This is a genomic window from Romboutsia sp. 1001216sp1, assembly GCF_039841805.1.
GTDB lineage: Bacteria > Bacillota > Clostridia > Peptostreptococcales > Peptostreptococcaceae > Romboutsia_C > Romboutsia_C hominis.
The window spans coordinates 1-49,888 of the sequence record NZ_JBDPHA010000018.1 but is presented as its reverse complement, the minus strand read 5'-3'; the positions used below and the strand labels follow the sequence as shown (position 1 = coordinate 49,888).

44 protein-coding genes, 1 pseudogene and 1 other annotated feature are annotated in these 49,888 nt (G+C 26.3%); of the genes and pseudogenes, 35 read left to right on the top strand and 10 right to left on the bottom strand.

What is annotated here, in order from left to right:
- Window positions 1–74: 74 nt before the first annotated feature.
- The 16 genes from ABHC41_RS13405 to ABHC41_RS13330 all read left to right on the top strand — a co-directional run bounded on the left by ABHC41_RS13405 (window position 75) and on the right by ABHC41_RS13330 (window position 16,073).
- Window positions 75–1,757 carry a dynamin family protein gene (locus ABHC41_RS13405; RefSeq protein WP_271891803.1) on the top strand — a complete coding sequence of 561 codons (1,683 nt, stop codon included), beginning with the start codon at window positions 75–77 and terminating at the stop codon, window positions 1,755–1,757.
- Window positions 1,758–1,838: 81 nt separating this feature from the next.
- On the top strand, window positions 1,839–2,924 hold the full coding sequence (locus ABHC41_RS13400) for a glycosyltransferase (RefSeq protein WP_195237076.1): 1,086 nt from the start codon (window positions 1,839–1,841) through the stop codon (window positions 2,922–2,924).
- A gap of 85 nt (window positions 2,925–3,009) precedes the next feature.
- On the top strand, window positions 3,010–4,470 hold the full coding sequence (locus ABHC41_RS13395; RefSeq protein ID WP_240275930.1) for a UDP-N-acetylmuramoyl-L-alanyl-D-glutamate--2,6-diaminopimelate ligase: 1,461 nt from the start codon (window positions 3,010–3,012) through the stop codon (window positions 4,468–4,470).
- Window positions 4,471–4,618: 148 nt separating this feature from the next.
- Window positions 4,619–5,578 carry a DUF2232 domain-containing protein gene (locus ABHC41_RS13390; protein WP_271891802.1) on the top strand — a complete coding sequence of 320 codons (960 nt, stop codon included), beginning with the start codon at window positions 4,619–4,621 and terminating at the stop codon, window positions 5,576–5,578.
- Window positions 5,579–5,582: 4 nt separating this feature from the next.
- Entirely contained in the window at window positions 5,583–6,314 is a 732-nt protein-coding gene (locus ABHC41_RS13385) for a glycerophosphodiester phosphodiesterase family protein (protein ID WP_271891801.1), read from the top strand.
- Between the two features lie 60 nt (window positions 6,315–6,374).
- Window positions 6,375–6,624 (top strand) — a binding site (T-box leader).
- 112 nt (window positions 6,625–6,736) lie between these two features.
- Window positions 6,737–7,942: a tyrosine--tRNA ligase gene (gene tyrS, locus ABHC41_RS13380; protein WP_092926276.1), complete on the top strand. Its 1,206-nt coding sequence runs from the start codon at window positions 6,737–6,739 to the stop codon at window positions 7,940–7,942.
- Window positions 7,943–8,150: 208 nt separating this feature from the next.
- Window positions 8,151–8,681, top strand: coding sequence for a hypothetical protein (locus tag ABHC41_RS13375; protein WP_166505253.1), 531 nt, complete (start codon window positions 8,151–8,153; stop codon window positions 8,679–8,681).
- A 195-nt stretch (window positions 8,682–8,876) separates the two neighbouring features.
- Entirely contained in the window at window positions 8,877–9,224 is a 348-nt protein-coding gene (locus ABHC41_RS13370; RefSeq protein WP_166505254.1) for a DUF4870 domain-containing protein, read from the top strand.
- 177 nt (window positions 9,225–9,401) lie between these two features.
- On the top strand, window positions 9,402–10,328 hold the full coding sequence (locus ABHC41_RS13365; protein ID WP_092926270.1) for a DMT family transporter: 927 nt from the start codon (window positions 9,402–9,404) through the stop codon (window positions 10,326–10,328).
- A 278-nt stretch (window positions 10,329–10,606) separates the two neighbouring features.
- A complete protein-coding gene (locus tag ABHC41_RS13360) occupies window positions 10,607–11,158 on the top strand; it encodes an NADH peroxidase (protein WP_092926268.1) in 552 nt (183 codons plus the stop codon).
- Window positions 11,159–11,279: 121 nt separating this feature from the next.
- Complete coding sequence (locus tag ABHC41_RS13355; RefSeq protein WP_092926266.1) at window positions 11,280–11,960, top strand: Crp/Fnr family transcriptional regulator; 681 nt, start codon at window positions 11,280–11,282, stop codon at window positions 11,958–11,960.
- A gap of 118 nt (window positions 11,961–12,078) precedes the next feature.
- A complete protein-coding gene (gene asrA, locus ABHC41_RS13350) occupies window positions 12,079–13,086 on the top strand; it encodes an anaerobic sulfite reductase subunit AsrA (protein ID WP_195929067.1) in 1,008 nt (335 codons plus the stop codon).
- A gap of 1 nt (window position 13,087) precedes the next feature.
- Window positions 13,088–13,879, top strand: coding sequence for an anaerobic sulfite reductase subunit AsrB (gene asrB / locus ABHC41_RS13345; protein ID WP_195929065.1), 792 nt, complete (start codon window positions 13,088–13,090; stop codon window positions 13,877–13,879).
- Between the two features lie 11 nt (window positions 13,880–13,890).
- Complete coding sequence (gene asrC, locus ABHC41_RS13340; RefSeq protein ID WP_271891800.1) at window positions 13,891–14,853, top strand: sulfite reductase subunit C; 963 nt, start codon at window positions 13,891–13,893, stop codon at window positions 14,851–14,853.
- 111 nt (window positions 14,854–14,964) lie between these two features.
- Window positions 14,965–15,597, top strand: coding sequence for a DUF975 family protein (locus ABHC41_RS13335; protein ID WP_207743633.1), 633 nt, complete (start codon window positions 14,965–14,967; stop codon window positions 15,595–15,597).
- Window positions 15,598–15,767: 170 nt separating this feature from the next.
- Window positions 15,768–16,073 (top strand): hypothetical protein, encoded by a 306-nt coding sequence (locus ABHC41_RS13330; RefSeq protein WP_166505259.1) that lies wholly within the window; start codon window positions 15,768–15,770, stop codon window positions 16,071–16,073.
- Between the two features lie 100 nt (window positions 16,074–16,173).
- Here ABHC41_RS13330 and ABHC41_RS13325 read toward each other — a convergent pair whose 3' ends face one another.
- Window positions 16,174–16,911 carry a TIGR00266 family protein gene (locus ABHC41_RS13325; RefSeq protein WP_092926256.1) on the bottom strand — a complete coding sequence of 246 codons (738 nt, stop codon included), beginning with the start codon at window positions 16,909–16,911 and terminating at the stop codon, window positions 16,174–16,176.
- 216 nt (window positions 16,912–17,127) lie between these two features.
- On the opposite strand from ABHC41_RS13325, the gene ABHC41_RS13320 reads away from it, so the two are divergent.
- From ABHC41_RS13320 to ABHC41_RS13310, 3 genes are all read left to right on the top strand, one after another.
- The gene (locus ABHC41_RS13320) at window positions 17,128–17,316 is read left to right on the top strand and encodes a hypothetical protein (RefSeq protein WP_271891798.1); all 189 of its coding nucleotides are present in this window, start codon (window positions 17,128–17,130) and stop codon (window positions 17,314–17,316) included.
- The gene (locus tag ABHC41_RS13315; protein ID WP_271891797.1) at window positions 17,310–18,272 is read left to right on the top strand and encodes a DUF362 domain-containing protein; all 963 of its coding nucleotides are present in this window, start codon (window positions 17,310–17,312) and stop codon (window positions 18,270–18,272) included. Before ABHC41_RS13320 ends, ABHC41_RS13315 begins: the two co-directional genes overlap by 7 nt.
- 213 nt (window positions 18,273–18,485) lie before the next feature.
- Window positions 18,486–19,754: a dihydroorotase gene (locus tag ABHC41_RS13310; RefSeq protein WP_166505261.1), complete on the top strand. Its 1,269-nt coding sequence runs from the start codon at window positions 18,486–18,488 to the stop codon at window positions 19,752–19,754.
- Between the two features lie 53 nt (window positions 19,755–19,807).
- Here ABHC41_RS13310 and ABHC41_RS13305 read toward each other — a convergent pair whose 3' ends face one another.
- Together ABHC41_RS13305 and ABHC41_RS13300 are read right to left on the bottom strand one after the other, a co-directional pair.
- Window positions 19,808–21,394, bottom strand: coding sequence for a sensor histidine kinase (locus tag ABHC41_RS13305; protein WP_271891796.1), 1,587 nt, complete (start codon window positions 21,392–21,394; stop codon window positions 19,808–19,810).
- Window positions 21,366–22,076, bottom strand: coding sequence for a response regulator transcription factor (locus ABHC41_RS13300; RefSeq protein WP_092926250.1), 711 nt, complete (start codon window positions 22,074–22,076; stop codon window positions 21,366–21,368). The genes ABHC41_RS13305 and ABHC41_RS13300 overlap by 29 nt, the downstream gene beginning before the upstream one ends.
- A gap of 200 nt (window positions 22,077–22,276) precedes the next feature.
- Here ABHC41_RS13300 and ABHC41_RS13295 point away from each other — a divergent pair, with 200 nt between their 5' ends.
- Window positions 22,277–23,287: a metallophosphoesterase gene (locus tag ABHC41_RS13295; protein ID WP_271891795.1), complete on the top strand. Its 1,011-nt coding sequence runs from the start codon at window positions 22,277–22,279 to the stop codon at window positions 23,285–23,287.
- A gap of 176 nt (window positions 23,288–23,463) precedes the next feature.
- On the opposite strand, the gene asnB is transcribed toward ABHC41_RS13295, so the two are convergent.
- Complete coding sequence (gene asnB, locus ABHC41_RS13290; protein ID WP_166505263.1) at window positions 23,464–25,296, bottom strand: asparagine synthase (glutamine-hydrolyzing); 1,833 nt, start codon at window positions 25,294–25,296, stop codon at window positions 23,464–23,466.
- A 311-nt stretch (window positions 25,297–25,607) separates the two neighbouring features.
- Here asnB and ABHC41_RS13285 point away from each other — a divergent pair, with 311 nt between their 5' ends.
- From ABHC41_RS13285 to ABHC41_RS13255, 7 genes are all read left to right on the top strand, one after another.
- Complete coding sequence (locus ABHC41_RS13285) at window positions 25,608–26,300, top strand: response regulator transcription factor (RefSeq protein ID WP_092926244.1); 693 nt, start codon at window positions 25,608–25,610, stop codon at window positions 26,298–26,300.
- Window positions 26,301–26,302: 2 nt separating this feature from the next.
- Complete coding sequence (locus tag ABHC41_RS13280) at window positions 26,303–27,757, top strand: HAMP domain-containing sensor histidine kinase (RefSeq protein ID WP_092926242.1); 1,455 nt, start codon at window positions 26,303–26,305, stop codon at window positions 27,755–27,757.
- Window positions 27,758–27,766: 9 nt separating this feature from the next.
- Window positions 27,767–28,885 (top strand): hypothetical protein, encoded by a 1,119-nt coding sequence (locus ABHC41_RS13275; protein ID WP_240275919.1) that lies wholly within the window; start codon window positions 27,767–27,769, stop codon window positions 28,883–28,885.
- Between the two features lie 103 nt (window positions 28,886–28,988).
- Window positions 28,989–29,228 (top strand): (2Fe-2S) ferredoxin domain-containing protein, encoded by a 240-nt coding sequence (locus ABHC41_RS13270; RefSeq protein WP_166505265.1) that lies wholly within the window; start codon window positions 28,989–28,991, stop codon window positions 29,226–29,228.
- A gap of 25 nt (window positions 29,229–29,253) precedes the next feature.
- Window positions 29,254–30,966, top strand: coding sequence for a [Fe-Fe] hydrogenase large subunit C-terminal domain-containing protein (locus ABHC41_RS13265; RefSeq protein WP_271891794.1), 1,713 nt, complete (start codon window positions 29,254–29,256; stop codon window positions 30,964–30,966).
- Window positions 30,966–32,126: a SpoIIE family protein phosphatase gene (locus ABHC41_RS13260; RefSeq protein ID WP_092926234.1), complete on the top strand. Its 1,161-nt coding sequence runs from the start codon at window positions 30,966–30,968 to the stop codon at window positions 32,124–32,126. Before ABHC41_RS13265 ends, ABHC41_RS13260 begins: the two co-directional genes overlap by 1 nt.
- A 249-nt stretch (window positions 32,127–32,375) precedes the next feature.
- Entirely contained in the window at window positions 32,376–33,374 is a 999-nt protein-coding gene (locus ABHC41_RS13255) for an FUSC family protein (RefSeq protein ID WP_166505267.1), read from the top strand.
- Between the two features lie 172 nt (window positions 33,375–33,546).
- Here ABHC41_RS13255 and ABHC41_RS13250 read toward each other — a convergent pair whose 3' ends face one another.
- Both ABHC41_RS13250 and ABHC41_RS13245 read right to left on the bottom strand, forming a co-directional pair.
- Entirely contained in the window at window positions 33,547–34,284 is a 738-nt protein-coding gene (locus ABHC41_RS13250) for a LytTR family DNA-binding domain-containing protein (RefSeq protein ID WP_092926230.1), read from the bottom strand.
- A 13-nt stretch (window positions 34,285–34,297) separates the two neighbouring features.
- Window positions 34,298–35,233, bottom strand: coding sequence for a GHKL domain-containing protein (locus ABHC41_RS13245; protein ID WP_092926228.1), 936 nt, complete (start codon window positions 35,231–35,233; stop codon window positions 34,298–34,300).
- Window positions 35,234–35,443: 210 nt separating this feature from the next.
- Here ABHC41_RS13245 and ABHC41_RS13240 point away from each other — a divergent pair, with 210 nt between their 5' ends.
- The 3 genes from ABHC41_RS13240 to ABHC41_RS13230 all read left to right on the top strand — a co-directional run bounded on the left by ABHC41_RS13240 (window position 35,444) and on the right by ABHC41_RS13230 (window position 39,580).
- Window positions 35,444–38,020, top strand: a complete 2,577-nt coding sequence (locus ABHC41_RS13240; protein WP_271891793.1) for an ABC transporter permease — start codon at window positions 35,444–35,446, stop codon at window positions 38,018–38,020.
- An 11-nt stretch (window positions 38,021–38,031) separates the two neighbouring features.
- Window positions 38,032–38,715 (top strand): ABC transporter ATP-binding protein, encoded by a 684-nt coding sequence (locus ABHC41_RS13235; protein WP_166505269.1) that lies wholly within the window; start codon window positions 38,032–38,034, stop codon window positions 38,713–38,715.
- Window positions 38,716–38,872: 157 nt separating this feature from the next.
- On the top strand, window positions 38,873–39,580 hold the full coding sequence (locus tag ABHC41_RS13230; protein ID WP_166505270.1) for a TraX family protein: 708 nt from the start codon (window positions 38,873–38,875) through the stop codon (window positions 39,578–39,580).
- A 97-nt stretch (window positions 39,581–39,677) separates the two neighbouring features.
- Here ABHC41_RS13230 and ABHC41_RS13225 read toward each other — a convergent pair whose 3' ends face one another.
- The 3 genes from ABHC41_RS13225 to ABHC41_RS13215 are packed head-to-tail and all read right to left on the bottom strand — an operon-like array spanning window position 39,678 to window position 42,720.
- The gene (locus ABHC41_RS13225; protein WP_166505271.1) at window positions 39,678–40,922 is read right to left on the bottom strand and encodes an FtsX-like permease family protein; all 1,245 of its coding nucleotides are present in this window, start codon (window positions 40,920–40,922) and stop codon (window positions 39,678–39,680) included.
- A gap of 3 nt (window positions 40,923–40,925) precedes the next feature.
- On the bottom strand, window positions 40,926–41,648 hold the full coding sequence (locus ABHC41_RS13220; RefSeq protein WP_271891792.1) for an ABC transporter ATP-binding protein: 723 nt from the start codon (window positions 41,646–41,648) through the stop codon (window positions 40,926–40,928).
- A complete protein-coding gene (locus ABHC41_RS13215) occupies window positions 41,608–42,720 on the bottom strand; it encodes an efflux RND transporter periplasmic adaptor subunit (RefSeq protein WP_092926216.1) in 1,113 nt (370 codons plus the stop codon). The genes ABHC41_RS13220 and ABHC41_RS13215 overlap by 41 nt, the downstream gene beginning before the upstream one ends.
- Window positions 42,721–43,057: 337 nt before the next feature.
- On the opposite strand from ABHC41_RS13215, the gene ABHC41_RS13210 reads away from it, so the two are divergent.
- From ABHC41_RS13210 to hydF, 4 genes are all read left to right on the top strand, one after another.
- A complete protein-coding gene (locus ABHC41_RS13210; RefSeq protein ID WP_092926214.1) occupies window positions 43,058–44,479 on the top strand; it encodes a [FeFe] hydrogenase, group A in 1,422 nt (473 codons plus the stop codon).
- 254 nt (window positions 44,480–44,733) lie between these two features.
- The gene (hydE, locus tag ABHC41_RS13205; protein ID WP_092926212.1) at window positions 44,734–45,783 is read left to right on the top strand and encodes a [FeFe] hydrogenase H-cluster radical SAM maturase HydE; all 1,050 of its coding nucleotides are present in this window, start codon (window positions 44,734–44,736) and stop codon (window positions 45,781–45,783) included.
- A 74-nt stretch (window positions 45,784–45,857) separates the two neighbouring features.
- On the top strand, window positions 45,858–47,234 hold the full coding sequence (gene hydG, locus ABHC41_RS13200; RefSeq protein WP_195929048.1) for a [FeFe] hydrogenase H-cluster radical SAM maturase HydG: 1,377 nt from the start codon (window positions 45,858–45,860) through the stop codon (window positions 47,232–47,234).
- A 9-nt stretch (window positions 47,235–47,243) separates the two neighbouring features.
- The gene (gene hydF, locus ABHC41_RS13195) at window positions 47,244–48,431 is read left to right on the top strand and encodes a [FeFe] hydrogenase H-cluster maturation GTPase HydF (protein WP_271891791.1); all 1,188 of its coding nucleotides are present in this window, start codon (window positions 47,244–47,246) and stop codon (window positions 48,429–48,431) included.
- A gap of 92 nt (window positions 48,432–48,523) precedes the next feature.
- Here hydF and ABHC41_RS13190 read toward each other — a convergent pair whose 3' ends face one another.
- Window positions 48,524–49,000 (bottom strand): staygreen family protein, encoded by a 477-nt coding sequence (locus ABHC41_RS13190; protein ID WP_195237095.1) that lies wholly within the window; start codon window positions 48,998–49,000, stop codon window positions 48,524–48,526.
- 194 nt (window positions 49,001–49,194) lie between these two features.
- Here ABHC41_RS13190 and ABHC41_RS13185 point away from each other — a divergent pair.
- Window positions 49,195–49,888 (top strand): annotated as a pseudogene (locus ABHC41_RS13185) (hydroxylamine reductase); the annotation flags it as partial.

The following is a 49,888-nucleotide window of genomic DNA, read 5'->3' as shown; positions in this document are numbered from 1 at the left end:
CTATAAGTATATAAATATTTATATAGACTTCCTAAACAATATAGAAAGAATTTTAAATACTTTGGGGTGATATTTTGGAAAATAATAAAGGTATATGTATAGTTAAAGAAGAAATATTAAATTCACCAATAAGAAAAAAGTTAATTGAAGATTTAAATTTACCATATAAAAATACAATAAAAGAACCATTACAAGAAGTGGTTGAACTTATTAAATCTATAGAAAGTAATAAGGAAGAATCATTAAAAATTGTTGTGTTAGGAGAAGTTAAATCAGGAAAATCAAGCTTAGTAAATTCATTAATAGGAGGGGATATAAGTGAAGTAGATGTACTTGAAGCTACTTCTAGTATAATAGAAATAGTATATAGTAACATGCCATATACTAAAACATATAAAGACATAACAAAGGTGGGTCTTAATATAGATTATTTAAAAAAGATAAATATAGTAGACACACCAGGGTTAAAGAGCATAACTGTAAACAATGAAGAAAAAACTTTAAACTATATAAAAAATGCTGATTTGATATTATTTGTAATAGATGCAACTCACCTAGGACAAGAAGATGTAATAGAAGCGCTTGATTTGATAAGTGAGTATAAAAATAACATTATAGGTATAGTAAATAAGTGTGATTTATTAAGTTCTGATAAAGAAGAAATTATAGATTATATAAAAGATGAATATGGAATATATATAGATGAATTTTTTATGATATCTTCATATCTTGAATACCAAGAGAAGGTATTACCTAAGGTAAAAACAAAAAGTACTGATTTAGTATTATCAAACTATAATGATTTAAAATACGAATTTAATAGATTAAATGATTATATAAATTATCTAATAAAAAATTCTCAAGAAGAAAAAAATAGTAGTATAAAATCATCTTTAGATAGAATAATACACAAAGATATAGTTTGCCATAATGATTATCTAAAGACTTTATATGTTTTAGATGATGAATTATTAAGATACAATAAATTACTTCAAAACAAAAGAGACTATATAAGTTCAAAGATGGATTTTGAGATAAAGGATTGGGTAGATAGAATATTTTTTAGTGATGAAATACAAAAAATTAAATTAAATATAGATTTAGCTAAGTTATACATAAATGAAGGATATATAAATGAATTAGTAAACAAGAAAAAAATAGAATTGGATAATTTATTTTTTAATGAGTGGAGTCAGTGTTTAAAAGAAATAAGCAATGAAATGGATGATGATATAAAAAGATATATAAATGATATAACATATAAAAATGAATGCATAGATACACAAAGCTTTAAATTAGAAAAAAACCAAGCAACAGTAAATGAATTATTAGCAGTAGTAGGAACAGGTGCAGTGCTTGGGGCAACTTCGGGTACAGTTGTTTCAATGTATAGTGCAATACTTGGAGCATCGGCAACTTCAACTACTATATCAGCAGCACTAATGACTTATTGTCCACCGCTATTAATAGCAGGGACTATAAGTGGAGCAGTAGGGAAAGTTATATATGATAAAGTACAAGATGATAAAAAAAGCAAGGAATTGCTAAATGATATAGATACTTTTATAGAAAATCTAAAGTATAAAATAAGTGAGAATCTAAAAGATATATATGAAAATTATAGTATAGAGATAAACTATACAACACTAGAAATACTAAAAAATATAAAAGGTATACAAACTAACAAACACGAAATAGAAGATACAATTAAAGAAATAAATATATATATAGATAAATTAAAAACATATATACATTAATGAAAATTCAGTACAATAAACACAAAAAATGTCATTTTATCATACATTGAAGTATAACTTTTAATTAAGGGAGTAAATAGTATGATTACTATAAGTTTATGTATGATAGTAAAAAATGAAGAAAATATTTTAAAAAGATGTTTAGATAGTATTTATGATATAGTAGATGAAATAATAATAGTAGATACAGGGTCAGTAGATAAAACAAAGGAAGTTTGTAGAAATTATACTAACAATATATATGATTTTAAGTGGATTGATGATTTTTCAAAGGCTAGAAATTTTTCCTTTGATAAAGCAACCAAAGATTATATACTTTGGTTAGATGCAGACGAGTATTTAGATGAGAAAAATAGAAAAAGACTTATAAACTTGAAAGAAAATTTAAATGAAAGTATAAGTGTTATATCTACAGAGACTCATATGTGTATAGATGAAAATAATAATCCTAAAATAGTAGCTAGAAGAAATAGAATAATCAAAAGAAATGAAGGTTTTAAGTGGGTAGGATATGTTCATGAATATATATCTATAGAGGGTATAAATGAAAGTAATGTATATGATAGTGATATTTGTATAATACATGATAAGGTAAAAAATATAGATGATAGAAATCTTAAAATATACGAAAAAAAACTAAAAGATGGCAAAATATTAAGCAATAGAGATTTGTATTATTATGGAAGAGAATTATATTGTAATTTAAAATATGAAAAATCTATAGAAATATTAAAAGAATTTATAAAGGTAAGTAAATTTAAGGAAGAAACGGTAGATGCATTATGCAAAATAGGAGAATGTTATATAAAACAAAAAGAATACAAACTAGCAAGGATATATTTATATAAAGCCTTTGAAGAAGATATACCAAGAGCTGATATAATGTATAATATAGCTTATTCATTTGAAGAGGAGGAAAAATATTTACAAGCTATAAGTTGGTATAAAATAATACTTAATACTGATATATCTTGTGATACTAACCAATGCATTAATATGAGTTACTTAAGATTTAAACCTCATTTAAATCTTTGTTGCTGTTATTATGAATTGAAAGATTTACCAAGGGCTTATTATCACCATCAAAAATGTATGGAATTAAATCCAAATGATGAATGTGTAAAATGTAATGAAAAGTACTTTAATTCTATAATAAAAGAAAGATAAGGTGGGGAGACCCACCTTAAATTATATATCATAAAAAAATCATATGTAAAATATACTGTATTAAACAATAGATAAGGAGGATATGATGAGATTAGATAAAATTTTAGAGAATGTAGATACTTTAAATATATATGGAGACACAAATATTGATATAGATAATATATATTATGATTCAAGAGAAGTAACAAAAAACAGCATGTTCATATGTATAAAAGGATATAATACTAATGGACATTTATATATAGAAAATGCTATAAAATCTGGAGCTAAGGCATTTTTAATAGAAGAAGATATAAATATAGATAATATGGATAAGTATACATTTATAAAAGTAAGTAATACTAAAGAGGCCATGGCAAAAATTGCATCTAATTTTTATAATGAGCCAAGTACAAAATTAGATGTAATAGGAATAACAGGAACAAATGGGAAAACTAGTGTATCAACTCTTTTAAAGGAGATATTAAATAAAGTTAATAAATGTGGTCTTATAGGAACTATCGAAATAGACAATTCAAAGGAAAAAATAATACCTAAAAATACAACTCCAGAAAGTTTAGACCTTCAAAAAAGTTTCAATGATATGTTAAAAAATAACTGTAAATATTGCGCCATGGAAGTATCTTCTCATGCACTTAGCTTAGGTAGAGTGAAAGATACTAGTTTTTTAATGGGATTATTTACAAATTTAACTGAAGAACATTTAGATTTTCATAAAAATATAGAGGATTATAGAAACTCTAAAGAAAAGTTATTTTATATGACAACAAAAGCAAATATAATAAATATAGATGATGAACATGGTAAGATTATATTAAATAATATTAAAAACTTAGATATACCTGTATACACTTATGCTATAAATGAACATGCTGATTTTATGGCAAGTGATATTATATTAGAAAAAGATCATATAGAATATAAAGTAAAAACTCCAACTTATGAAGATTATATCTATGTAAATATACCAGGAAAGTTTAGTGTATATAATACATTGGGAATAATAAGTATTTGCTACATATTAGATATAGATATAAACATAGTTAAAGAAGTATTTAGAAATACTAAAGGCATTAAGGGTAGGTTTGAAAGTATAAAAAATAATAAAAAGCTAAATGTTATAGTAGACTATGCACATACTCCAGACGCTTTAGAAAATATATTAAAAGCTTCAAAAGAATTTACAAAAGGCAAGGTAATAACAGTGTTTGGATGCGGAGGAGATAGAGATAGACTAAAAAGACCTATAATGGGAAAAATAGCACAAGAATACTCTGATGTAGCTATAATAACATCAGATAATCCAAGATGTGAAGATCCCCATAAAATAATTAATGATATATTAAAAGGTATTAATATAAAAAAGGATAATTATATAATTATAGAAGATAGAAAAGAAGCAATATATAAGGCAATAGATATGGCAAATGATAAAGACTTAGTTATAATAGCGGGAAAAGGACATGAAGATTATCAAATAATAGGTAAGAAAAAGCATCCTTTTGATGATACAAAAGTAGCACTTGAAGCTATAAATTTAAAGTAGGCAACAAATAAACTCATATATATTAATAAAAGGAGCTGTGAATATTCACAGTTTCTTTTATATTATAATAAAGCATGCTTTATTATTTTTTTTAGAAGTATTATAATATACGGATAAACTAAATAAAAATTAAAAGGTAGGTAATTTGATGAATGAAACTAAAAAGTTAACAGAGTCAGCAATACTATCAGCACTATTTGTTATAAGTACCTTACTATTTGTAGGAATTGGTTTTGGATATGCACTTTACATAGATTTTATAGTTCCTGTATTTTTTTCAATAGTAGTACTTAGATGTGATTTTAAGTATTCAGTACTTTCTGGGATAACATCACTTTTAATAGTATGGTTGATACTTGGGAATATAGGTATAGCTATATGGTGTAGCCAAAGTGTAATACTTGGAATACTTTGTGGCTACTTTATAAGTAAGGATACATCTATTATGGATGATATGGTATATACTTCTTTTATAGGCGTTGTACTTATGGTATTTGTAGATATATATGCATCTAAATTAATAGGATACAGCTTTATGAAAGAGTTTCAAGGATATATAAATATACTAAAATCCGGAGAATATGTACAAGTTATTTATTATATACTTATAGCTGCATTTCCTTTTGGAACTGTATTTTCTATATATATATTATCCTTATTTATGTGCAAGAAATTAAATATGTTAAAAGGAAATATAAATAAAAAATTTGAAATTATAGCTAACTTTAGAAGACTTTCAAGATTTGTATGTTGTTCTAAAAATGTATTTTATGTATTATCAGTATACATTTTTATAGTAGAAACTTTTAAAGCGTTTAATATAAACATAGATAATACATATCTAAAAACTATAATAATAAGTATAGAGTATCTATCATTTTACTTTGTGATAAAAGATGGATATACAGCAATACAAAATTATTTATTATCTAAAAATAAGAAAGTAGCTCATATAAGAATATTATCGATTTTAATGTTAATAGCATTAATATTAATATTTAAGATAACTACATTTATTATAATCATAATTAATATAATATTAGATATAAAGATAAATATAAGAAATCAACAAATAGGAATATTAAATAATATATTAAGTAGAGGGTGAAAATGTGGTTAAGGATGTAAGTTTTATCAAAAAATGTCCCTTTTCACATAGAGGACTTCATAATGATATATATCCAGAAAACTCTATGGGGGCTTTTATAAATTCTATAAAATATAACTATGGTATAGAATTAGATGTACAACTTACAAAAGATAAAAAGGCAGTAGTATTTCATGATGAGTTTTTAGAAAGAATGACAGGATATAAAGGTACTATAAATAATATGACTTATAATGAAATAAGCAAACTAAGGCTATTAAACACTGATGAAAAGATACCTCTTTTAGTGGACGTATTAGATATTGTAAATAACAGGGTACCAGTCTTAATAGAATTAAAGGCTCTTGGAGATGCTATAGATATGAGTAGTGAGGTTTATAAGATAGTAAAAAATTATGAAGGTAAGTTTGCTATACAGTCTTTTAATCCAAGGGTACTTCTATGGTACAAAGAAAATGCAAATAATTTAATAAGAGGGCAAATATCATTTGATTACAAAGACACAATAATAAAATGGTACAAAAAACTATTTTTAAGGGGAATGATACTAAATTTTAAAACAAAGCCTGATTTTGTATCTTATGATATAAAAAGTATTCAAAGTCAAAGGATTCAGTTAATTAGAAAGAAGATGTCAGTTATAACTTGGACTATACTTGATTGTAATAAATATAAAAAAGCATCCAAATATGCAGATAATATAATATTTGAAGGTATAGATCCAAATAAATGTTAAAAAGTATTGACAAAATATAATTTTAAGAATATATTATAGACATAAATGAAAAAATATTAATATAAAGCTATGATAAGAATTAGTAGGATTAATGTATTCTAACAGAGAGTTTCCGGTAGGTGAGAGGAGCAAGAAAAGTTAATTTGAATACATCTTGGAGCAGTTTTCCTGAAAGATAACAACCACTAGGGAAAAACGGAGTAGCATACGTTATAATGCTAGGGTATAATTTTGTACCTAATGAGGTTAATACTGTGAGGTATTAATAAATTAAGGTGGTAACACGTAAGCACAAGCTTTCGTCCTTTTGTAAGGATGAAGGCTTTTTTTTAATACAAAAAAGTTTTATATCCTTAAAAAACGATTTGCTAAAAAATAAGACTTAAGCAAATTTATAAATATAAAATAACAGGAGGGTAAATATGTTTAATTTAGATGAACAAGTAAAAATTATATTAAAAGGTGTAGAAGATTTAATAGATGAAAAGGACTTAAGAGAAAAATTAACTAATGCTCACAAAGAGGGAAGACAGTTAGTTGTTAAGTTAGGTCTTGACCCATCAGCACCAGATATACACTTAGGGCATACTGTTGTTCTTAGAAAAATGAAGCAATTACAAGACTTAGGACACAAGGTAGTAATAATAATAGGAGACTTTACAGGAAAGATAGGAGATCCAACTGGAAAATCTCAAGCTAGAAAGGCATTAACTACAGAGCAAGTTTTAGAAAATGCAAAAACTTACCAAGAACAAATATTTAAAGTTTTAGATAAAGAAAAGACAGAAGTAAGATTTAACAGTGAATGGCTAGGAAAGTTAAACTTTGAAGATGTTGTTAAATTAGCTGCAACTATAACTGTTGCTAGAATGTTAGAAAGAGAAGACTTTAAAAAGAGATATGAAAGCCATACTCCAATATCAGTACACGAATTCTTCTACCCATTAATGCAAGGATATGATTCAGTTGCTATAAAAGCTGATATAGAATTAGGTGGAACTGACCAAAGATTTAACTTACTTATGGGTAGAGCACTACAAAAAGAATTTGGTCAAGATTCTCAAGTAGTTATAATGATGCCTATAATAGAAGGACTAGATGGCGTTAATAAAATGAGTAAGAGTTTAGGAAACTACATAGGAGTAGATGAAGAAGCTGGTGTAATGTATCAAAAAGCTATGGAAATACCAGATTCATTAATAGTTAAATACTACAACTTAGTAACTGATGTTCACCCTGATGTAGTAGCTGAAATAGAAAAAGATTTAAAAGAAGATAGAAAAAATCCAAGAGATATAAAAATGGAACTTGCTAAAGAAATAGTAAGATTATACCACGGAGAAGAAAAAGCAAACTTCGCTGAAGAAAGATTTAAATCAGTATTCCAAAAAGGACAAATACCTGTTGATATATTAACAGTAGAAGCAGATGCTAATGATTTTGATTTAGCTCAAATAATAGTTGATAACAAGTTAACTCCAAGTAAAAGTGAATTAAGAAGATTAGTTAAGCAAGGTGGAGTTAAAGTAAATAGTGAAAAAATAGCTGATTTACAAGAAGTAGTAGCTGAGGGTGAATTAGTAGTTCAAATAGGTAAGAAGAAGTTTATAAAAGTAGTTGTAAAATAATATAATTAAAAGAGATATAAGAAACTAACTTATATCTCTTTTTGGATTAATATCCTAATATACCTCACATTATACTAAATGATAAAATATATTATACTAAAGATTAATAGATGATATAACAAGTACTAATTAGAATAAAGCAGTTGTAAAAAATAATGATAAATGTTATATTTTATCTATTAAAGACGAAAAAGAGATGAGGAGCTATATGTATTTACCAAGTAAAATAACTAAAATATTATCTAATATGAATAGGTCTTATATCATATACTATAGTAAAGGAAAAATAACATCTGTAGTAGTTGACAATAAAAATATAACTATAAGTGCTAGTACAAAAGGATATTTAATAGATATAAAAGGTTCTAAAGTTATATTAAATGATCTAAAATCAATCAAACCTTTACTTATGAAGTTTAGCACAAGTCAAGTTGATAAAAGCAAAAGTTTTAAGATATCAGAGAATTTAGTTGAGTTATTTGCTGAAAATGAAAAGACATTTGCTGTTGAGTATTTAAATGGAAATGTAATATCTATTATAATGGATAAACCAAGTGTAAAGATAGAAAAAACTGCAACTGGATATTTTTTAGAGATAAATTATAAAGAAATAGCAGTAGATAGCTTAACAGATGTTAAAAGGTTTTTATCTAAAATGAATATAATAAATGAAAATCAAAAAGAATCTAACAAAAATCAAGAAGAAGATCTATATAAACAATTAAAGCTAGATATATAAAATAAATTTTTGATATATACAAAAATCATATTTCATATATCTTTAATATGAATATAATATTTTTGGAAGTGGATATGACTAAAAATACACACGTATTCATGAGGAGAAGGGAAATTTTATAAAAATGTTTTCCTGGGAAATTTTTAATACTTAAATTTTATATAGTTTATAAACTATGTAAGAAAGGATATAATTATGGATGATTATAGAAAATCAATATCTAGAGAAAATATTATAATGCTTTTAATGGCAGGTGGAATTATAGTTTTTAATTTTATAGGGTTTATAATATCATACTTTGTATGGAAAGATTATAGTAAAGACTCAGACTTTATAGCTAGAAATGGTAGAAGACTTTTGAATTTTCACATATCATTTTTTATATATGAAATAATATCTGGATTATTAGTATTTTTGCTAGTTGGAATGGTATTATTACCACTAGTATCAATAGCCTATTTAGTACTTAATATAATAGCTATGATAAGATATGGATCATATAGAGATTATGATTTCCCATTTACACTTAACATTATAAAATAAAATAAAAAGAACTACATTTAATATATTATGTAGTTCTTTTTTTATGCACTAATTAAATTATATATAAAAATAAAATTATTTGAAAATTATGAATAAAAGAAATGTTAATGTATTTACAAAATATGTCTAGTATATTAATGTTAATAGTGAGTTATATCAAAAAAAAGGGGGAAAAAGATGAAAAAAACATATATTTCACAAATAGGATTACTAATAGTTGCTATGATTTGGGGAAGTGGATTTGTAGGAACACAATTGGCGCTAGATGGGGGACTTACGCCACTGCAAATAATAACACTTAGATTTTTTATAGGAGCGCTTTTGATAAATTTAATCTTTTTTAAACAGATAAAAGAAAATGTGAGCAAAGATGCAATAAAGTATGGTTGTATATTAGGATTTTTTCTATTTACAGCCTTTGTTGTTCAAACTATAGGGTTAGTTTATACAACACCATCAAAAAATGCATTTATAACTGCTACTAATGTAATTATAGTTCCGTTTATAGGATTTTTAATGTATAAACAAAAACTTGATAAAATGGGTATAATAAGTAGTATATTAACAGTTATAGGAATAGGTATACTATCGCTTGAATCAGATTTTTCTATTAATTTTGGAGACTTTTTAACTTTAGTATGTGCTTTTGGATTTGCATTTCATATATTCTTTACAAGTAAATATGCTGTAAGGTATAATCCAATAGTACTTACAGCTATACAATTTAGTGTGGCATTTATACTTTCATTATTTACACAAATACTTATGGGAGAGGGAAGTATAAATGCTGGTATAGATGGATATCTAGGTGTATTATATCTAGGAGTATTTAGTACTACTGTTTGTTTTTTGGTGCAAACTATATGTCAAAAAAGTGTTGAAGGAAATAAGGCTGCTATAATACTTTCAACAGAAGCAGTATTTGGAACAATTTTCTCTGTAATTATATTAAAAGAACTAGTAACATTAAGAATGATTTTAGGAAGTTTTATAATATTTGTAGCCATCATAATGGCTGAAACTAAACTATCTTTTTTAAAGAAAAAAGACATATACATAGAAGAAGCATGTATAGAATCTAACGAAGATACAAGTAAATCTTAATATACATTATATAAAATTAATAATTTAATATAAAAATGGGAAAATAAGGTTGTAATTATGACTGTATAGATGGTAAACTTATATTTGTAAAAAATTTAAATTTATTGTTTAGGGGATGCTACACCGGGTATATATAAAATATGATCGATAAGATATTAAATATCTTATTTATAAATAATAAGAATTTATTATTTAGTTAATGTATTTTAGGGTATATAGTATAGTAGTTAAATAATGAATTTAAATTAAATTAATATATAAATTGGAGGAGTATAATCATGAAAAAATTTGTTTGTACAGTATGTGGATACATACATGAAGGAGAAACTGCACCAGAAAAATGTCCAGTATGTGGAGTTGGAGCTGATAAGTTCGAAGAAATGAAGGGTGAAATGGTTTGGGCTGACGAACACAGAATAGGTGTTGCTAAAGGTGTAGACGAAGAAATATTAGAAGGTTTAAGAGCTAACTTTACTGGAGAATGTACAGAAGTTGGAATGTACTTAGCAATGAGTCGTCAAGCTGATAGAGAAGGATACCCAGAAGTTGCAGAAGCTTACAAGAGAATAGCATTTGAAGAAGCAGAACATGCTGCAAAATTTGCTGAATTATTAGGGGAAGTTGTTGTAGCTGATACTAAAGCTAACTTAACTGCAAGAGTAGAAGCTGAATATGGAGCAACTGAAGGAAAATTAAAAATAGCTAAGAGAGCTAAAGAATTAGGATTAGATGCTATACATGATACAGTTCATGAAATGTGTAAAGATGAAGCTAGACATGGTAAAGCATTCTTAGGATTATTAGAAAGACATTTTGGAAAGCAAAACTAATTATAGTTTAAATAAAGGGGTCATCTCATATGAGATGGCCTTTTTTAATTTTTATAATAATATGTGATATACTAATTAAGTAGATAAATAAAACTATAATAAGAGTGAATATGGTGAAGAGATGATAAAAAGCAGTTATATAGATAATATAAATATATTTAAAAATTTAAAAGATGAAACAAAAGAAGAACTTAAGAAATATAGCAACACAATAAAATTAGAAAAAAATGAAGTTTTATTTGAGGAAAAAGAAAAAATAAATAATATATACTTTGTTATAGATGGAAAAGTATCTATATTTAAAATAAATGAAAATGGCGATAGAAAAGTAATATTTATATTAAATGAAGGCGAAATGATTAATGAAATAACTACAGATAAAAAAAGAGAATCATCAGTATTTTGTGAAGTCTTTGAGAACGCCACTATACTAAAATATAATATAAATGATTTTATAAAGGTTATGGAGAAAGATTTTTACTTAACTAAAAATATAATAAATTACATGGAAAGAAGAAATAGAAGATTATATAGACAACTAAAAAATTCAATTTCTATAAAAATGGATAAAAAGTTAGCAGCTAAATTATATAGAATAAGCAAAGAATTTGGAACAAATAAAGGAGAATGGACATTAATAGATGTAAATATAAGCATAACTTATTTATCAGATATGCTAGGATGTAAAAGAGAAACTTTATCAAGGGCAATGAAAACACTTCAAAATGAAGGATTAGTTAAATTAGAAAATAAAAAAATATTTGTTAAAGAAAAAGGATTATCAGAGTACTTTAAGAAATAGTAAAACATTAAAGTTTTGCTATTTCTTTTTATTTTTATAAAAACGTGATATTAATCACGGAAAATAATTATAGTAAATGTTAAAATTTTATCAATAGAAAAGGGAAAAGGTGATTGTTGTGAAGATAAAATTAAGCAAAGAAAATTTTAATGAAAAATTGAAAACACTTAGTAATGAATATAAAATATTAGCACCAGTATCATTAGAATATATGGGAACTTTCTCAGATACAGACGTTGTAAGATATAAAGAAGTAAGTTCTTTAGATGAAATGGAACTAAATAGAAAATCAAACTTTTCTGCCAAGGAAATAGTATTTCCTATAACACAAATATTATTTTATTTTACAGAAAATGAATTTAAGGAAAGCGATATTGATGATAAAAAATTATTAATCTTTTTAAGAGCATGTGATATAAATGCAATGAAAAGACTAGATGAGATATATTTAAAAAATGGAATTGATGAAGATTATTATTACAAAAAATTAAGAGAGAAAGTAAAATTTGTTCTTGTTGGATGTAGAGAAAGTTTTAGAAATTGTTTCTGTATAAGTATGGATTCAAATAAAACGGATAATTATTCTATGGGAATTAAAATAGACGATAATGAAGTTTTCCTAGAAATAAAAGATAAGGATTTAAAAATATTTAATGGAGAAAAATGTGAATTTGAAATAGATTTTGTAAAGGAAAACTTATTTAATATAGAAGTGCCACAAATAGATAAAATAAACTCTAAAGAAATATCTAAACATGAAATGTGGCAAGAGTATAACTCAAGATGTATAGCTTGTGGAAGATGCAACTTTGTATGTCCAACATGTTCTTGTTTTACTATGCAAGATGTTTTTTACAAAGAAAATGAAAAAGTAGGTGAAAGAAGAAGAATATGGGCAGGATGTCAAGTTGACGGCTTTACAAGTATGGCTGGAGGGCATGAATTTAGAAAAACTAAGGGTGAAAGAATGAGATTTAAAACAATGCATAAAATATATGATTTCAATAAGAGATTTGGCTACAACATGTGTGTAGGGTGTGGAAGATGTGATGATGCTTGCCCTCAATATATATCATTTTCAAAATGTATAGAAAAAGTAAATGAAATAAGTAAGGAGAGAGAGTAATATGAATTCGTATATTCCAGTAGGAGCTAAGATAATAGATATAGTTAAACATACAGATATAGAGTGGACTTTTAGAGTAGAATGTAGTACTAAAGATGTACTTCCAGGAAAATTTTATGAGATATCAATATCTAAGTATGGAGAAAGTCCAATATCTGTAAGTGGGTATGGTGATAATTATATAGATTTTACAATAAGAAGTGTAGGAAAAGTAACTAATGAAATATTTAATTATAAAATAGGAGATAAATTCTTCATAAGAGGACCATATGGAAATGGTTTTGACATAAGTATATATGAAAATAGAGAAATAATAGTAGTTGCAGGAGGAAGTGGAATTGCACCAGTTAGAGGAATTGTGGAGTATTTTTATAATAATCCTCAAAAATTCAAAAGCTTTAAATTAATAGCTGGATTTAGATCACCACAAGATATATTATTTAAAGATGATTTAAAAAGATGGGATGAAAAATTAGATGTAATAGTTACTGTGGATAAAGGTGAAAACGATTATAAAGGTAATGTTGGTTTAGTTACAAAATATATACCAGATTTAGAAATAAAAGATGTAAATAATACATCAGCAATAGTAGTAGGTCCTCCTATGATGATGCATTTTACAGTAGGCGAATTTTTAAAAAGAGATTTGGCAGAAAATAATATATGGGTTTCTTATGAAAGAAAAATGTGTTGTGGAGTAGGTAAGTGTGGTCATTGTAAAATGGATGATACTTATATTTGCATAGATGGGCCTGTATTTGATTATTCTTATGCTAAAAATCTTATAGATTAGGAGGGAATGTTATGATAAGAGATTTAAATACTAAAAAGACAATGAAAAATGCTTATAGAATAACTAAAAATAGATACGAAACAGCATTAAGAGTTAGAATTCCTGGAGGATGTGTTGACTCTGAAAGTTTAATGATAGTATCAAAGATAGCAAATGAGTATGGAAATGGTCAAATACATATGACTACTAGACAAGGGTTTGAAATACTTGGTATAAAAATGGAAGATATGGAAAAGGTCAATAAGCTTGTCCAATCAATTATAGAAAAAATGGAAATAAATCAAGAAGAAAAGGATAAAGGATATTCTGCTGCAGGAACTAGAAATATAGCATCATGTATAGGTAATAAAGTTTGTCCGAAAGCGCAATACAATACAACTGAGTTTGCAAAGAAAATAGAAAAAGCAGTATTTCCAAATGATTTACATGTAAAAATAGCTTTGACAGGATGTCCAAATGACTGTATAAAAGCAAGAACTCATGATTTTGGAATAATAGGAATGACTTTACCGCACTACGAAAGAGATAGATGTGTATCTTGTGGGGCTTGTGTTAAAAAGTGTAAGCAGTTATCAACAGGTGCATTACATGCAGAAAACTATAGGGTAATAAGAGACCACAGTAAATGTATAGGATGTGGAGAATGTGTACTTAATTGTCCTACAAATGCATGGAGTAGAGATCCTAAGAAATATTATAGATTAGCTATAATGGGAAGAAGCGGTAAGAAGAATCCAAGGTTAGCAGAAGATTTTTTAATATGGGCAGATGAAGAAAATATAATTAAGATAATACTAAATACTTATAAGTATGTAGAAAAATATATAGATAAAAGTTTACCAAAAGAACATATTGGATATATTGTTGATAGAACTGGATTTATGGAGTTTAAAAAATGGGCACTAGAAGGTGTTGAATTTGATGATATTACGATTGTTAAGGATAATGTATATTGGAGCGGAATTAAATATTAAATAAATATAATGACAAAACAAAGTCATTACAATATTGTTAATATAGTATAAAATATATCCAGTATTTGTTAGAATATAATAAACTAACAATATAATTGGAGGGGAAGGCATATGATTTCAAGAGCTGAATTAAAAAATAGTGCTAAAATGCAATTAAAGGGTCATTGGGGATTAGCGATATTAACATGTTTAATATATACTATAATAGTAGAAGGAACAAGTGTTGAAATAGGAACAAGTTCATCTTGGCTAAATGAAAATATAGCTATTACCTTGAATATAATAGGATTAATATTTGCAGGTCCAATACAATTAGGATTTAGTAGATTTATATTAAACTTAGCAACAGATAATGAAAAAGCTAAATTTACAGATTTATTCTCTGGATTTAATGTTTTTATAAAATCTTTTGTAATAAATTTAATAATAACTATAGCTTCAGTAATAGGAACATTTTTATTTGTAATACCAGGTATTATAGTGATGTTAATGTTCTCACAAGCATATTATATATTAGCAGAAAATCCAGAGTTATCAATAATGGATTGTTTAAAGAAAAGTGCAAATATGATGAAAGGCTTTAAGTGGGAATTGTTTATATTAGAACTAAGTTTTCTAGGTTGGGCTATATTATGTGTATTTACTTTAGGAATAGGGTTCTTATGGTATACACCATATTATTATACTACATTAGGGAATTTTTATTTAAATTTAAAATCTATTTCTAACGAAGATATCTTGTAAAAATAATACAATATTTATATATAAATAAAAAAATGTATACTTGTCAGAACTGGCAAGTATACATTTTTTTATTAAAAATATTATTATATTAATCTAATATATATTAATAAAAACTATCACCATTTATCCTAAAAATAAATACTATATAATTAGAAAGGGGGATTAATAAAATGAATTTAAAAAGAATTGACGAAAATAAAGATTTACAAAGTTTAAGAGATAAATGTAAAAGATTTTTAAATTACCACGTTGTATTAATGATGGAAGATGGACAAGTATTTGATGGAATTATTGAGAGTGTAGATGAAGATGGTGTTACTGTATTAGTTGGGGAAGATGTAATTGTAGATGAAGATAATAATCAACTAAGACGTGGCAGACAATTTGGAAGACCTAGAAGATTTAGACGTTTTAGACGTAGAAGATTCCCACTTAATCTTTTACTTGCCCTATCATTATTACAATTTCCTTTTTAAAAATTAATCTTTAACTTAAAATAGGAGCTATCTCCAAGTAGAAATTTGCTCCTATTACTTATTCTTAAAATAAATTTACAATATATATAAATATAATTTTTTAACCTTTTTGGTCACTACTAACTTGAGGAGCAGATGCAAATACTCTAGAAGCAAGTCTACTAAATGGTAAGCTTTGAATCCAAACATATCCAGGACCTGTAAGAGTTGCAAAAAATAACCCTTCACCGCCAAATAAGCTATTTTTTATACCACCTATAAATTCTATATCATATTTTATATCTTTTGTCATAGCTACTAAGCATCCAGTATCAACTTTTAATTTTTCACCAGGCATTAATTCTTTTTTTATAATAGTACCGCCAGCATGAATAAAGCAAAGACCATCTCCTTCTAATTTTTGAAGGATAAATCCCTCACCTCCAAAAAATCCAACACCAAGTTTTTTTCTAAAATCTATTCCAATACTTACTCCCTTAGCAGCGCATAAAAATGAATCTTTTTGACATATTAGCTTACCGTTCATTTCAGATAAGTCAATTGGTATTATTTTACCAGGATATGGTGATGCAAAAGATACTTTTTTTCTATTGTTAGAAGTATTAGTAAATGACGTCATAAAAAGACTTTCACCAGTTAAAACTCTTTTAGCAGCACCAAATAGCTTAGAACCACCTTTTTTACTGCCATCTCCAAATATAGTTTCCATAGAAATGTGTTCATCCATCATCATCATAGAACCAGCTTCAGCTACTACACTTTCACCTTTATCTAACTCAATTTCAACAAATTGCATGTCATGTCCATGTAGTTTATAATCTATTTCATGAGAATTCATAAAATATCCCTCCTTATGTATTTAATTATAATCTAATTATATATAAAGTATTATAAAAATTTAAAAGATATAGTTATTTTATAGAAAACTTTTTATACATTATATAAAAATAATAGCTAAAAATAGGCATAAATATGAGAATTTCAAGAAAGATTTTTTCATTGTGATATAATTATGTAAAGATATAGGATAACAATTTTATCAAGGGGGAAACAAATGGGGAATGTATCAATTAGGGAATGTAATGATTATGGATATGAAAGTGTAAAACATGCAATAAGTAAAAATTTAGAAGATTTAGGTGGGTTAGAAAAGTATATAAAACCAAATAGCAAAGTACTAATAAAGCCAAATTTGCTAATGAAAAAAGTCCTAAAGAAGCAACAACTACTCATCCAATGGTAGTTAAAGTTGTGTGTGAAATGTTACTTAAGTTAAATTGTAAAATAATAATAGGAGATAGCCCAGGTGGTCCGTATACAGTACCTTCATTAAAAAGTATATATAAGTCAACTGGTATGAAAGATATAGCGGATGAACTAGGTGTAGAACTAAATTATGATATAAGTGAAATTAAGGTAGAAAATAAAAATGCTAAAGCTTTAAAATACATGAATATTATAACTCCAATAACTAAAGTAGATCATATAATAAATATATGTAAATTAAAAACTCATGGTATGGCAACATTTACAGGAGGAGTTAAAAATTTATATGGTTCTATAGCAGGACTTCAAAAAGCAGAAATACATTATAGATTTCCAAATGAAGAAATATTTTGTGAGGATGTATTATTAGATATATGTTCTTATGTAAACCCAAGTTTAACTATTATGGATGGAGTTGTAGGTATGGAAGGAGAAGGGCCTTCAGCTGGAATACCAAGAAAGATTGGCGTAACATTAGTATCGCCTAGTCCTTATATGATAGATATAGTAGCTTGTAGAGTTATAAATCTAGACATAAATAAAGTATCTACTATAAGAGGGAGTATAAAAAGAGAATATATAAAAAAAGACTTAAGTGATATATCTATAGTAGGTGATAACATAGAAAGATTTATAATAAAAGATTTTAAAATTCCTAAAACTAGCAAAGATTTTAGATTGTTATCATCAACTATGCCTAGATTTATACACGAGCCACTTACAAGGATGATAACTCCAAAGCCTGTTGTTTCTCATAAAGATTGTGTAAAATGTAAAAAATGTATAGAAGTATGTCCGGCCAAGGTTATTATTTTAAATAATAAAATAGAAATAGACCTAAATAAATGTATAAGATGTTTTTGTTGCCATGAATTATGTCCTAAAAAAGCTATAGATATAAAGAGAAGTATAATATTTAAATTAATAAAGTAGATTATATAAATATTCGTATAATAATTATTATTTAATATCTAATTTAAAATTTTCTACTATAATATATGAGTTTTTTTAGAAAAAATATATTTAAAGGTGAACTATAAAAAAAAAAAATAGTATAAAATTCGTAAAACTATTTAAAATATACACAACTTAATGTATAATATAGTAAATTTAGTTATACATTAATCAGCTAAAGGGGAGATAAATATGATACTTATAAGAAATGGAAGACTAATAGACCCAAAAACAAAAAGAGATGAAGTAGTAGATATACTTATAAAAGATAATAAAATAGAAAAAATAGGGAATATAGATGAAAATGATGTTGATAGAATAATAGATGCTAAAGGATGTATAGTATCACCTGGGCTTATAGATGTACACGTTCATTTTAGAGATCCAGGATTTACTCATAAAGAAGATATATTAACAGGTTCAGCTTCAGCAGCTAAGGGAGGATTTACAACAGTTGTATGTATGGCAAATACTAATCCTATAGTTGATAATGAAGAAACTTTAGATTATATAAATGAAAAAGCTAAACTATCATCAATAAATGTATTACAAGCAAGTGCAATAACTAAAGGATTTAAAGGTAAAGAAATAGTTGATATGGATAAAATGATTAAAGCTGGTGCTGTAGGCTTTACTGATGATGGACTACCTATAATGGATAGTGATATTATACTTAAGGCTATGAACATGGCGAAGGAGAGAAACGTTCCTCTTAGTTTTCATGAAGAGGATCCATCGCTTATAACTTGTGCTGGTATAAATGATGGCAAAATATCTAAACAAATGGGAATATTGGGTGCGCCAAATGTTGCTGAAGATGTTATGGTTAGTCGTGATTGTATGTTAGCTTTAAAAAGTGGGGCAAAAGTTAATATACAACATATAAGTTCTAAAAATTCAGTAGAAATGGTAAGATTTATAAAAAAGTTAGGTGCTAATGTATACGCAGAAGCAACACCACATCATTTTACACTAACTGAAGATGATGTATTAACTTATGGTACTAATGCTAAAATGAATCCACCACTTAGAACATTAGAAGATAAGATGGCAATAATTGAAGGTTTAAAGGACGATACAATTGAAATAATAGCAACAGATCATGCACCTCATACATATGAAGAGAAAAATGTAGAATTTACGAAAGCACCAAGTGGTATAATAGGTCTTGAAACTGCACTTTCTCTTGGTATAACTAGCTTAGTTAAAAACAATCATTTAAATATGATGAAGTTAATAGAGAAAATGACTATAAATCCAGCTAGATTATACAATCTAGAAAGTGGGAGCATAGAAGAAGGGAAAGTTGCTGATATAGTTATATTTGATGAAAACGAAGAGTTTGTAGTAGATAAATTTGTATCAAAATGTGAAAATACTCCATTTAAAGGACATAAATTATTTGGTAAAGTAAAATATACTATATGTGGCGGTAAGGCCGTATTTGAAGAGAAAAAATAAAATTATAAAGGACTATATTAAAAATATAGTCCTTTATAATTTTATTAATATATTTAGTAAACCTTAAATTTTAATATAACTTTAAATAAATCTCCATCTATATCAAGCTTAAGACTACCATCTTGAAGGTCTACTAAATTGCTACAAATAGATAATCCTAATCCATTTCCAGAAGTATTTCTAGAAACATCACCACGGACAAATCGCTCTAATAGTTCATCGGAAGAAATATTTAATCTATGATTAGATATATTTTTCATAGTAATAAATATATAGTCATCTTTAACATTAATATCTATATATACACGAGTATTAGCTAAAGAATATTTAGTAATATTAGTTATAAGATTTTCAAAAACCCTAAACATTCTTTTACCATCTATATTGGTAAATACAGGATAATCAGGCGTATCTATTATAAAATCTAGCTTAGAAGACTCTATTTTATCTTCTAATTCAACGATACTTTGAATTAGAAGTTCCTTTATATCAGTTTTTTTTAGATTAATTTCTATATCACCACTACTTATTTTAGATGCTTCAAATATGTCCTCAACTAAATCTTTAAGTCTAGTAGCTTTTTTATCTAGGATATTTATATAATCTTTAGTAGTTTTAGAATCTAATTCGTTATTTTTAAGTATATCTATATAGCTAACTATAGAAGTAAGTGGTGTTTTTAAGTCATGACTTACATTAGTTATAAGCTCTGTTTTCATTTTTTCACTTTTTAGTTGCTCATTAAGAGACTTTTCAAGTCCTAAGCTTATATTATTTATACTGCTTGCAATAGATGATATTTCATCATTACCAATTACCTTTAATTTATGGCTTAAGTCACCATTTTCTATAGTTTTTATATTTTTAGATATATATTCAATATATTTTGTTTTTTTAGTTAATAATTTGTATATATAAGAGTAAGGTATAATACTAAATAGAGAAAATAGCATAGCATAAATCATTGCAAAAATAGAAAAATAGCTTATAACTGATAAAAATATAAACATAATTATAAACTGTATTATTATAGATATTACTAATATACTAGCTATTTTATTGTTTATCGTTTTTTTATTTTGTTTATCTAAAAAATCCTTAATCATAGAAAGTACTATTAATCTAGATAATAAATTATTAGATGATAATTTAAAACTTTTATAAGCTATATAAGTAGTTGTAAGGATTAAAAAATCACATACTATAAGTGAATTATCAAAAAAATCTGGTGCAGATGACCAAGTATGAAATCTTATAAAGAATATAAAACCTATTATAAATAAAAATACTTCAATAGAAACATTTGAAGTTAGATTTATAAAAGAGTCAAATATTTTTATATTAGATTTTTTAGTTATGTTATAAACTACAATACAACCTATAGATATAGCTAAAGAAATTATAAAAACTATCACTTCAATACTTAAAATACTCCGATTATCTAAATGTATTACATTTCCAAAGAATATATATCTTGCTATTGGAGAATATTCATATATGTTATGAAAGCTAAATGCTAAATTAAATAGTGATTCAAAACATATAGACATAGATAAAAATAAAATTAGTAAAGAAGCTACCTTTAATTTTGAGTCTTCTATATTAATAGATTTATTTAATGTCTTCAATTTTATATCCAATTCCCCACACCACCTTTAAATATTTTGGTTCTTTAGGATTTATCTCTATTTTTTCTCTTATCCTTCTAACATGAACAGCAACGGTTTTTTCACAGTTATAAGCTATATCATCCCAAGCATTTTCATATATTTCTGTAGATGAAAATACGATTCCCTTATTTAAAAGTAAAAATTCAAGTATCCTGTACTCAATAGGAGTTACTTTAATAACTTCTCCATCTAAGCTAACTACCTTAGTATCTTTATTTAAACTAAGACCACCACTTTTCAATACGTTAGAATCGTTAATATTCTTATTACTAGAGTTATTATTTAAGTTAATAAATCTTCTTAATTGAGATTTAATACGAGCAATGAGTTCTAGTGGATTAAATGGCTTTGTAACATAATCATCAGCCCCTATATTGAGACCTAAAATTTTATCAATATCTTGATTTTTAGCAGATAAAAGTATTATAGGAATATTATTATTTTCTCTTATTTTTAAAGTCGCTTTAAGACCATCAAGATTTGGCATCATCACATCCATAATAACTAAATCTACATTATTATCTATTAAAGTTTCAATAGCATCAATTCCATCATAAGCTTTTAATACATTAAAACCCTCAGGTTTTAAATAAAATTCTATCGCATCAACTATTTCTTTATCATCATCAACTATTAATATATTTTCATTCATTTTATCACTCCCTTAAAACAATTATATCATACAACTAAAAAACATATTTTAACAATAAATTATAGATTTATTAAGAATTTATAAACCAATGTATTAATTATTACAAAATTATTAAGAAATTTATACTATTAACACAAGCATAGTAAACATATAAATATCTATGATATACTATAATTAGAAAGCATAATGAGGGGGATGTTATGAAAAAAAGGGTTATATTAGGAGTAGTAGCAGGAGTATTAGCACTAACTAGCATAGGATTTGGGAAAAAGGAAAATATTGAGGTAAATGTACTTGGAACAACAGATTTACATGGGATAGTAAGTAAGGATTTAGAAAAATATGTAAATGAACAAAGAAAAAAGGATGAAAATTTGATATTAGTAGATAGTGGAGATTTTTTTGATATGCAAACTCCAGAAATGAACTCATGGTTTAAAAAAAATAGTGTAATAGTTGAAGAAAATGGGTTTCCTATTCTACGATTTAAAGATGGTGAAATAGAAGGAGTTGCTCCAATAGTAACTAATATGGGAAAATTAAAATATGATGCTGTGATTCTTGGAAATCATGAGTTTGTATCCAATAATAAAAGTCGTTTAGATACATTAATAAATGATTTTAAAGATAATAATATGGAAATATTATCTGCAAACACATATAAAAGTAATCATGAAAACTATACAAAGCCATACATAATAAAAAATATTAATACAAAATATGGAGACTTAAAAATAGGAATATTAGGACTAACCATAAAAGAAGTAGGAGAATCAAAAGAATGGGATGGAGAAAAATTGGTTCCTACTAAATCAAGAGAATTAAAAGATCAAGATGGATATGAGGGTAAATTATATATGAATGATTTAGTAGAAGATGCTAAAAAATGGGTACCTAAAATGAAAAAAGATGGGGCTGATATAATAATAAGTGTGGTTCATAGTGGGGAAGAACCTAAAAAGCCCAAAAATCCAGGAAATAAAATAAAAGAATTAGCAAGAGAAACTAGTGATATAGATGTTATATTTGCAGGGCATACTCATAAGACAATAGATGAAAATAAATACACTAACAAAGATGGTAAAGAAGTAATAGTAACTCAAGGTGGAAAACATTCAGAGGCAATAGCTAATTCTAAACTCCAATTAGAGAAAGTAAAAGATGGTTGGAAAGTAATAGAAAAAAGTAGTGAAGTTATATCTTTCAAATAAAAAATAATTTGGATTAATAAGGTTAAGTATTGATTATTTTAATAAACTTAATTTCATATAAAGTAAAAATATATTCAATTTATATAATAAGAAAAACTGTATTGTAATTAAAATATTAAAAGAAGTGAACTATTATAATAATTCACTTCTTTTAATATTTTTATATTTTCAATTTCTTATATTTGGTCTATAAAAAATCTTTTATACCAAACTAAGAAAGTATATATAGTATATATTTTACGAGCATTATTAGTTTTGCCATTAAAGTGGTCATCTAAAAGTTTCACTATTTCATTAGTATCAAAAAATTCATTAGCATAATCACTTGTAAAACTTTCCTTTATTGTATTATAATATCTTTCCTCTTTAAACCAATGTCTTATAGGTACAGGGAATCCTTTTTTCTCTCTTTTAGCCCAAGCATCAGGAAGCTTATTTTTAGCAGCTTCTCTTAAAGCAAGTTTTGTAGTACCATTATTAACTCTATATTTTGGAGGGATAGTTTCTCCTACTTTCATAACTTCAACATCTAAAAATGGAACTCTTAGTTCTAGAGAATGAGCCATACTCATTTTATCAGCTTTAAGTAATATATCTCCTGCTAACCATAATTTTAAGTCAAGATATTGTTTTTTAGTTAAGTCATCCATATGTGAAACTTTATCATATATAGGTTTAGTTATATCTTTTATAGAAGGAGCATTTTTATAGTTTGGCTTTAATATAGAATTAGCCTCTTTTTCTTCAAATATAAAAGCTTGTCCTATAAAGTAATCTTCAACTTTAGAACCACCTCTAATTATTGTTGTTCTACCTTTAAAATAAGGTAGTTTTTTTGCAGTCATTGCTAATGGTTTTCTTATGAAAGAAGGAAGTTTTTTATATTTTTTTAATCTATCATCATCATCATACCATTCATATCCTCCAAAAATTTCATCAGCACCTTCGCCAGATAATACAACAGTAACATGTTCTCTAGCAAGTTTTGATAAGAAGTATAGTGGTATGCATGATGGATTTGATTGAGGTTCATCCATATGATACAAAATAGTTGATAAGTTTTCAAAACATTCTTCTGAAGTTAGTAGCTTTTGTATATTTTTAATTTCTAACATGTCAGATAGATCTTTAGCTAGTCCAGACTCATTAAAATTGTCTTCTTCAAAACCAACAGAGAAAGTTTTAGCAGGCATTAAAGATGCAGTTATATAACTAGAATCAACACCACCAGATAAAAAACTACCAACAGGTACTTCACTGTTTTTATGAATATCAACAGATTCAGCTACAACATTTTCTATTCTTTTAATACTTTCATCAAGTGAAATTTCTTCATTTTTAAATTCTACATCAAAGTACTCTCTTATTTTCAATTCACCATTTTTATAAATCATATAATGTCCTGGCTTTAATTTATAAACTCCTTTAAAGAAAGTTTCATCAAGTACTGAGTATTGAAAAGTTAAATAAGGTTTTAGAGCCTCTTTATTGACTTCTTTTTTGAAATCCTTATAAGCTAAAAAACTTTTAATCTCTGAACCAAATAATAATTTATCATTATCGATTCTAGAGTAGTAAAAAGGTTTTATACCAAAAGGGTCCCTTGCAGCAAAAAGGGTTTTAGCTTTTTTATCCCATATAGAAAAAGCAAACATACCTCTTAGTTTTTTTACCATAAATTTTCCGAACTCTTCATATGCATGTATTAAAACTTCACTATCCGTTTGAGTTTTAAATATATGACCTTTTTCAATTAGTTCATCACGTAATTCTTTATAATTATAAATTTCACCATTAAATACTAATACTAAACTATTATCTTCATTATATAAAGGTTGCAACCCATTATCAACTCCGATTATACTAAGTCTTCTAAATCCAAGGGCTATATCTTCGTTAATAAAAGTTCCCATTTCATCAGGACCCCTGTGAACAATAGCCTCTAGCATATTATTTAATATATTTTCTTTATCTGAATTTTTATCAATAAATCCTACAAATCCGCACATAAACCTTACACCTCTAATTATTATCTATATTAAACTAATTTTTTATATCTTTTTAACATATATAAATTTTACAAAACTTATATAGCAATGGTGTGTCAATGATGTGTCAGTTTTGTGTCAAAATTTATCATTTAAGGTAAAAATAAGTTGTTAAAATATAGTAAGATATATATATACAAAAAATATAACCATAAATCCTATTCATGTTACAAAATTGTTTCATTCATGTAACATACATAATATATAAATAGTTTATAGTTAAATATATAATAGGTAGGTAGAATTATTTAAAAGAAAGAAGTGAAGTATCTATGGAAAAAATACTAATAGTTGAAGATGAAGAAAATATATCAGATTTACTGGCATATTCTTTGGGAAAAGAAGGATACAAAACAGAAGTAGCAGAAAATGGGAAAAAGGCTTTTGAGCTTATAGAAAGTTTTAATCCAGATTTAATAATGCTAGATTTAATGCTTCCAGATATAAGTGGATTAGATATATGTAAAAAAGTTACAACTACATATTCAACGCCTATTATAATGTTGACGGCAAAATCAGATACAATAGATAAAATACTAGGGATAGAATTAGGTGCTGATGATTATATAACAAAGCCCTTCAATGTAAGAGAGGTTATAGCAAGAGTAAAGTCTATATTTAGGAGAATAGATTTGCTATCAAAATCTATTAAAAGCGAAGAAGATAAAATAAAGCTACAAAATGGATTAGAAATAAATAAAAGTGAGATGAGAGTAAAAAATGATAAAGATGAAGCAATTCATTTAACTAGTAAAGAATATGAGTTACTACTTTATTTTATAAATAATAAAAATAAAGTATTGACGAGAAATCAGCTCTTAGAAAATATATGGGGGATAAACTTTGAATGTGAAACAAGAACAGTAGATACTCATGTTCAAAGGCTTAGAAAAAAATTAAAAGAATATAACTGTATTGAAACTGTAATAGGAACAGGATACAAACTAAATGATAAGAGTAGGTAAATATGAAAAAATCTATAACTAATAAAATAATGCTATTTTTCTTAGGAATAATATTTTTTGTAATATATTCCATAGTAACATATAGCAATTCAGTACTCAAAAATAACAATGAATTTATAATTGACAAAGAGATAAAAGAAAAATCTAAAAGCATTGACTTATACCTAAAAGAGTATTTTGAATTTAATAGACTAAACCTTAATAATATATCTTTTAGAGCGGCTTCTAGTAACATATCAAAGGATTTAAGCTACAGACTAGAAAGTATGGTATATATATATGATAGTGAAGGTAAGCTAGTATATCCAAGAACCAAAAATTCTCAAAAGTTAGAGAAAACGCAAGATTTAGATGAGGCTATAGATCAAAAGGTATCTTACACTATAAAGCATAGTAATTCTAAAACCAATGTATATTCATCATATCCAATACTACATGATGATAAGTTAATAGGAATTATAAGGTATAAAAGTGATTACACATATTTATATAATCAAAGTAAATCTTTTATAGAAAAGATAGCTTATTTTTCTATAGGCGTATTTTTTATAAGTATACTAATAGCATACATTATATCTAAAAAGATAACTAAGCCTATAATAACTTTAGCTAATAAGACTAAAGAGATAGCAAGTGGTAATTTTGATATAGATATAGATATTAATTCAGATGATGAATTAGGTCGTTTAAGCTTAGATTTTGAAACCATGGCAAAAAAAATAAAACATCAAATTAAGATAATAGAAAAAGATAGAGATGATTTAATTGAATTATCAAAAAAACAAAAGAGATTTTTTGATAATGTAACCCATGAACTTAAAACACCAATGACCACTATAATAGGATATAGTGAAGTTTTAAAGGATAATCAGTTTACAGATGAAAAATTTTTTAATAAAGGTATAGATAGAATTATATCAGAGGCTAATAGGTTAAATAGAATGATAGTTCAATTAATAGAAATATCTAGAAATTCTAAAAAAGATTTTGACTATGAACTTAAAAAAATAAATGTATCAAAAATCATAATAAGTATTTGTGAGGACATGATACACAAGTCTCAAAAATATAATATGAAAATAGATGTAGATGTTAAGGAAAATTTAAAAATAATTGGAAATGAAGATAAGATAAAGGAAATATTAATAAATCTATTAGATAATGCTATTAAATATGGAAAAATAAATACAACCATATATGTAAAAGCAGAGGTTAATGACGGATATATAAATATAAAAGTAGTTGATAGTGGTGAAGGAATTTGTGAGAGTGAACTAGAAAATATATTATCACCATTTTATAGAGTATCTAAAAGTGATACTAGAGAGATTGGTAGTACAGGTTTAGGTCTTGCTATTGTAAAATCTATAGTTGAAAGTTATAACGGCATTATTGAAATACAAAGCGAAGTAAACAAAGGAACCATGGTTTTAGTTAAATTGCCTGCAATAAGTTAAGGAGGAGACATGAAAAATTTTAATATCTTTAAAAAAGAGAAAAGTAATTTAATAGTTTTGTTTTGTATTGTAGGTATACTTTCTATGATAATATACTTTGGTATAAATAAAGATAAGGAATACACTAAAAATGTAAATTTAAGTTCTAGTAAATATATATATAATGAGAATAAATTAAAAAAAAAGGATGAACCTATAAAGCTTAACTCAGTAATATCTTTAAGTAGAAATGTATTATCCATGAAGATTTTAGATAATAATATATTACTATTTGAATCAGAAAAGGGCAAAACTGATATAGTATCTATAGATATTAAAAGCAAAGAAAAAAAATTAATAAATAGCAGTAGTGCTGGAAAAGTTATGTACTATGGTTATAGAAGTATATCTCCAAATGGAGAAGTACTTCTATGCATACAAGATTATAAAAATAAACCAGTAACTAGTATATTAAACTTAAAAGAAAATAGTTCTAAGATATTAGAAAGTAGGCCTATTACAATATTAAGCTGGGTTTTAGATAGTAGTGGATTTATATATACTATAGATAATAGCTTAATTTATTATGATATAATCAATGGAACTAAAAGAGAGATATATAAATTTAAAGATGATGAGTTTATACATAAAGTCGAATTTTCTAGTGATGGAACAAAGTTATATATGTTTATGGAAAAGCTATTGAAAAATAATCATACAAAAAGTATTTTGCTAGAATATGATTTAAAAATGAATAAGTCAACTATTAAAATAAATAGCAATAATATTATAGATATGGAAGTATTCAATAATGGAAGTATATTAACTTTAGAACATAGAGATGGAATAAATAGAATATATATAAATACTAAAAATAAATCTGAAGAACTAGATATAAAAAATGTAGAATCAATTTATTTAAATAACAATAGAAGTAAACTTGTGATAATAACTACAAATAACAATTATGAGATGGAAATAGGAATATATGATGTTAAAAATAGAAGTGAAAATACTAAATTAAGTAAGGTAGGAAATATAAGTGGAATAACAAGGATAGGTTCTATAAGTATAAATAATGAAAATCAACTTGCTTATTTAGTTAGGGATAAACTACAAGATTTAAGACTATATATTTATGATATATAAATAAAACTAAAAATAAATTATATAAAATTAAAAAAATATTATAGAAATAAGCTACATAGTTAACTAAAATTATATTATAAAGAAAGCTTAAGGGGAAGATAATATGAAATCCATAAAAATATGTATAGGAAGTGCTTGCCACTTAAAAGGATCATATGAAGTTATAGAGGCATTTAAAAAACTAATAAAGGAAAATAACTTAGAACAAGAGATAGAATTATGCGCATCTTTTTGTATAGGAAATTGTAAAGAAGCAGTATCAGTTATGAGATGGGACGGAGTAGTATTTTCTGTTGATAAAGAAAATGCAAAAGATATATTTGAGCGTGAGTTTAAGATATAAAATTAACTATCAGGGGGAATAGACTATGTGGTTTATGAGCTTTTCCAAAGCAAATTGTAAAAATTGCTATGCATGTATAAGAACTTGCTTTGTACATGCTATAAAAGTAAAAGAAGAACAAGCACATATTATAAAGGAGAGATGTATAATATGTGGTAAATGTTTTAAAGCTTGTCCACAAAATGCCAAGCTTATAAAATCAGAAGTATCTATGATAAAGCACTACAATAAAATGGGGAAAACTGTAGTTGCATCACTTGCACCAAGCTTTAGCGCAATATATGGGAAAAATAGCTTAAAAATTCCAACAGCACTAAAAAAGTTAGGATTTAATTATGTAAAAGAAACTGTAGAGGTTACTGATTTAGTATTAGATGAATACATAAAATATGCAAATAAAGAAAATGATGATGTGTATATAACAAGTTTTTGCCCATCTATAAATAATCTAATCCAAAAACACTACCCTGAACTAACTAAAAATATAATACCTGTAACATCACCGTCAATACTACATGGAAGAATACTAAAAGAAAAATATCCAGATTCTAAAGTGGTTTTTATAGGACCATGCTTATCTAAAAAAACTGACGCACACGATGAAAAATCTATAAATTCTGTTATAACTTTTGAAGAATTAGATAAGTGGTTTAAAGAGGAGAATATAGATTTAGAAAGTCTAGAGGATGGAGAATTTAAATATATAGAAAAAGAAAAAAGAATGTTGCCTATAATAGGAAGCATAACAGATAAAATAAAAAGTCAAAAACCAAAAAGAACTATAATACAAGTGGATGGAGTTAGAGAGTGTATAGAGGTTTTAGATGAAATAAAAAAAGGAAAATTTAAAAATACTTTATTTGAAATGACTGCTTGTAGACATGGTTGTATTGGTGGATCTGGTATGCTTGAGGACAATAATAGTGTTTATGAAAAAAAAGAAAATATAAAAGAATTTTCAAAATACTTAGATGAAAATAAGAGCTTAATAATTGAAAATGACACTTCAAAAAATAAAAACATAAATATATCAATTTATAAAGAATTCCCAGCAAAAGATTATAAATTAAAACAACCAAGTGAAAATGAACTTAAGGAAATATTAAAAGATATGGGAAAATACGATAAAAGTGATGAGCTAAACTGCGGTGGATGTGGATATCATTCTTGTAGGGAAAAAGCAATAGCAGTATATAATAATATGGCTGAAATAAATATGTGTTTACCATTTATGAGGGAAAAAGCAGAAAATCTAACTAGTACTATATTTGAGATGACACCAAATATGATAGCCGTAGTAAATAAAGAATTAGAAATAGCTAGATTAAATCCAGCGGCAGAACATTTTTTTAATATGTCTAGCAATAAAGCTAAGAATATTCCTATAGGAATGTTTCTAGAAGAAGAAAAATTTAAAAATGTAAAAACAAGTAAGAAAAATATATACAAAGAAAGGATAATACTAAAAGAAAGTAACTCAACTATAATTCAAAGTATAATATGGTTAGATAAAAATCAGGTATTGCTTTGGATAGGAGACGATATAACAGAGGATGAAAAACTAAAAAATAAAATAAAAAGTATGAAAATAGATGCTGTTAATATGGCTCAAGATGTTATAGACAAACAAATGATAGTAGCACAAGAAATAGCAAGTCTTCTTGGAGAAACAACGGCTCAAACTAAGGTTACACTAACAAATCTTAAACAGCTTATAAAAGAAGAGGAGAATTTATAATGGATTTTTTTATAGATTTTGCTAGTAGTAGCTTAAATAAATATGGTGAAGAATTATGTGGCGATAAAGTTGAGTTTTATAATGATGAAGAGATGTTTATCGCAGTGCTATCAGATGGACTTGGAAGTGGAGTTAAAGCAAATATATTAGCAACTTTAACATCTAAAATAGCTATAACTATGCTAAAAGAAGGAGTTAAAATAGAAGAGGTTGTAGATACAATAGTAAAAACCTTACCAGTATGCTCAGAGCGTAATTTGGCATATTCAACTTTTACAATAGTTAAAATAGCAAAAGATAATATTGCCTATATTGCAGAGTTTGACAATCCTAGTATATTTTTTTTAAGTGATAGAGAAATCAAAAAAATAGAATGGAGTACTATTGATATAGGTGGACGCAAGGTAAAAGAAAGTCAGTTTAAAGTTCATGAAAAAGATACTTTAGTATTTGTCAGCGATGGAGTCATACATGCTGGAGTTGGAACTATCCTAAATTTAGGGTGGCAGTGGGAAAATGTAGATGAATACTTAAAGAAAAATATAAATAAATCTATGTCGGCTAAACAAGTAACTGATTTATTATTAGGCGCTTGCGATCAACTATATATGCAAAAGCCAGGGGATGACACAACGGTAGCTACTATAAAGGCCATAAGGCGTAAAAATGCAGTATTATTTTCAGGTCCTCCAATAGATAATGCTATAGATAGTAAAATAGTAGATACTATAATGAAGACTCATGGCAAAAAGATAGTATGTGGTGGTACTACTGCAAATATAGTAGCAAGAGAACTAGGTGTAGAACTAAAAACTAGTTTTGATATTTTTGATAAAAATATACCACCTATAGGTTATATAAAGGGGATTGACTTGGTAACAGAAGGTGTATTAACTATTAAGGAAACACTAAAAAAGCTTAAAAGAATAAAATATGAAACTAATTTAAACTTTTTATATAAAGAAGATGGTGCATCAAAATTAGCTAGAATGCTTTATGAGGATTGTACACATATAACTTTAATAGTTGGAAGGGCAATAAATCCAGCACACCAAAATCCTGATTTTCCAAATGAGCTAAGTATAAAGCTATATCTTATGAATGAACTTAAAAAAGAGCTAATAGCTTTGGGGAAAATAGTAGATATAAAATTTTACTAAAGGCACAGTTATGTGCCTTTAATTTATTATACAAGTATTTTAACATTTCATAATATAAGCGCATATAACATAAGTATTAGCCATTAAAAATTTTATAAAAATTTACGTACTTGAAATTAAAGTTTTATAGTAGTATAATTACTCCTTGATTATAAGAAAAGTAATTATAATTTTAATTAAAAAAATGATTACTGATTAAGTATTCATATCGGTATAATAGTTTAAACAAATATGAAATGAGGGATGAATTTGGAAACAAATATTACTAAAAGATTAATGATTAATAAGTTAATTTTACTTATTATCATAATAGCATTTGTAAATATGTTCTCTTTTTTATTTGGAACGGAAAATACCCTAACAGGGGTAACAGTAATAACAGGTGCATTAATGTTTAAGGATATAGATTTAGGATACAATGTCAAAGAATCTGTATTTATAACTATAGGATTATTTACTTTTATAGGAATAGTTACATATTTAACTAGTCAAGTTGGAATATTACTTGGGATATTAATAAACCTTATATCAGTATTTATGGTAATCTATATAACATCAGAAAATTTACAAACAAAAGTATTTTTACCATTTATTTTACTTTATGTATTCTTAGATGGAACACCTATTGATGAAACACAAGCTATTATGAGGGTAGTAGCATCTTTTATAGGTGGAGTTATAATGGCTTTAACACTTTATATAAGTCATTATAAAAAACAAATATCAAAAAAATCTATAAAAGAAGATTTATGTAAAGAAAATATAGATTTTTCTAGTGAAAGGTTTAGATTTGCAGTAAAAATGGCAATAGGTATAAGTATAGCAATACTTATAGGGAGGGTTTTAAATACTCAAAAGGCTATGTGGATTACTATAGCAGTAATGTCACTAACTCAACCACAACATGAAGATTCAAAACAGCGTATGAAAGAAAGACTTATAAGTACAATATTAGGAGCTATAGCTTTTGTTATATTATTTAAAGTATTGGTGCCAGAAAAATACTTTACTTTTGTAACCCTTAGCTTAGGATATATATATACATTCATATACGAATATAAAATAAAGATGTTTTTCGTAGCTATAAATGCTTTAGTGGCATCTATGTTTATATTTAATACGCCAACATCTATAGCATTAAGAATTGGATTTTTAACTATAGGAATATGTGTTGTATATATTATAAGTAAAGGTGAAGAGGTTATATCTAAAATAAAAGACAAAGAGCAATCAGCTATATTTGAATAATATAATAAAAATAATATCAATACTATATACAGAAAAGTTTAATCTGAATATAGTATTTTTGATTGGAATGAAATTATAAATTCTCTATTTTATGAAAGATTTGAGTAACAAATACAATTGAATTGAGAAAGAAGGTATATAAATTACAATAATTTATATACCTTCTTTATATTTAAAATCTTTTAGTTCTATAAAATCTGTATAAAAAATCTTTTTCTAAGGTTTTACTTAGAGTTGCACTTTCTTGAAAATTAATAAACCTTATTTCTAAAGAAGACCTATTAGTAGGAATAACTTTATGAATTAATTTTAGATTAACTATGTAACTTTTATGTGATTTGAAAAAATTTGGAGGTATTCTTTTTTCTAAATCATCAAAGTTCTCATAAAATTTTATAATATCGTGGTCTTTAGTATATAAGTTTATAGCTCTAGAGTTCTTTTCAAACATAACTATATCATCAAAATTTAGCATATGTATTTGCTTTCTTATTTTATATACAAATAAGGTATCATCTATAAAATTTGTTTTAGCTAACTTATGAGAATTTATATGGTCAATAGCTATATTTACAGAATCAATTATTTTATCCCTAGTAAATGGCTTGACTATAAAATCAACAGGATGAACTTTAAAGCTTTCTAAGCTATAATCTGAAAAGCCAGTAACAAAAATTATATGAATATCTTTGTCAATAGAAGTTATTTCTTTAGCAGTTTCAATTCCATTTTTATAAGGCATATCAATATCAATTATAAGTAAATCTATTTTTTCAGATTTAATAAACTCTATAGCCTCAATTCCATTTTTAACTTTTTTTATATAATCTACATAGCCAGATTCTTTTAATATATTTTCTATATCATCTCTTATAGCTTTATCATCATCACATATTAAAACTTTTATCATATAAATCTCCTAGTTAATTATATTTGGGTATTAGTATAGTAAATTCTGTTAAAAAATCATCACTATTTGCAAATATATAATACCCATATTTATCTAATATATTTTTTACTAAATAAAGACCATAACCTCTATCTGTACCATCTTTAGTAGAGTAGCCTTCTAAAAATATTGCATCAGTGTTATATATTTTAGGGCCGTTGTTTTTTATAGATATAACATATTGAAATTCATCTTCATAGACAAATAGTTTGATGTATTTATTATCTTTAGATATTGTAGATAATGAATCAATTGCATTATCTATTATATTAAGAAGTACAGAGCTCATTTCATTAGGCTCTATAATTAGATTGTCTATAAAATCTTGTATATAAACATCAAAAGTTATATTTTTCATAAGACATTCTTCATATTTTAATGAAGCTATAGCATCAAGGTAAGATACTTTACCATATCTTGAAGTTTTACTTCTAAAGTTATTAGATATATTTGTTATATATTCTTTAGCATCATTAGTAAGCCCAGTATTTAATAAAGAATATACTACTTGAAGATGCTTTAGATAATCATGTTTTTGACTTCGAAGTTTTGCAATAATATTATCTTTATGCTCTATTTTATTATTTGAAGCATTTAGATTTTTTTCTTTAATAATATTATCATCTACTAACTTGATAAATTTATTTCCAATATATATACAAATAATTATTAAAACAAAAGATAATGAAGTTTTAATAATGCCCCTTAAAAAATAATCATTTATAACCTCAAACAATATGTGTTTATATAAAATATTAAATAATAAAAATGTTATAAATGATACAAAAAATGATAACAAAGACTTTTTATTTAAAGAAAGTTTCCTATAAAATTCATATCTATTAAATAAAAGGCTAGTACCTATAAACAAAAGAAGTATGTATACAGGTAAGATATAAATATTATTCATAATTCCCCCTAAGTTTTCGATTCTTTAATTAAATTATAACATTTATAAAAAAATATGTAAAAAGTGGAAATTTGCAAACAAAGGTTTTAAACTTGAATATAGATATATGAATTTGTACACAAAACCATTAAAAACTTGAAAAAATGCAGTTTGATACATTTTTTTAAAGAAGCTATAATCAAATTAATCAAAAGGAAGGAAGTGGTGAATATGAAAAATGATTTGGAGATAGTTTTTAAATATATAAAAAGCTACAAATCAAGGTCATTGGCTATAGTACTTAGTGTAGTACTTGCTAGTGCATTAATAGTAGGCGTTGGGACATTATCAAGAAGCGCACAACAAGCAGACTTGGATAGATTAAAAAGAGAAACTGGAAAGTATCATGCATATTTTAAAGATATAAACAAAGACCAACTTAAAACTGTTAAAAATGGAAGAGACATAAAAGATTTAGGCATAACATCTTATTATGCATCCAGTGATGTTGGTGAAAAACTACCTATAAATATACTTTATTCAGATAAAAATTATTTAAATAGTGATACTGAACTTTTAAAAGGAAGATTTCCAAAGGGAAATAATGAAGTAGTAGTAGAAGAGTGGATTTTAAATAGTATGGGGCTTGAGCCCAAACTAAATCAAGAAATAACTTTTAAATTATACAATAAAGAAAAACCTGAAACTTTTAAGGTAGTTGGAATACTTAAAGATAGGTATAAAGATAAAAGTGTTGGAAGATGTGAAATGTTTTTAGGTTTAGATGAAAATAAACTTAATAACTTTACAGCTCATGTAGAATTTAATGAAAATAGTGATATAAGTAAAAACATATCAAATATAATAAAAGAAGCTAAAATAGATAAAGAAAAACAAGCTGGGATAAACTCTATGCTTGTAGATTCTGCAAGAAATAATGGAAGATTAGATTCAGAAAGCAAAAATACATCTATAGTACTTAGTTTATTTGCAGGACTTGTAATATATAGTATATACACTACATCAATATATCAAAGAATAAGAGAGTATGGAGTATTAAGAGCAATAGGAGCTACTAATTTAAAAGTATTTTTACTTATGTTATATGAGCTTTTAATATTAAGTGTAGTATCAATTCCTATAGGCATAATACTTGGAATTGGTGGAGCACAATTATTTAATAAATTTGCAGGGAATATAGAGTTTGAAGGACCAGTAAAGGAAACACCATTTGTTATACCAACACAAGTTATTTTACTATCTATAGTATGCATACTTTTAGTAATGTTTGTTATAAGTATACTAACTTATATAAAAATAAGAAGAATATCACCAATTGAAGCTATAAGAAGAAATTTTAATAAAGATAAAATCAAAAGAAGTAATTTTATAATATCAAGACTAAGTAAGAATATATCACCTACTAAAAATATATCTTTAAAAAATATATTTAGAAATAAAAAAGCATTTATAATGATTATGTTTTCTATGAGTATAGGTGGGATAATGATTATAAAAACTGATTATAGCTTAACGGGAAGCAAGGAAAGAAATGAAAATAATTACAAAAAATTATATTGGCAAGGAGATTTTATGCTAAGTGTCAATGGAAGTATTGATGAAGAAAATGGTTTAAAAGATGAAGATATAAAAGACATAAAAAATATAAATGGTATTGATAAAGTTCAAACTGCTAAAATATTAAATAGTAGAATGCCAATTAAAAAAGACGATATTTTAAATATGAAATTTTATGAAAGCCAATCTAAGGGTGGTTATGTTGGAAAAGTACTAAATGGACTTTTAATAGAAGATAAAGAAAACAATGGATACCTATTAAAACAAAAATTAAAAGGCTATAATGATGAAATGCTAGATGAATTAAATAATCACATAGTAAGTGGTGAGATAAATAAAGAAAAAATGAAAAAAGAAAATTTAGCAGTAGTATATATTCCACATGCTTATGAACCTTATAAAGATTACAAGGATTATTATGATGTAGGAGATAGTACTTATGGAAAACCAATAGTTGATATAAAAGTAGGGGATACTGTAAAAGTAAAATATCCAAAAGGTAAAATAGATACACAAAAATATTGGCAAGGTAAAGATAACTATGAATATGATGAATATGAATTTAAAGTAGGAGCAATAGTTGATTATCCTTATGCAGATGATAGTATGTATAGTGGAGAAAATGGAGTAGACGTTATAATTAGTGATAATCAATTTAAAAATATAACTAATTTAGATAATTATGATTTAGTATATGCAACAATAAAAGATGGAGCAGACCATGAATCTATAAATAAACAATTAGGTAAAATAGGTAGTAAAGTGCCAGGAACTACTACTATAGACATGATTAAAGATAAAGAAGATGATGCTAAGATGAATGAGAAATTCTTAATATATAACTATGGTATAGTTGCTGTTCTATTTGTAATAAGTATGTTTAATATAATAAACAACGTAAGTTATAACCTAACATCAAGAACTAGCGAATTTGGAATGTTAAGAGCAGTTGGAATAAGTGATAAAGATTTTAAAAACATGATAGTATACGAAGGAATACTTTATGGTTTATTCTCAAGTGCTATAGTAATAGTGTTAGGTATACTACTTCAAATCAGAATGTATAAAAGACTTGGATTTGAAATTATAGGCATAGAGTTTGCTATTGACTATAAACTTTATCTACTTATAATAGCAGTTAATATAGTAATAGGATTACTTGCTACATATTTACCAGCAAGAAAAATAAAAGAAACTAATATAGTAGATGCTATAAATATTATAGAATAGAGGGATTTATTATGGTTATACTTGAAACTATTAATTTAGGTAAAATATATGGAAAAAAAGAAACAACTGTACATGCATTAAATGATGCTAATTTAAAGATAAACAAAGGGGAATTTGTTGCAATAGTAGGACCTAGTGGAAGCGGAAAAAGTACATTCCTACATTTAGTAGGAGGATTGGAAAGACCAAGTAGTGGAACTATAAAAGTAGATGGGAAAGATATATGTTGCTTAAGTGATAAGGAACTAGCAAAATATAGAAGACAAAAAGTTGGATTTGTATTTCAACAATACAATTTAATACCTGTACTTAACGTAGCTGAAAATATAGAATTGCCAGTAAAATTAGATAATAGAAAAGTTGATAAAGAATATATAAATGACTTAATGGATTTACTAGGAATTAGTGATAGAAAAACACATCTTCCTAATCAGTTATCAGGTGGACAACAACAGAGAGTAGCAATAGCTCGTGCACTATCATCAAAACCTAGTATAATACTTGCAGATGAACCAACAGGAAACTTAGATACTAAAACTACTGAGGAGGTTATGGAACTTCTTAAGACATCTATAAAAAAATATAATCAAACTCTTATAATGATAACTCATAATGAAAATATAGCTAAAAAAGCAGATAGAATAATATCTATAGTAGATGGTAATCTAAGTTTATCTGATAAAGAGTGTATATAATAAAAAATAACATAAGCCTAATATTAGGCTTATGTTATTTTTTTGACTTAAAACACTATTACATTACAAATTTGTAAGTATAATGTAATCTAAATCGATGGTACGTATTAACAAAAAATAATAAAATAATATCACAAATCAATACAGGAGGACATAAATGAAATTATTTAGTAATTTTACATTAAAAATTATGGCTATTATATTTATGGCTATGGATCATATTTATACTTATATGAATGGAGCATTAAACAATCAAGTACCTATATGGTTTGGATATTTAGGAAAGTTAGCTGCACCGATATTTTTCTATTTAATAGTTGAAGGTTTTTATCATACAAGAAGTAAAAGCAAATATATACAAAGACTTTTCTCAATGGCTGTATTAATGATAGGGGTAGATATAGTGTTTAAGATACCAAATAATATATTTTTATCATTAGGATTTGCAGTTTGTATGTTAAGCATGATAGAATATGCAAAATCAAGTACGGATAAATTTAGTATTCTAAATTGGAAAATTTTATTAGCTATTTTATTTGGAATAGCAGGATTTTTTACAGAAGCATCTTTATATGGAGTAGGTATGGTATTAATATTCTACTTATTAAGAGAAAAAAAGGTTTGTATGGTCTTAGCTTACATTGTGTTTAGTTTACTTGGACTAGTAACTATGATTGGACCTGATTTTATAGATGCTGCATTTTTATGGGATTACCAATGGATGATGGTATTTGCAATAATTCCAATACTTATGTACAATGGAAAATTAGGAATATCTAATAAGTTTATAAAATGGATGTTTTATTGGTTCTATCCAGTTCACTTAATTGTAATAGTATCATTAGCAAAGATAATAAGCATGTAATAATAAAAAAGGGAGTGTCTTTTAAAGACGCTCCTTTTTTATTATTTAAACATCGTTATTATTTAGTTAGTATGAAATATACGTTAAATTAAAGTATTTATTTATATATAGCTTTAATAGGATCTAATCTAGATGCTTTAAAAGCTGGTACTATACCAAAAATAACTCCTGTTACAATAGTAGCAATAAAGGCATAGAATAAGCTATTTATATTAACTATAGCTTTAAATGGTAGGTAACTAGATGCATAGTTTACAACTATAAATCCTATTATTATACCAAGTATACCACCTAAAACTGTTATAAATACAGATTCTGTTAAAAACTGTAACATTATATCTCGAGGTTTAGCTCCTATAGCACGTCTTATACCGATTTCTCTTTGACGTTCCATTACTGATATATACATAATATTCATAACCCCAACACCACCAACAAACATAGAAATAGCAGTGATTACAGTTATAAACATATTTATATTATTTACCATAGATTCAAGTGCTTTAGTTTGTTCACTAGGATCATGAACTTGATAAGTTCCTTCTATATCCGGATGAAGTTCATGAAGTTTTTGTGTTACTCTAGAAGCTGTTTCAAATAAATCATATCCATTAGATACAACTAAATCTAATTGGTATATATCAGTTGGATACATATTTTGATTCATTAGCACATCTAAAGCTTTTTTTGGCATATATGAAGTTAGATAATCCATATCTCCATAATACATAGATTCAAAAGAATTAGATTTTTCCTTTTCTTTTTTAACAACGGAACTTTCGTCTATAACGCCTATTACTTCATATATATTTCCATTTATACTTATACCTTTACCTAAAGCATCTTCAGGAGTTCCAAATAGATCAGTTGCATTTTGTAGAGTTATTATAATAACTTTTCTATTTTCGTCTTCATAAGAAAAACTTCTTCCATATAGAGGATTTAAAGTAGTATCATCTTTTAATGGTGAAACATCAACATATGTAGCTTTTTTATCAAAATAAGCTTCAGAATAAAACATAGAATTCATAGCAAAATCATCTTTAGCAGGTCCAATTTTTTCAACACCTTCTAAAAATGATAACTCTTCTAAATCTTTAAGTTTAAATGGAGATAAAAAGCTTGTCATACCTGCCATATTAGAGTTAGTAGGTTCAAAGTATATTTGAGTTTTGTTAGGATTAACTTTGCTAACTGATTTTAGAACTTCTTTTTTAACACCATTACCAATAGAACTTACAAGTATTACAGATGTAATACCTATTATTATCCAAACTAGAGTTATAAAGACTCTAAGTTTATGTCCTTTTAAATTAGTTAATGCATTTTTCATCATATTCATAGGTTATACCTCCGATGATAATACACCATCTTTAAGTCTTATGACTTTAGTGGCATATTTTATTAAATCACTATCATGAGTAACCATTATTATAGTTTTACCTTCTTCATTTAACTTTTTTAAAACGTTCATTATATCATTACTAGTTTCACTATCAAGTGCTCCTGTTGGTTCATCTGCAAATATTAATAATGGGTTGTTAACAAGTGCACGAGCAATAGCTACTCTTTGTTGCTGTCCACCAGACAATTGAAGAGGTCTAGATTTTGCTTTATCACCAAGACCAACTGAATCTAATTTTTCTAGTATTATCTCTTGTCTTTGAGCCTTATTTAAGTGATTGCTATAAAGTAATGGAAGTTCTACATTTTGATAAATATCTAAACTTTCTATTAGATTAAACTGTTGGAATATAAATCCAATATTTTTATTTCTAAAGTCAGATTTTTGATTTTCACTAAGATTAGTAACATCTTTATCAAAAAAGAAATACTTGCCCTCATCAAATTTATCTAAAAGACCTAGGGAATTAAGTAAGGTAGTTTTACCACTACCTGACTTACCCATTATCATTACAAATTCTCCTTCTTCTATTTCAAGATTTAGAGATTTTAGAACATGAAGCCTATCTTTTCCAACTTTATAATATTTTTCTATATTTTCTAGTCTAATTACATTACTCAAATTAATTCTCAGCTCCTTCAGTAGTAGTTTCAGTAGAATCATCTACATTTGAAGGTGTATTATTAGCACCTGCATTACCTGTATTTACTGGGTCGCCTTCTTTCATTTCAGGTGATATATATCTAATAACTATATCATTTGGTTCAAGACCAGAACTGATTACACTAAATTCTTCATTTTTGTCATGTATTTCGACTATTTGTTTTTTTAGTATTCCATCTAAATCTTTAAATACATAAGCTGTACCGTCTTCTTTATTTTCTAATATTGCAGTTGTTGGTACCTTAACTAATGAATTATTAACTTTTACAGAACCTTGAACATGGAATCCATTAACTAAACCTTCTTGATTTTCAAAAGATACATTAACATCATAGTAAGACATATTTCCTTGATTGCCCATATTCATTTCATTAGTATTAGTAGTTGGTCTATCTGATATAAAGCTAATTCTACCACTTAAATTTTTGTTATTTGAAAATACTAATACATCTACAGGATCATCCATTTGAAGTTTGACTAAATCTTGTTCACTTACTTGACCTTGCATATAAAATGTTGAACTTATAAGTGTCATAAATGATGAAGTTTGACCTTGCATATTATTATTTTCAGATTCATTATTATTTAGATAAACTTTACCAGCAAAAGGTGCATAAGTATTTACATAGGCTTTTTTATCTAGTGCTGATATTTGTGCATTTATTTTGTTTATTTCTGTTTTTATAGTAGGGTCATTTTCTGTATTTGCTTTTTTAAGTTCATTAACTTGAGCTTTAAGACCATCTATTTCATCTAGTATATTTTGATTTTTAGTTGTAAATAATAAATCCCCTTGTTTTACAATCTTACCATTTGTAACATTTAACTTACTTATTTCACCCTCAGTAGAAGGATTAAAGTCTTTTGTTTGAGTAGGTACTATAACCCCATTTATAAATACCTTTTCACTATCTGCTATAGTGTAAGTTTCTATTTGAGCATTTAACTCATTTACTTCATTATTTATTTTATTATTCCTATAAATAAAATAACCGCTTCCAAGTGCTATTATTACTACTGCACTTACCCCAATCATAACTTTTTTGTTTTTAAATTTCTCTAAAAAAGACATATTTTCCTCCTCATGTAAAAAAATCCATTCATTAGTAGATTATAATTGAAAATGGCTATATAAGTCAAAGTAAAATGGAAAATATACAAATTTGTAATTAAATGGGAAATGTTTTCTTAAGAAAAAATAAAAAAAAATTAAAAAATATGATAATAAATTAAAAATTTGGGTATATAAATTTATATTAGATATGTCGAAAAATGGCAAATCTAATATATAAAAACCATAGTTTAAAGTTTAAAGCACTATATGGCAACCTTATAAATATTAGAGGGTTGTCATATAAGATGATTAAATTTTTTTAGACAATAAAATAAAGTAGCAGAGGGGAAAAATCATGAAACATTTATTTACAGAAAAAGTTGTACCAGTAGAATTAGACAATCCAGCTATACAAATTGATTACGATAAGTGCATAAAGTGCGGATTATGTAAACGTACTTGTGATAATGATATAGCTGTTGCTGGAAGATTTAACCTAGAGGAAACAGGTGATGTAGCTATATGTATACACTGTGGACAATGTGCAGTAGCATGTCCAGTAGGAGCTATAACTCAAGTAGAAGACTATCAAAAAGTTAAAGAAGCTATAAATGATCCTGAAAAAATAGTAATATTTAATACAGCTCCAGCAGTTAGAGTTGCACTTGGAGAAGAGTTTGGATATGAAGTAGGTTCATATGTTGAAGATAAAATGGTAGCTGCACTTAGAAAATTAGGTGGAGAGTATGTATTTGATGTAACTTTTGGTGCGGATATGACAATAATGGAAGAAGCAAATGAGTTAGTTGACAGAATCATCAATAAAAGTGAGAACTTACCTCAATTTACAAGTTGTTGTCCATCTTGGGTTAAGTATGTAGAAACTTTCTACCCAGAGTTTATACCAAATCTATCTACAACTAAAAGTCCAATAGGTATACAAGGAGCTGCTATAAAAACATACTTTGCTAAAGAAGCAAATATAGATCCAGCTAAAATAGTAAATGTAACAATAACACCATGTACATCTAAAAAATATGAAATAAGTAGACCTGAAATGAATTCTTCTAGCAAATACAATAATATAGAAGGATTAAGAGACAATGATTACATATTAACTACTAAAGAGCTAGCTAAGTGGATAAGAGAAGAAGATATAGATTTTGAAGCTTTAGAAGGTTCTAACTTTGATGACCTAATGGGACAAGGTAGTGGAGCTGGTATTATATTTGGTAATAGTGGTGGAGTTATGGAAGCTGCAGTAAGAACAGCTTATCATGTATTAACAGGAGAGAGACCAACTAAAGAATTATTAGATTTTAAGCCAGTTAGAGGTCTTGAAGGAGTTAAAGAAGCTACACTTCAAATAGAAGATAAAGTTATAAAAGTTGCTGCTGTTCAAACTACAAATAATGCGGAAGCTTTAATGGAAAAAATAAAAAGTGGTGAAGTAGATTATCAATTTGTAGAGGTAATGACATGTAAAGGTGGATGTATAGGTGGGGCTGGACAACCTAAACAGCCTAAAAAGAAAGTAACTAATGAAATAAGATTAAAGCGTATAGAAGGATTATACAATAAAGATGCTCATATAAATGTAAAATGTAGCTATGAAAACCCAGAAGTTATAAAAGCTTATGATGAATTCTTTGAAAAACCATTATCTCATGTATCTCATGAACTTTTACATACAGAATTTGATTCTAAATATTATATGTTAGGTCGTGGAGATGTTAAAGTTGATAATGCTAAAAGTGAAGAAAAAAGCATTGGATAAAAAGTTATTTATATGAATAATTTAGTACAAAGAAATATTTAATATAATATGTCTCAAAATACATGAGTTTTATAGTTAATTCATAAAACTTATGCATTTTGAGACTCTGATAAATTGATTAAAAAATTTTTTGAAAATTAATTAAAATAATAAAATTTTAATTTGAATATATTAAATGAAATTTTAATAGTGCTTAAAACTTATTTTAAGTAGTATTGAGATTTTATTTTAACTCAATTAAAGAGGTGATATTAATGAATGTTATAGATATAATAAATAAACTATATAGTGAAAATGACGCAAGCAAAGAAGAATTACTTTATCTACTTGATAATATAAATGAAGAAGAAAAAAATCTTCTCATAGAAAAAGCACATGAAACTAGAATGAGAACTTATTCAAATAAAGTTTATTTAAGAGGGCTTATAGAACTTACAAGCTTTTGTAAGAAGGATTGTTTGTATTGTGGGCTTAGAAGGAGTAATAAAAGTGCCGAGAGATATAGACTAAATATTGATGAAGTTTTAGAATGCGTTAGAAAAGGAGATAAGCTAGGATATAAAACTTTTGTACTTCAGGGTGGTGAAGATGCATATTATACTGATGATGTTATGGTAGAAATTATAACTGCTATAAAAAATGAATTTCCAAATAATGCTTTAACTTTATCTTTAGGTGAGAGAAGTTATGAATCTTATGAAAAAATGTTTAAAGCAGGCGCGGATAGATATTTATTAAGACATGAAAGTGCATCTAAGAAGCTATATGAATCTATTCATCCAGGAGAACCATATGAAGTTAGATTTAATTGCTTAAAAAATCTAAAGGAAATAGGATATCAAGCAGGAGCAGGATTTATGGTAGGAATACCAAATCAAACTAATGAAGATTTAGCTAATGATTTAAGGTTTGTAAAGGAGTTTGAACCTGCAATGTGTGGAATAGGACCTTTTATTCCTCATAAAGATACTCCACTTAAGGACTATCCTCATGGGAGCTTAGAAAAAACTGTAATATGTTTAGCTATAGTTAGATTATTACTTCCAAAAGTATTACTTCCTGCAACAACTGCCTTATCAAGTATTGATAAAAATGGAAGAAATGCAGGCCTTAAAGCTGGTGGAAATGTTATAATGCCAAATTTATCACCTATGAGTGTTAGAAAAAAATATTCTCTATACAATAATAAAGCATACATATTAGATGAAGATGCAGAATATAGAAGATTAACTGAAGAAAAAATAAAAGAAGCTGGATTTGAAGTTGAAATAACTAGAGGAGATAATCCTGATTTTAGAGGCTAATATGAAAATAGTATAAGTTTTAAAAGCACAAATTAATAAATGTTACTTAAATTTAACTAAAGGAGATGTTTTAAATGTTTATAGATCATGAATATATATACAAAATATTAGAGGAAACTAAAAATCCTTCAAATGAAGAGATAAAAGAAGTATTAAATAAAGCTAAAAAAAGAGAAGGATTATCTTATAAAGATATAGCAATACTTCTTCAAGCTGAAGATGAGAAAGATTTAGAAGAGATATATTCATTAGCAGGGCAAATTAAAAAAGACATCTATGGAAAAAGAATAGTAGTATTTGCACCACTTTATGTAAGTGATTACTGTGTAAATAACTGTGTGTACTGTGGTTATCAAAGAGATAATAAGTTTAATAGAAGAAGACTTACAATGGATGAAGTAGCAGAAGAAGTAAGAATACTTGAACAAATGGGACATAAAAGGTTAGCATTAGAACTTGGAGAGGACCCTGTTAATGCACCTATAGATTATGTATTAGAATGTTTAGATACAATATATAAAACTCAAAATGCAAATGGAGAAATAAGAAGGGTTAATGTAAATATAGCAGCGACTACTGTAGAAAATTATAAAGCTCTTCACGAGAAAGGGATAGGAACGTATATATTATTCCAAGAAACTTATCATAAGCCAACATATGATTTAATGCATCCTAAGTCTATAAAAGGAGATTATAATTATCATTTAACAGCTTTTGATAGAGCTATGCAGGCAGGAATAGATGATGTAGGAGCGGGAGTATTATTTGGACTAGCAGATCCTAGATTTGAAGTTTTAGGACTTATGATGCATAATGCTCACTTAGAAGAAAAATATGGTGTAGGATTCCATACTATATCAGTGCCAAGACTTCAAGAAGCTAAGGGGGTTACGTTAGAAAATTATCCACATTTACTTAGTGATAAAATGTTTAAAAAGATAGTAGCAATACTTAGAATTGCAGTACCATTTACAGGACTTATACTTTCAACAAGAGAAACTCCAGCTATGAGAAAAGAACTATTAAAATATGGAGTAAGTCAAATATCTGCAGGTTCTTCAACTGGTGTTGGTGGATATAAGGAAAGAGAAGAAGGAAAAGAAACTAAACAATTTAAGACTAATGATGAGAGAAGCCCTATAGAAATACTAAAAGAATTATTAGATGATGGATATATACCAAGTTACTGTACAGCATGTTATAGAAAAGGTAGAACTGGAGATAGATTTATGCAACTTGCCAAGTCTGGTAATATAAAATATGTATGTGAACCTAATGCACTTATGACACTTCATGAGTTTACATTAGACTATGGAGATAAAGAGTTATATGATAAAGCACAAGAAATAATAAACACTGAAGTCGAAAGTATAGAAAGAGAAGATATTAAATCTTATACAAAGGAAAGTTTAGGGAAAATGAAGTCTGGAGAAAGAGATTTCTATCTTTAGGAGGTAATTATGAACAATACTCCAAATGCAAATAGAAAACATATTGGGATATATGGTAATACTAATAGTGGTAAATCCTCTTTAATGAATAAAATATTAGGCCAAGAAATATCACTAGTATCTAGTGTAGAAGGAACAACAACAGACCCTGTTCAAAAGGCTATGGAGTTAATTCCTTTTGGTCCAGTATTATTAATAGATACAGCAGGTCTTGAAGATAAAAGTGAATTAGGCAAAATGAGGATTAAAAAAAGCTATGACTATTTAAAAAGATTAGACTTTGCTATGTATGTAGTAGATGGTAAAAATCCTGATATAAATACATATAAGACTTGGAAGAGGGAAGCTAATAAATATAATATACCTCATATAGTAGTTGTAAATAAATTAGATAAGCTAAAAAACAATGAGATAGATAATATAAATAAAGAATTCAAAAATCCAATATATGTATCAGCTAAAGAAAATACTAATATAGATTCTTTAAAAGAAACTATTATAAAAAAATTAGAAACTGAAGAAGAAGATAGGCCAATAGTAGGAGACTTACTAGATTATGGTTCTAAAGTTGTATTAGTAGTACCAATAGATTCAGAAGCTCCTAAAGGTAGGATAATACTTCCACAAGTCCAAGTGATAAGAGATTGTTTAGATCATGGCATAAAGACTTATGTGGTAAGAGACACTGAACTAGTTGACGCAATAAAAGATTTAAAAGATATAGATTTAGTTATAACTGACTCACAAGCATTTAAAGAAGTAGATGCTATGATACCAAAGGATATGAAGCTTACAAGTTTTTCAATACTATTTGCTAGACAAAAAGGAGAGCTTAAAGATTTTATAAATGGAGCTAGAAAACTTAAAGACTTAAAACCAGGTCAAAAAGTATTAATGTGTGAAAGTTGTACCCACAATATAAGTCATGAGGATATTGGTAGAGTTAAAATACCTAAAATTCTAGAAAAAATAGCAGGTGGTAAGCTAGATTTTGATTTTAAGGTAGGTTATGACTTTGCTAATGACATAGAAAATTATGATTTAGTAATACACTGTGGGGCTTGTATGGTTAATAGAAAAAGTGTAATAAACAAAATAAATCTATGCAAAGAAAAAAATATACCTATAACTAACTATGGCTTAGTTATAGCTTACTTTACTGGGATACTAGATAGAAGTATTGAGATATTTAAATAAAATAAGGAGGAACGATTCGTTCCTCCTTATTTTATAAATTATACAAAGTACTAATCATTTTTTATAAATACCAATAAATTAAAAAATTATTTTTATTTAACAGATACATCTACTTTATCATCAATATAGTCTTTAATAAATTTATAAGGAACTATTTTATTAAATTGAGGGTAGGAGGAGATGAATCTAACATATACAGGAGCTTCATATAAGCTAGGATTAGCTTCTAGAAGACCTTTATCTCCATTAGCTACAGCACTTATAGACATAGGAAGAAGCTCTAAAAACTTTTCATATCGATATTTAGCCACATCATAAGGATAATCACCAACAAATACTGCAAAAGTTATTTGATACCTATCACCATATATAAAATACCATTGACTATATATTAAGTTCGTACTAGTAGTATATAAATCTAGATTATAAAAGTATGGTGAAATAGATAAATTAACTTCTCTTGGATTATCTAGGTGAAGTATATTATACCTTCTAAATCTAATAGGTGACGTAGCTGTATATGGTGGTTCTATAACTACATTAACCTTAGACAAATTTAAATTTCTCAATATTATCACATCCTAATTTAGTTGTACTATATTATATTTTTTAAGACAACTTTTGTGATATATATAACCAATCATGATTTATATTAATAAAAAATCTTATAAATTTTTATAAAATGTAACATACGTTACAGAAAAAATAACCAATAAGGAGTATTCTAAAGATAAGAAAACACAACAGTGATGGAGGAATAATTATGGAAAATAAAATGTTCTGTTTCCAATGTCAAGAAACAGCAGGATGTACAGGATGTACAAAATTTGGGGTATGTGGAAAATCACCAGATCTAGCAAGAATGCAAGATTTATTAATATATGTAACTAAAGGATTATCAGAGGTTACAACTAGACTTAGAAATGAAGGAAAAAAAGTAGCAGATGAAGTTAATAATTTAGTAACTATAAACTTATTTACAACAATAACTAATGCTAACTTTGATGATTTAGTATTCTATGAAAGAGTTGCAAAAACTTTATCAACTAAAGAAGAATTATTAGCTACATTAGAAAATAAAGTAAACTTATCAGAAGCAGCTTTATGGAATGCATCAACTAAAGAAGAAATGGATGAAAAATCAAGCAAAGTAGGAGTATTAGCTACTGAAAATGAAGATATAAGAAGTTTAAGAGAACTTATAATATATGGATTAAAAGGAATGTCTGCATATATGAAACATGCTAATGCACTAGGTTATGATAGTGAAGAAGTAAATGCATTTATGCAAAGTACATTAGCTAAGACTTTAGATAACACTTTAACAGCAGATGATTTAGTTGCATTAACACTAGAAACAGGTAAGGTTGGGGTAGATGCAATGGCTTTACTTGATAGTGCAAATACTGGAACTTATGGACATCCAGAAATAACTAAAGTTAATATAGGTGTTAGAA

What these genes read in the sequence shown, in the direction of transcription:
- asnB (WP_166505263.1), bottom strand. Translation starts at nt 25,296, where the DNA reads ATGTGCGGATTTGTAGGATTTATTGATAAAAATTCAGATAAAGAAAAT.
- ABHC41_RS13215 (WP_092926216.1), bottom strand. Translation starts at nt 42,720, where the DNA reads ATGTCTTTTTTAGAGAAATTTAAAAACAAAAAAGTTATGATTGGGGTA.
- ABHC41_RS13265 (WP_271891794.1), top strand. Translation starts at nt 29,254, where the DNA reads ATGTGGTTTATGAGCTTTTCCAAAGCAAATTGTAAAAATTGCTATGCA.
- ABHC41_RS13235 (WP_166505269.1), top strand. Translation starts at nt 38,032, where the DNA reads ATGGTTATACTTGAAACTATTAATTTAGGTAAAATATATGGAAAAAAA.
- ABHC41_RS13310 (WP_166505261.1), top strand. Translation starts at nt 18,486, where the DNA reads ATGATACTTATAAGAAATGGAAGACTAATAGACCCAAAAACAAAAAGA.
- ABHC41_RS13395 (WP_240275930.1), top strand. Translation starts at nt 3,010, where the DNA reads ATGAGATTAGATAAAATTTTAGAGAATGTAGATACTTTAAATATATAT.
- ABHC41_RS13365 (WP_092926270.1), top strand. Translation starts at nt 9,402, where the DNA reads ATGAAAAAAACATATATTTCACAAATAGGATTACTAATAGTTGCTATG.
- ABHC41_RS13315 (WP_271891797.1), top strand. Translation starts at nt 17,310, where the DNA reads ATGGTAGTTAAAGTTGTGTGTGAAATGTTACTTAAGTTAAATTGTAAA.
- ABHC41_RS13230 (WP_166505270.1), top strand. Translation starts at nt 38,873, where the DNA reads ATGAAATTATTTAGTAATTTTACATTAAAAATTATGGCTATTATATTT.
- ABHC41_RS13300 (WP_092926250.1), bottom strand. Translation starts at nt 22,076, where the DNA reads ATGAATGAAAATATATTAATAGTTGATGATGATAAAGAAATAGTTGAT.
- ABHC41_RS13285 (WP_092926244.1), top strand. Translation starts at nt 25,608, where the DNA reads ATGGAAAAAATACTAATAGTTGAAGATGAAGAAAATATATCAGATTTA.
- asrB (WP_195929065.1), top strand. Translation starts at nt 13,088, where the DNA reads ATGAATTCGTATATTCCAGTAGGAGCTAAGATAATAGATATAGTTAAA.
- ABHC41_RS13390 (WP_271891802.1), top strand. Translation starts at nt 4,619, where the DNA reads ATGAATGAAACTAAAAAGTTAACAGAGTCAGCAATACTATCAGCACTA.
- ABHC41_RS13225 (WP_166505271.1), bottom strand. Translation starts at nt 40,922, where the DNA reads ATGAATATGATGAAAAATGCATTAACTAATTTAAAAGGACATAAACTT.
- ABHC41_RS13400 (WP_195237076.1), top strand. Translation starts at nt 1,839, where the DNA reads ATGATTACTATAAGTTTATGTATGATAGTAAAAAATGAAGAAAATATT.
- ABHC41_RS13330 (WP_166505259.1), top strand. Translation starts at nt 15,768, where the DNA reads ATGAATTTAAAAAGAATTGACGAAAATAAAGATTTACAAAGTTTAAGA.
- ABHC41_RS13360 (WP_092926268.1), top strand. Translation starts at nt 10,607, where the DNA reads ATGAAAAAATTTGTTTGTACAGTATGTGGATACATACATGAAGGAGAA.
- hydE (WP_092926212.1), top strand. Translation starts at nt 44,734, where the DNA reads ATGAATGTTATAGATATAATAAATAAACTATATAGTGAAAATGACGCA.
- ABHC41_RS13250 (WP_092926230.1), bottom strand. Translation starts at nt 34,284, where the DNA reads ATGATAAAAGTTTTAATATGTGATGATGATAAAGCTATAAGAGATGAT.
- ABHC41_RS13355 (WP_092926266.1), top strand. Translation starts at nt 11,280, where the DNA reads ATGATAAAAAGCAGTTATATAGATAATATAAATATATTTAAAAATTTA.
- hydF (WP_271891791.1), top strand. Translation starts at nt 47,244, where the DNA reads ATGAACAATACTCCAAATGCAAATAGAAAACATATTGGGATATATGGT.
- ABHC41_RS13210 (WP_092926214.1), top strand. Translation starts at nt 43,058, where the DNA reads ATGAAACATTTATTTACAGAAAAAGTTGTACCAGTAGAATTAGACAAT.
- ABHC41_RS13335 (WP_207743633.1), top strand. Translation starts at nt 14,965, where the DNA reads ATGATTTCAAGAGCTGAATTAAAAAATAGTGCTAAAATGCAATTAAAG.
- ABHC41_RS13370 (WP_166505254.1), top strand. Translation starts at nt 8,877, where the DNA reads ATGGATGATTATAGAAAATCAATATCTAGAGAAAATATTATAATGCTT.
- ABHC41_RS13295 (WP_271891795.1), top strand. Translation starts at nt 22,277, where the DNA reads ATGAAAAAAAGGGTTATATTAGGAGTAGTAGCAGGAGTATTAGCACTA.
- ABHC41_RS13220 (WP_271891792.1), bottom strand. Translation starts at nt 41,648, where the DNA reads ATGATTCTACTGAAACTACTACTGAAGGAGCTGAGAATTAATTTGAGT.
- ABHC41_RS13270 (WP_166505265.1), top strand. Translation starts at nt 28,989, where the DNA reads ATGAAATCCATAAAAATATGTATAGGAAGTGCTTGCCACTTAAAAGGA.
- tyrS (WP_092926276.1), top strand. Translation starts at nt 6,737, where the DNA reads ATGTTTAATTTAGATGAACAAGTAAAAATTATATTAAAAGGTGTAGAA.
- ABHC41_RS13320 (WP_271891798.1), top strand. Translation starts at nt 17,128, where the DNA reads ATGGGGAATGTATCAATTAGGGAATGTAATGATTATGGATATGAAAGT.
- ABHC41_RS13275 (WP_240275919.1), top strand. Translation starts at nt 27,767, where the DNA reads ATGAAAAATTTTAATATCTTTAAAAAAGAGAAAAGTAATTTAATAGTT.
- ABHC41_RS13280 (WP_092926242.1), top strand. Translation starts at nt 26,303, where the DNA reads ATGAAAAAATCTATAACTAATAAAATAATGCTATTTTTCTTAGGAATA.
- hydG (WP_195929048.1), top strand. Translation starts at nt 45,858, where the DNA reads ATGTTTATAGATCATGAATATATATACAAAATATTAGAGGAAACTAAA.
- ABHC41_RS13375 (WP_166505253.1), top strand. Translation starts at nt 8,151, where the DNA reads ATGTATTTACCAAGTAAAATAACTAAAATATTATCTAATATGAATAGG.
- asrC (WP_271891800.1), top strand. Translation starts at nt 13,891, where the DNA reads ATGATAAGAGATTTAAATACTAAAAAGACAATGAAAAATGCTTATAGA.
- ABHC41_RS13245 (WP_092926228.1), bottom strand. Translation starts at nt 35,233, where the DNA reads ATGAATAATATTTATATCTTACCTGTATACATACTTCTTTTGTTTATA.
- ABHC41_RS13325 (WP_092926256.1), bottom strand. Translation starts at nt 16,911, where the DNA reads ATGAATTCTCATGAAATAGATTATAAACTACATGGACATGACATGCAA.
- ABHC41_RS13260 (WP_092926234.1), top strand. Translation starts at nt 30,966, where the DNA reads ATGGATTTTTTTATAGATTTTGCTAGTAGTAGCTTAAATAAATATGGT.
- ABHC41_RS13240 (WP_271891793.1), top strand. Translation starts at nt 35,444, where the DNA reads ATGAAAAATGATTTGGAGATAGTTTTTAAATATATAAAAAGCTACAAA.